The following is a 54,596-nucleotide window of genomic DNA, read 5'->3' as shown; positions in this document are numbered from 1 at the left end:
CGGCGCGGCGTGGAGTATTCGATGGAGTCGGACCGGCCCGGGATGCTGATCCGCAAGCACCTGATGCAGCTGCTTGCGAAGCATGGGGAAGCGGAGGTCTATCGCGGGATGGACGAGAACGCCGTGATTCCCATTGCGAAGGCTGCTTGAATTCGGGATCCGAACGCAGAAGAAAGACAAAAGTTACGCAGAAGTCGCAGAAGGGATCAAAAGAATTAGTGCTTTTCCTTCTGCGATTTCTGCGTGGTTTTCGCGACTTCTGCGTTCTGGCCCCGCCTCCTCAGGCAGTGACTGAAGCAGGGCGCGGTTGCTGGACGCGCGACGAGCCCGATTCGTAGCGGTCCATCGCCAGGCCATCGGTGCGGATCTCGGGGCGCTGGCCCATCACCATGTCGGAGATGAGCTTGCCCGAGCCGCAGGCCATCGTCCAGCCCAGGGTGCCGTGGCCGGTGTTGAGGAACAGGTTCGCGTAGCGCGTGCCGCCGACGATGGGCGTGCTGTCGGGCGTCATCGGGCGCAGGCCGGTCCAGAAGGTGGCGTTCGGCACGTCGCCGCCGGGGAACAGGTCGGTAACGACCTTTTCGAGCGTGGCGCGGCGGGCCGGGTTCAGGCGCAGGTCGAAGCCGCCGAGCTCGGCCATGCCGCCCACGCGGATGCGGTTGTCGAAGCGCGTGACGGCCACCTTGTAGGTCTCGTCGAGCACCGTCGACTGTGGCGCGAGCGATTCGTCGAGCAGCGGCACCGTGAGCGAGTAGCCCTTGACCGGGTACACCGGAATGTCCAGGCCCAGCGAGGCGATGGCGGCGCGCGAGTAGCTGCCGAAGGCCATCACGTAGCGGTCGGCCGTGAGGATCTTGCCGGCGGTGGTGCGCACGCCGGTGATGCGGCCGCCGTCGGTCTCGAGCGCGGCGATGGTCTGGCCGAAGCGGAAGTCCACGCCCAGGCCGCGTGCGATCTCGGCAAGGCCGCGGGTGAAGAGGTGGCAGTCGCCGGTTTCGTCGTTGGGCAGCCGCAGGCCGCCGGTGAGCCGGTCGCGCGCACCGGCCAGCGCGGGCTCGACACGGGCGAGCGCGTCGCGGTCGAGCAGTTCATAGGGAACGCCGCATTCCTCGAGCACCGCGATGTCGCGCTGCACCGCGTCGAGCTGGGCCTGCGTGCGGAAGAGTTGCAGTGTGCCGCCGGTGCGCTGCTCGTACTGCAGGCCGGTGTCGGCGCGCAGCTGCTGCAGGCAGCCGCGGCTGTATTCGGCCACGCGCATCATGCGCTCCTTGTTCACCGCGTAGGCCTCGGGCGAGCAGTTGCGCAGCATGGCGGCCATCCAGCGCAGCTGGAACAGCGTGCCGTCGGGGCGGATCGACAGCGGCGCGTGCTTCTTGAACATCCACTTGATCGCCTTCAGCGGAATGCCCGGCGCGGCCCACGGCGTGGAGTAGCCGGGAGACACCTGGCCGGCGTTGCCGAAGCTGGTTTCCTCGGCGGGGCCGGCCTGCCGGTCGAGCAGGGTGACTTCGGCGCCCGAGCGGGCGAGGTAGTAGGCCGTGGTGGTGCCGATCACGCCGCCGCCGAGAACGATGACTTTCATGGTGTATTCGCCGATTCAAATGGAATGAATGGAATCTAAAATCCTCAAGGCAGTGGATTTCACTGATTTATTCGATTCGGCAGTGGAATACACTGCCGCAAATCTTCCAAGGCCGCCCCCGGAGTGAAATGCCCGAACTCGACCGCATAGACCGCAAGATCCTCGACGTCCTGCAGCGCCAGGGGCGCATGTCGATGACCGAACTGGCCGAGCGCATCGGCCTGTCGGCCTCGCCCTGCGCCGAGCGCGTGAAGCGCATGGAGCGCGACGGCGTCATCACCGGCTATCACGCCCACGTGTCGCCCGAGGCGCTGGGCCGCACGCTGCTTGTGTTCGTGGAAATCAAGCTCTCGGCCAAGTCGGGCGACGTGTTCGACAAGGTCCGCAAGGAGCTGCTGCACATGCCCGAGGTGCTCGAATGCCACCTGGTGTCGGGCAGCTTCGACTACCTCGTGAAGGCGCGGCTGAGCGGCATGAGCGAATACCGGCACCTGCTGGGCGACATCCTCAAGAAGCTGCCGGTGGCTGCAGAGTCGCACAGCTACGTGGTGATGGAGGAAATCAAGGAAACGCTGATGCTGGCCGTGGACCGCTGATAACCGCTGAATCGCCGAACCAATGAGCACGAACAACGACGTACCGGACGTCACCATCCGGCCATGGCGCCTCGACGACTTCGACGCGGTGAAGGCCATCCTCGACGACACCTTCGCCGGTACCTGGCTGCCGCAGCTCACACCCGAGGCCGCGAAGGCCTACCGCGACAGCGGCGCGCCCCTGGGCTACCTCGACGAGAAGGGCCCCGAATTCTTCGTGGCCGAAATCGACGGCGAGGTGGTCGGCATGGTGCACTGGGAGCACGATTTCGTGCATGCCCTGCACGTGCCGGCCGCACACCAGCGCAAGGGCATCGCCCGGGCCCTGATGGCCTTCGCCGAGGACGGCATGCGCACCGAAGGCGTGGCGCTGGCGCGCCTGGAGACCGACACCTTCAACACGCAGAGCCAGGGCTTCTATATCGCGCTCGGCTACCGCGAAGCCGACCGTTACCCCGATCTCGAATGGCACAGCGGTTTCACGACCATCCTGTACGTGAAGACGCTTTCTCCCCTTACCCCAACACACTCCCCAAGGACACACCCATGAGCATCTCGATCCGCCGCGACGGCATCACCGGCACGCGCCACATCCTGAAGATCCGCAACCACGAGATCCCAGTCGATGCTTCTCCTACAGGCGGCGGCAGCGACGCCGGCCCGGAGCCGCACGACCTGTACGACGCATCGCTTGCGGCCTGCAAGGCGCTCACCGTGCTGATCTACGCGCGCCGCAAGGGCATTCCGGTGGAAGACATCGAAGTGGTGGTCGATCGCGACGACAGCGAGGAGCGCAAGGGCGTCTACCGCCTCAAGTCGGGTCTGCGCCTGAGCGGCAACCTGAGCGAGGCGCAGCGCGACGAGCTGCTGCGCGTGGCCGGCAAGTGCCCGGTGCACAAGCTCATGACCGAGGTGAAGACCGAGATCGAGACCGGCTGGGCTGACTGAACCCGCTCCTTCCGGTCACTGCAGCGCGCGATAGGTGCGCACCGCGCGCAGCAACGCCCACAGGCCGGCCTCCGCCGGCACCTTCTTCTCGTTGAACGCGACGGCGATGTACACGTCGTCGGCCGGCACATAGGCCACGATGCTCGTGAAGCCTTCGATGCCGCCGCTGTGGCCGAGCATCAGGCCGGGGCCGTCGGGCACGTCGTAGAACTGCACGCCCATGCCGTAAAACGAGTTGCTGCCCGCGTAGGGCCCGATCATCGCGGGCATGCCGGTGAACATGCGATGCACCGACTGGCCGGGCAGCACCTTGCCCGCGAGCAGGGCGTGCCAGAACACCGCGAGGTCGCCGGCCGTCGATGCCAGCGCGCCGGCGGCGTAGGGCGTGGCGTACTGGTCGGGTGCATCGACCGGCCGACCTGCCGCGTGACCGGTGGCGACAGGCAGTTCGACGCCTGGCTTGCGCATGACCGTGTGGCTCAGTGCCAGCGGCCTGATGAGACGCCTGGACAGCACGTCCGCGAACGGCGCACCGTCCACCTTCTCGACGATCACGCCCAGCATCGCATAGCCGGTGTTGGTGTAGCTCCATTTCGCGCCGGGACAAAACTGCGGCTTCTGTGAGGTACCGAGCGCGATGACTTCGGCCGGCGTGCGGTAGGCCGTGCCCAGCGAGGGCAGCGCGTTGAAGCTCACGAGGCCGCTGGTGTGACGCAGCAGCTGCTCGACGGTGGTGAGCTTGGCGTTCGGCGCGTCGGGAAACCATTTGTCGATGGTGTCGTCGAGCTTCAGCTTTCCTTCTTCGACCAACTGAAGCACGACAGCGGCCGTCAGCGTCTTGGCGGTGCTCGCGACCTGGAAGGGCTGGTCGGGCACCACGGGCTGCGGCGGCTCCTTGCGAGCGAGCCCGCGCGTGGCGGACCAGGTGCCTTCACCGGGAATCGCGACAGCAACGCTGGCGGCGGGCACGTGCTGCAGCATCTTGTCGAGCGCGTCGCCGAGCGCCTTCCGAAGCGGGGCGGGCAGTTCGCCGTCGATGGAGCGCTTGAAGTCCTTCTGCCAGACCGCCTCGGGCGCGGAGCGCATCGGTGGGCCGGCCCAGGAGGGCGAGGGTGTGCACGCCGTCTGCGCCATGCCCGGCGAAGCATGCAGGGCGGCGCACAGCAAGAGCAGCGCGGCCGCGGTCTTCGCCCGTGTCGTCGTCACTTCGCGGCCTCGGCCCGCGTGCGCGCGGCTTCCACGCGCCTGGCATAGCGGTCGCCCCAGTCGGCCAGCGGCGCGAGCGCGGCATTGAGCGTGGCGCCAAGCTTCGTTTCCGAGTACTCCACGCGCGGCGGCACTTCGTGAAATACCTCGCGGTGGACGATGCCGTCGGTTTCCATCTCGCGCAGCTGCTGGATCAGCATCTTCTCGCTGATGTCCGGCAGCGCCCGCTTCAGCTCGCCGAAGCGCAGGGGCTGCACATGCAGCTCCCACAGGATCACCGCCTTCCACTTGCCGCCGATGACGTCGAAGGCCGGGCCGATGCCGCAGTTGTAGGGTTTCCTGGATTTCATCTTCATCCCCATCAGTAGGTAATACATACATTTTGGTAAGTACCTCACTTAATTGTAGGTACTTGACCATATCGGAGCTCAATTTCTACGATGCGTCCATCTTCACAGCCATCAAGCGAATCGTCATGAGCAGCAAGAGCAGCGGCATCAAGGAAGTCAGCGTCCTAGGCCTGGGCGCCATGGGCGCAGCCATCGCGCAGATCTACCTGGACCAGGGCTACAAGGTCACGGTGTGGAACCGAAGCGCCGACAAGGCCGGCGCGCTGGTCGCCAAGGGCGCGGTGCTGGCGCGCAGCGCGAGCGAGGCCGTGCGCGCTGCGCGTGTGGTCGTGATGTGCGTCTACGACTACCGCGCCGCCGAGGCCATCCTCGCGATGGGCGGCGTGGCCGCCGCCATGGACGGCCGCCTGCTTGTGCAGCTGACCACCGGCAGCCCGCAGGACGCGCGAGATGCCCATGCATGGGCGCACAAGCACGGCGCCGCGTACGTCGAAGGCGCCATCCAGGCCGCGCCCGACCAGATGGGCCGGCCCGACACGCCGTTGCTGGTATCGGGCGCGCGCCCCGCGTACGACGATGCGCGGCCATGGCTGGAGGCGCTGGCCGGCGGCATCGTCTACCTCGGCGAGGCCGCGAGCGCGGCGGCCGCCATGGACCTCGCCACGCTTTCCACCATCTACGGCACGATGCTCGGCTTCATCCATGGCGCGCGCATTGCCGAGCACGAAGGCTTCGACGTGGCCGAGTACGGCCGCATCGTCGCGGGCATCATGCCGACCTTCGCCGGCTTTCTTCAGCACGAAGGCTCCGTCATCCAGTCGGGCGACTTCGCGATCTCGCAAAGCCCGATGCGCATCTCGGTCGAGGCGACGCAACGCATACTGCAGACGGCGCAGGACTCGGGCATCAATACCGAGTTCCCGGCCTTTGCGGCAGGCATCTTCCGGCGGGCGGACGAGGCCGGCCTCGGCGGCGAGGAGCTCGCGGCGCTGATCAAGCTGCTGCGCGCGAAGGGCGTGTCGGCATAGCTCAGGCCCATGTCATGAACTGGATCGCGCGCAGCACTTCGGCTTCGCGCTCCATGATGAAGTCGCCATGGTTGGCGTGGTCCAGGGTCAGGCGATTCGGCGTGTCGAGCGCCGCCACTAGCTGGTTCGAATTCGTGATGGACGCGCGGCGAAAGATGCGCAGGTAGTCGGCAGCGTCTTTCTGCGTCTTCGCATCCAGCGGCAATTCCAGCCATGGAAACATGTCGCGGTTGTCGGAGGGCAGGGCAGTCACGACAAGCGACGGCGCACGTACGGCCTTGTAGTCGGGCGAATAGGAACGGGAAGCAGCGTGCATGGCGGTCTCCACTTCATCAGGGGTGTTGAGGCTCACGCTGCCGTCGCCATGGATGTCGACCGCATCGCGCAGGTTCGCCTCCAGCGGAGGCCACCAGTTCTTCGAGTTGCGCCGGAAGAAGGCGATGGCAGCCTGCAGCGAGCGGCCGTCTTTCAGTGTCGGCTTGGGCTCGTCGAGCAGCGGGTTCTCTGGAATCTTCTCTCCGCCGCTGTCGCCTTCGACGGTGTAGTCGAAGGTGGTGTCGAGATAGATCAGACCCTGCGTCCGGTTGGGGTAAAGGCCCGCAAAGCGGGTGAGTTCGTTGCCCGCGATCGAGTGGCCTCCCAGCACCACGCGTTGCACGCCCAGCGCATCCAGCACTGCCTTCAGGTCGGCAACCAGCGCATCCACCTCGTAGAACTGCGTGGCGGTCTTCACCGGCATCGGCTTGTCCGAAAGACCGTAGCCGCGCCGGCTGATCGCGATCACGCGCGACCTGGCGGCCAGCGCGAGGGCGAGACTGTCGAAGTAGCGCGCATTGCCGCCGAGCCCAGCCAGCAGCACGATGACAGGTCCGGTGCTGCTGCCGGGCGGCTGCCAGTCGCGCACCTGCAGAGAGACTTCGGGTGTGGCCGACACCTTCACCCGGCGGTCGATGACCGTGGGCTTGCCGCCACCACCCGTGCCGACGCCGCCAACCCCGACGCCGCCATGACCATGCCCGCCGCCACCGCAGGCCGCCAGACTCGCAAGGCCGGTCAGGCCGATGGCATGGAGCATGTCCCGGCGCCGTGGGCGGTAGCGGTCCGATCGGGCAGTACGTGCCGGCAGGGAGGGCATTCGATTCACTTGGGTGTTCCGTTTCCGTGTGCAGGGAATGGCTCCAGTGTCCCGACCGCACCTGAAGGTCTGCTTCGGCATTCATGAAGATTTCCTGAAGTACCGCTTTGGCGCTTGGCAGATACTTCCGCCACATTCCGGAAACGGAGTGTTCAGTTCACGTGGAGGCTCATGAATCTCTTGCTTGTTGAGGACGACCTTGACCTCGGCAATGGCGTGCGCATAGCGCTGGCCAATCAAGGCATGGATGTGGTGTGGGTCCGCAGGCTCGACGACGCCCTGCGCACGCTCGATGGCGGTACCTTCGACATGGTGCTGCTCGATCTCGGCCTGCCCGATGGCGACGGGCTCGACCTGCTGTTCCGCCTGCGCCGCGACCGCCAGATATTGCCGGTGCTGGTGCTCAGCGCGCGCGACGCGCTCAACGACCGGCTGCGCAGCCTGGACGACGGTGCCGACGACTACCTGGTCAAGCCCTTCGCGCTGGCCGAGCTGCTGTCGCGCGTTCGTGCGCTCGCGCGCCGCAGCTACGGCTTCAACGACGAGACCATCCGCATGCGCGGCCTGGCGCTGCACGAGCCCACGCGCGGCGTGATCGTCGATGGGGAGCCGGTCGAGCTCTCGCGCTGCGAGTTCGACCTGCTGGCGCTCTTGCTCAAGCGCACCGGCCGCGTGGTCACGCGCCGCGTGATGGAAGAGCAGGTGCTGCCCGGTGGCCAGGCCAACGGCAGCAATTCGCTCGAGGTGCACATCTCCAACCTGCGCAAGAAGATCGGCCAGGGCTACATCCGCACGGTGCGTGGCATCGGCTACGTGATCGACGTGCAATCGCTGGCGCGGAGCACGCAGAAATGATTCAGGCGCTGGCGCAGCGCTGGAAGAACTGGAAACAACCTTCCCTGATGCGGCGCCTGCTGCTTGCGCAGATGGGCGTGGTCGCCCTGCTGTGGACCATGGCCATCGCGCTTCTGCTGTACGACTCCTACGAAGACCCCGAGCTGCTGAAGTTCGAGAAGATCTTCCAGACGGTGATTTCCATCGCGAAGAACACCGCCGACCGGCCCGACAAGCAGCAGGAGACGCTCGCCGCCTTCGACGCCGCGCTGCTCGAAACCATCGGCGACGGCGACGCGGCCTCCGACACCTCGCCAGTCATGCAGGTGTGGCAGGGCGACAGGCTGGTCTACCGCTCGACGGCGGCCGTGCCCGTCATCCTCAACACCGCGCCGAACCTCATCGAGACCGTGAAGGCGGGCAACCGCGAATGGCGCGCGCGCACGATCGCCTCGCCCGACTCCGACATCCGCGTGATGCTGGCGGAGCCCAGCGTCTGGCGGCTCACCGTCACCGTGATGTATCGCGGCTACTACCTGCTGCCGCTGGTCATCAGCCTGCCTTTCCTGGTGTTTCCCGCGTGGCTTTCGGTGCGCCTCGCGCTGCGGCCCTGGCGCCGCGTGAGCCAGGAGACCGCCGAGCGCGGGCCGGCCGACCTCACGCCGCTGTCGTACACCCCACCGCACAAGGAACTGCAGCCGCTGGTGCAGAGCATCAACAGCCTGCTGCAGCGGGTGCGCGACAGCACATCGCGCGAGCGCAGCCTGATCGCAGACGCCGCGCACGAGCTGCGGACGCCGCTGGCCGCGATGCGCGTGAACGTGGAGGCACTGAAGGAGCAGAGCACCGACGAGCACCAGCGCGAGCTCATGGGCAACCTGCTGCGCAGCAACGACCGCGCGGCGCGCCTGGTGGGGCAGCTGCTGCAGCTGATGCGCAGCGACGCGGTCTCGGACAACACCCTGCCCGTGATGCTGTCGCTCGACGCGCTGGTGCAGGACCGGCTGGCCATGATCGAGAGCCTGGCCAGCTCGCGCAACATCGAGCTCGAGCTGGTCTGCGAAGACCGCGTGCCGGTGCTCGGCGAGCGCGAAAGCCTGGTTTCGATGATCGACAACCTCATCAACAACGCCATCAAGTACAGCCCGCCCGACGGTACGGTGGTCGTGCATGTGTCGCGCGATGGCGAGCAGGCCCTGCTGACGGTGGCGGACCAGGGCCCCGGCGTGCCGGCCGCGCTGCGCGAGCGGGTGTTCGACCGTTTCTTCCGCAACCCCGACCAGAGCCAGAGCGGCAGCGGGCTGGGGCTGGCCATCGTCAAGTCGGTGGTCGACCGGCACGGCGGCGAGGTGGCGCTGGGCGAAACCGCGAGCGGCGGCCTGCTGGCTACCGTGCGCCTGCCGCTGGCTACCGCCGATGCGCCGCAACCCATGCTGTGCAGCTGAAACCTTCCCCGGTGCATGACCGAAAGGGGCCGAAGGGCATAAAGGGCGTGGTCAGCCCCGAATTGGGGCGAGGAATTACACTACCCGGCGCTGTTTACAGGACACTTTCCCATGAAGTGGGTCATTCTTGCCATCTTCGCGCTCAGCGCGCTCTACGTTCATTTCCGCGGCCAGGTACGGCATCGTTTCTTCAGGCAGCTCTCTGATCACTCGACCTTCCTGGCGCCGCTGAACGTCTTCATGTACCTTTTCTCGAAGGTGCCGGGTACGCCCTACCTGTCGCCTGCCGAGTTCCCCGAGATGCGCGTGCTCGAGGAAAACTGGGAAGTGATCCGCGAGGAAGCGCTGGCCATGCGCAACGGCGGCAGCATCAAGGCGTCGAGCCAGTTCAACGACGTGGGCTTCAACTCCTTCTTCAAGAGCGGCTGGAAGCGCTTCTACCTGAAGTGGTACGACGATGCGCACCCCTCGGCCGCCGTGCTGTGCCCGCGCACCACCGAGCTGCTGAAGGGCATCGGCACCATCAAGGCCGCCATGTTCGCCGAGCTGCCGCCGGGCAGCCGCCTCGTGCGCCACCGCGATCCCTTCGCCGGTTCGCTGCGCTACCACCTGGGCCTGTGGACGCCGGGCGTCGAGGGCTGCTACATCGACGTGGACGGCCAGCGCTACCACTGGCGCGACGGCGAGGCGGTGGTGTTCGACGAGACCTACATCCACTACGCCGAGAACACGACCGACCACGACCGCGTGATCCTGTTCTGCGACATCGAGCGCCCGCTGAAGTACCGCTGGGCCAGCGCGGTGAACCGCTGGTTCGCGAAGAACCTCCTGGCCGCGGCCGCATCGCCCAACGATGCCGGCGACAAGACCGGCGGCATCAACCGCGCGTTCAAGTACATCTACCAGATCCGCGTGGTCGGCAAGCGCCTGAAGGCCTGGGACAAGCGCGTGTACTACCTCGTGAAGTGGGCCATCTTCGGCGGCCTGGCGCTCTGGATCTTCTGGTAATGGCTCAGGCCTCGTTCCATGCCAGCCGGGCGCGCGCGGTGCCTGCCCGGCTCACGACGGCCGCCAGCAGCGTGCCGCCGAGCACGTCGAGCAGCACATGCTGGCGCGTCGCCAGTGTCGAATAGACGATTCCCAGGGCCCACAGCACATTGAGCACGCGCACCCAGGCCGGCGCGCGCACCTCGCGAAGCTGACGCTGCAGCAGTACCGCGGTGAACACGGCGAAGGCCACGTGCAACGACGGGAAGGCATTGCCGCCCGCGTCGGCGTTCTTGAGGAACATCAGCGACGGGTATTGAGCCCAGTCGACCGCGAATGCCGGCACCGTCGTCGGAAAGAACCAGAAGACCACCAGGCCCATGCCCGCCATCAGTGCGGCATCGCGCGCACAGGCGCGCAACTCGGCCCAGTCCTTGGCGAAGGCGGACGGCAGCGAGATGTAGAACCACAGCGAGCCGTACAGGAGCATCGCCTCGTCGCTCACGTCCACCCAGTGGTCGAGCGCGGTGAGCGGCATCACGGTGGGCGGCGTCGGCGGGTTGTGCATCACCCAGAAGTAGAGGACGAAGAAGCCCGTGATGCCCGCCGTGGTGCCGATCATCTTCGCCACCCAGTGCGTGGCGATGCGACGGCCCACTGCCCCGTACCAGGGTGTCGGACACGAGGAGGGGAAGGGTGAGGAGGGCGCGGCGCGACGGGTCATCGGCGTTGCAGCTTATGCAACTGCATTGCGTGAACATTGCGCCGGTTGCAGAAAAGGCCTCTCCTAGAATGGCCGGCCCTGGCCTCTGCCAGGCCTTTCACTGGTCTCCCTTTTCTACGTACTCCCATGCGAATCCTGCTCGTCGAAGACGAAGTCGATCTGGCTCAAGCCCTGGCCTCGGCGCTGCGGCAGAACCAGGCGGTGGTCGACGTGGCGGGCTCGCTGCGCGAAGCCGAAGACGCGGCGCTGTCGGCGCAGCACGACGTGATCGTGCTCGACCGTGGCCTGCCCGACGGTGACGGCCTCTCGCTGGTGGCGTTCCTGCGCCAGAACGGCATTCCCGCCGCCGTGCTGGTACTCACAGCCATGACCGACGTGGCGGAACGCGTGCTGAGCCTCGACGGCGGCGCGGACGACTATCTCGCCAAGCCCTTCTCCATGGACGAGCTCATGGCGCGCGTGCGTGCACTGGCGCGGCGCCCCGCGGTGCGTGCGAACCTCGTCATGACGCTGGGGCAGCTGCGCTTCGACCATCACACGCGGCAGGCCCATGTCGGCGAAGAGTGCCTCACCCTGCCGCGCCGTGAGCTGCTGGTGCTGGAAGCGCTGCTGGAGCATCGTGGACGCACCGTGCTGCGCGAGGCCATGCAGGACCGCGTGTACGGCCATGCGGACGACATCCAGTCGAACGCGCTCGACACGCACGTGTCTCGCCTGCGCTCCAAGCTCGACAAGGCCGGTGCGCAGGTCGAGATCCATGCCATCCGCGGCGTGGGCTACCTGATCTGCGCGGCCCGCCCGGCGGCATGACGGTCGCATGAGACAAGGCCTGCTCTCGCTGCGCTGGCAGCTGATCTGGAGCCTGATCCTGCTGCAGGTGGTGGTCGGCACGCTGGTGATGGGTGGCTTTCTCGGCCTGGCCTGGGTGCTGGGCCGCGTGGTCGACGAGACCGGGCAGGAGACCATCACGGCCATCCAGCGCGCGCTGGTGCGCGGCCCCGACGGAAAACTGGCGATCGAGCCCACGCCGGAGGTTCAGCGCCTGCGGGAGGCCGATCCTCCTTTCTGGTTCATCGCGCGTGACAGCCATGGCGCGGAGCTGCGCAACGGCGACGTGCCGCCCAGCTACGCCAGGCTCTTCGATTCGCTCGACGGCATGGAGCGCATGGCCATCAACCCCGAGAGCGACAACACCCGGCCCAAGGCCCGTTTCGATCGCGTGGAAACGCGCGCGGGCCTGGTGGCTGTGATGACGCAGACGGGCAGCCCGCTGACCGTGAAGAACACGCTCAAGGGCACCGCCATCGCCTTCCTTTTCCTGGTGGCGCCGATGGCGCTGGTGACCTGCCTCGGCGTGATCCTGGCCACGCCCTTCGTCGTGAAGCGCGGCCTCAAGGGCGTGGTGGCCACGGCCGAGCATGCCGAGAGCATCGACGTGCACGAACGCACCACGCGGCTGCCGCTGGCCAACGTGGCCAGCGAGATCCGCCCGCTGGTCAACGCCGTGAACCGCGCCTTCGACCGGCTCAACGAAGGCTACGACAGGCAGGAGCGCTTCCTGGCCGACGCCGCGCACGAGCTGCGCACGCCCATCACCACGCTGCAGATCCATCTCGAAGGCCTGCAGGACGGCCCGCTCAAGGTGAAGCTTTTGCAGGCCTCGGCGCGGCTCGCCACGCTTGCCGAGCAGCTGCTCGACCTGCAGCGGCTGGACCACGTGGCGGTGCAAGACCGCCAGCAGGTCGACCTGAAGGCGCTGTGCGAACGCGTGGCGGGCGACATCGCGCCGCTGGCCATCATGAACCGCTGCACGCTGTCGGTGGAAGCGCCCAGGCCCTTGTGGGTGCGCGGCGACGCGCCCTCGCTGGAGCGCGCGCTGAGCAACCTGATCCAGAACGCCATCGAGCACGGCGGGCAGGGCTGCGACATCCAGGTGCGGCTGTGGGAGCCGTCGGGCTTCGAGGTGCTCGACTCCGGCCCCGGCATTCCCGAGGCCGATCGCGAGCGCGTGGTGGCGCCGTTCCACAGGCTGGTGCCGCGCGGGCGTGGCGCGGGGCTGGGCCTGCATCTGGTGGCCGAGGTCGCGCGCCTGCACGGCGGGCAGCTCACGATCGGATCGAGCGAATCGGGTGGAGCGAAGATGCGGCTCGAACTGGACCTGCTGGCCTGAAGATTCCTGCATCATGAACCCCATCGACCAGCTTCCCGAACCCACCAACCTCGCCGGCGCACAGGCGCTGATCGTGCGCGTGCAGGCGCTGCTCGACGCCCAAGGCATCATGCTGCGCCCACCGCCGCCCGAGCCCACCACCTGCTGCGGCCGCGGCTGCAACGGCTGCGTGTGGGAGGGGTGGCTGGCTGCGGTGAACTATTGGCGGGACGAGGCTTCGCTGTTGCTGGCCTGAGGCGCAGTCAGCTTCCGCCCTTCGCCATGCGGATCGGGTCGACCAGCCGGTCGTAGGCCTCGGCATCCAGGTAGCCGAGCGCCATGGCAGCCTCCCGCGGCGGGATGCGCCGCTCCACCGCAGTGCGCGTGATGCGTGCCACCTTGTCGTAGCCGAGCACCGGGTTGAGCGCGGTCACGGACAGCAGCGCGTTGCCCAGGTTCGATTCGAGCCGCTCGCGATCGACGTCGAGCCCTGCCACCAGCTTGTTGGCGAAGACGAGCGAGCTGTCCGACAGTATGCGAATCGACTGCAGTACGTTGTGGATCAGCACCGGCTTGGCCACGTTGAGTTCGAAGCTGCCCGATGCGCCGGCCATCGTCACCGTCACGTGGTTTCCGGCGACCTGCATGGCTGCCTGGGCCACCACTTCCGCGATGGTCGGGTTGCGCTTGCCGGGCATGATCGAGGAAGTCAGCCCGTCGTCCGGTATCACCAGCTCGCCGATGCCGCAGCGCGGGCCCGACCCCATCCAGCGGATGTCGTTGGCGATCTTCATCAGCGACGTGGCGATCACGTTCAATGCGCCCGACAGTTCCACCAGCGCGTCGTGGCCCGACATGCCCTCGAACTTGCACGGATGGGGCGCGAACGGCAGGCCGGTGAGCCTGCCGATTTCCTCGCAGAAAAACGTGTCGAAGTTCTCCGGCGCATTGAGCCCCGTTCCCGCCGCCGTGCCACCCTGGGCGAGCAGCAGCAGCCGTGGCAAGGCATCCTGCAGCCGCGAAATTCCGCTGGACACCTGCCATGCGAATGCCTCGAATGCCTGGCCCATCGTCATCGGCACGGCGTCCATCAGGTGCGTGCGGGCTACCTTCGCGACACCGGCAAACGCACGAGCCCGGTCCTCCAGGGCCTCCTTCAGGATGATGAGGGCGGGAATCAACCGCTTCGTCAGCTCTGTCGCGGCGGCGATGTGCATCACCGTCGGAAAGCTGTCGTTCGATGACTGCGATGCGTTCACATGGTCGTTCGGGTGCACCGGCGACTTCGTGCCCAGCGGCTGGCCGAGCAGTTCGTTGGCCCGGTTCGCGATCACCTCGTTGGCATTCATGTTCGTCTGCGTGCCCGAGCCGGTCTGCCAGATAGTGAGCGGGAAGTGCTCGTCGAACAGGCCGCGAGACACTTCCCCGGCCGCGGCGGCGATGGTCCCGGCCAGCGCCGCTTCGAGTGCGCCGCAGCGCGCGTTGGCTCTCGCGGCCGCGATCTTCTGCAGCCCGAACGCGTGCAGCAGGCAAGCCGGGAAGCGCTCCGTTCCCACTTCGAACACGCCGGCCGCGCGCTGCGTCTGAGCGCCCCAATATCTGCCCGCGGGAATCTCGACCGGACCGAACGCGTCGTGCTCGATGCGGGTGGCGGCTGTCATGCGGGTCAGTCCAGGGCGATGTTGGCCTTGGCCGCTAGCGCCCTCCAGCGCGCCACTTCTGCCTCGGTGTGCTTGCCGAGTGCAGCGCCGGTGTACTGCTCGGCCGGCAGCATCTGGATCGCCTGCTCGGCGAGGCGGTCGGTGAAGGTCTTGTCGCTCATCACCTTCAGGTACGCCTGCTGCACCTTGTCGAGCACCGCCTGCGGCGTTCCCTTGGGCGAGTAGATGCCGTACCAGGTCGATGCCTCGAAGCCGGGCAGCACCGTCTCGCCCAGCGTCGGCACGTCCTTCAGCTGCGGCAGCCGCACCTTCGAGGTCACGGCCAGCGCGCGCACCTTCGCTTCCTTGATCTGCGGCAGGGCGGTGTTGGTCTGGTCGAAGATGCCGTCGACCTGTCCGCCGATTACGTCGATCAGCGCCGGACCGGCCCCCTTGTACGGAACCTGCGAGATCCTGATGCCGGCCGAGGCGGCAAACAGCGCCGCGATCAGGTGCGAGCTGGAGCCCACGCCGGCATTGCTGATGAAGAGCTTGTCGGGATTGGCCTTGCCGAAGTCGACCAGCGCCTTGATGTCCTTCGCCGGGTGCTCCTTGCGCACCATGAGCACCAGCGGCGTGTCCGGAAAGCGGAAGACCGGAGCGAAGTCCTTGACCGGGTCGTAGGCGAGCTTCTTGTACAGCGCCGGCGCGGCGCCCATGTAGCCCATGTGTCCGACCAGCATGGTGTAGCCGTCGGGCACCGCGCGCGATGCCTTCGCGGCGCCCACGGTGCCGCCGGCACCGGGTGCGTTATCGATCACGATGGGCTGGCCCAGTTCGCGTGCCACCCTTTCAGCGATGGCTCGCGCGAGTGCGTCGGTGGGGCCTCCCGCCGCGAAGGGAACGATCCAGGTCACGGGTCGTGACGGGTAGGTCTGCGCGCTCACGCCGTGCGCCGCGGCTGCGAAGCTCATGGCCAGCAGCGCGCGGGCGGCCAGCTTCCTGATGTCGATCATCTGTCTTGTCTCCTCGGGTTGGTGGTTCAGGCCGCCACTTCGGCGGAAAGTGCGAGTGCGCGGTCCACCATCTGCGGCGCGAGGCCCAGGTAGTTCGCCGGATCGGTCAGGCGGTCGATGGCCGCGCGGTCGAAGTGCTTCGTGACCTCGGGCAGCGCCGCCAGCGCCTCGGCCAACGTGCCGCCCTTCTCGTTGACGGTGCGGCAGGCGTCGTAGACCACGTCGTGCGCCTGCTGGCGGCCGATGTGGGGCGCCATGCCCATCATCACGGCCTCGGCCACGATCAGGCCCCGGCTGATGCCCAGGTTGTGCTTCATGCGCGCTTCGTCCACGACCAGCCCGCCGAGCGCGAACTTCGCCTGGTGCAGGGCGCCCGACGTGAGGATGAAGCTCTCGGGGATGGCGATCCACTCGGCATGCCATGGGCCGGTGGCGCGCTCGAAGTCCTGCACCATCGCATCGACCATCAGCCCGGCGTGCTGCCGAACGGCCTTGGAGGCGGCCAGCATCAGCTCGCTGGAGATCGGGTTGCGCTTCTGCGGCATCGTGCTCGACGCGCCACGGCCCTTGACGAAGGGCTCGTAGACCTCGGCGAACTCCGTGGAGGCCATGATCATGATGTCGAGCGCGATCTTGCCGAGCGAGCCCGTGACAAGTGCGAGCAGATTCACTGCCTCCGCGAAACCGTCGCGTGCCACGTGCCAGGTGGTGGCGGGCACGCCCAGCCCCAGTCCCTCGGCCAGGGCTTTCTGCACTTCGAAGCCCTTGTCGCCGAGCGAAGCCAGCGTGCCTGCGGCGCCGGCGAACTCGACCACCGCCACGCGCGGACGCAGCTCGGCGATACGCTTCTGGTGCCGGTCGAACATGGCGAGCCAGATCGCAGCCTTGTAGCCGAAGGTCACGGGCAGCGCCTGCTGAAGGTGCGTGCGGCCGGCCATCGGTGTGTCGCGGTGCTTCTTCGCGAGCGAAGCGAGGATGCCGCGCAGCTCGCGGATGTCCTCGCCGATGCTGTCGAGCGCGTCGCGCACCTGCAGGGCGACGGCGGTGTCCATGATGTCCTGCGTGGTCGCGCCCCAGTGCACGTAGCGGCCGGCCTCACCGCACATCCCGACCAACTGGTGCACCAGCGGCAGGATGGGATAGCCGACTATGTCGGTCTCTTCGCGCATGTGGTCGAAGTCGATGCGCTCGATCCTCGATTCGCGCGCGATCGTCTCCGCCGCCTCGGACGGGATCACGCCCACGCGCGCCTGTGCCTTGGCAAGAGCAACCTCGGTATCGATGTAGCGCTGGACCAGTGCGCTGTCGCAGAAGAGCTGCCGCATCTTCTGCGTGCCGAACGCGTCGCGGAAAAGGATGGAATCGACGATGGTGCTGGCCATCGGGAGGGAGAGGCGGGTGTTGTTCATGGATGGCCTGTCGAGAGTAGGATTTGTATGTCCGGACATATCGAATTAAATATGTTCGGACATATTTGGAAAATCAGGGTTTACCCTTGATGCCATGAATGCGATCCTCGGGGGCAACATGTCTTCCCCATCCAAGCCTCATCACAGCGACATCTCGCGCCACCTGACCGAAGCCATCACCAGCGGCCATTTCGCCGTCGGCTCGGTGCTCCCGACGGAACTGGAGCTCTGCGAGCACTACAAGACCAGCCGGCACACCGTGAGGGCGGCGTTGGCCGAGCTCCAGCGCGTGGGGCTGGTGTCGCGCCGCAAGAACGCCGGAACCCGTGTGGAGGCGACGAAGCCGCGCGACACCTTCCGTCCTTCTCTCGCGTCGGTGGACGATCTGGTGCAGTTCGGCACCGAGCACCTGCGGCAGGTGCAATCGATAGAGGAGGTGGCGGTTTCCGCTTCGGTGGCGAAGGACCTGGGCTGCGCGCCCGGTGCGCGCTGGCTGCGGATCTCCAGCCTGCGGCTCGACAGCAGCGGAAAAGTCGGCCCCATCGGGTGGACCGATGTGTACGTGGACCCGGCGTACTCGGAAGTCGGGGCGCTCGTGCGCGAGTCGCCCGACACCCTGGTCAGTTCATTGATCGCCGAGCGCTACGGCCGGCAGATCGCCGAGATCCACCAGGACGTGCGAGCCGACACCGTCAAGGACGCGGTATTGGCGAAGGCGCTGCAGGTGGAGCAGGGTGCGGCGGTGCTGAAGATCGTACGCCGCTACCTCGATGCGGAGGGGCTGGCCTTCGAGGTTTCGGTGTCGGTCCATCCGGCGGACCGGTTCTCGGTGTCGATGCGGCTGCAGCGTTCGGGGGCGTAGCTGCCGGCCGCATCGGCTTCGGGATCTACTGGTTCTGCGACCCCCGATGCGCCCACCCCGTCGTGTGCTTCTCGACCACGCTGAAGAGTTCGTACATCAGCATCGCCATCGCCCCCACCACCATCAGCCCGGCGAAGGCCAGACCCATCTGCATGGCCGAGCCTGCAGAGATCAGCAGGTAGCCGATGCCTTCGTTGGCAGCCGTCATCTCGCTGACGGTGGTGCCCACGAACGCCAGCGTGATCGCGACCTTGAGCGAGCCGAAGAAGTAGGGCATGGAGCGCGGCAGGCCGATCTTCATGAGCACGTCCCAGCGCCTGGCGCCGAGCACGCGCAGCACGTCTTCGAGCTCGGGCTCGAGCGTGGCGAGGCCGGTCGCGATGTTGACCATGATCGGGAAGAAGCTGATCAGGAATGCCGTGAGGATCGCCGGCCCGATGCCGATGCCGAACCACACCACCAAAATCGGCACGAAGGCCGCCTTGGGCAGCGCGTTGAAGGCCGTCATGAGCGGGTAGATCGCCGCGTACGCGATGCGCGAACTGCCGATGACGAAGCCCAGCAGCACGCCCACCACGATTGCGAGGCCGAAGCCTGCCATCGTGACCCAGAAGGTGCGCCAGGCGTGGCCCGCGATGACTTCCTTGAATTCCCAGAACTGGTTCCAGATGCGCCACGGGCTCGGGAAGATGAAGTCCGAAACCTCGAAGGCCGAGCAGATCACCTGCCACAGCAGGATCACCGCCACGAGCAGCAGCCAGGGCGACCAGCGTTCGATTTGCTTGGTGTTTCTCATGAGATCGTGCGCCTCAGTGGGAAACAGCCGCGGCGGACTGTGCTGCGCTCGCGCCGGTGTTGCGGATGGCGCCGATGTGGCCGCGCAGCTCCAGCACGATGTCGGTGAACTCCTTGGTGTAGGTGAGCTCAAGCTCGCGCGGGCGCGGCAGGTCGATCTCGCGCTTCACCACGAAGCGGCCAGGGCTCTTGCTCATCACGTATACCGTGTCGGCGAGGAACACCGATTCGCGCAGGTCGTGCGTGACCAGGATCACGTTGAACTGCTGCTCGGTCCAGAGGTCGCGCAGGATGCACCACAGCTCCTCGCGCGTGAACGCGTCGAGCGCGCCGAAGGGCTCGTCGAGCAGCAGCATCTTGGGCTCGTGGATGAGCGCGCGGCAGATGCTCGCGCGCTGCTGCATGCCGCCCGAGAGCTGCCACGGGAACTTGTCTTCATAGCCGCCCAGGCCCACCTTCTGCAGCAGGCGGCGGGCGCGCTCCTCGTACTCCTTGCGCTTCGCCTTGAAGCTGGAGCGGTAGGGCTCGACGATCTCCAGCGGCAGCAGCACGTTGTCGACCGTGGTGCGCCACGGCAGCAGCGAGGGCGCCTGGAAGGCCATGCCCGAGATCTTCAGCGGCCCGGTCACCGGCTGGCCGTCGATGCGGATCTTGCCCATCGACGGCATCTTCAGCCCGGTGGTGAGCTTCATGAAGGTCGACTTGCCGCAGCCCGAGGGCCCGACGATGGCGATGAACTCGCCGCGCTTCACCTTCAGGTCGATGGCCTCGACCGCGAAGTGGTTGGCGCGCAGCAGCTCCTCGTTGTAGGCGAGCCAGACGTCCTGGAAGTCGACGAAGGGGGCCGCGTCCTGTGATGCGGCTGCCATCACTTCTTCAGGATGTTCAGTTCGGCCGCGGGAGGCAGCAGTGCTGCGGTCCACACCGCGTCGGGGCTCACGCGCGTCTTGGTGTTGAAGGCGTCCGAAACCTGCGAGGCCATCAGCGACATGCGGCCCGCGTTGACCGCGCCGAAGCCCTCGGCGCGCGCATCGGCGCTGTTGATGACGGTGTCGATGGCCAGCTGCAGGCGGCGCGTCTCGAGCTTGCTGTCGATGATGCCGTCGCGCGCCTTCACCGACTCGATGGCCACGGCCGGATTGGCGATCACTTCCTTCGCGCCCTTGGCGAAGGCCGAGAGGAATTTCTTCACCGCCGCCGGGTTCTCCTTGATGAGCTTGGGCGAGGCGATGATGACGTTGCCGTACAGCTTCACGCCGTAGTCGGGGTAGGGAAGGATCACCACGTCGGCGGTCTTGGCGCCGCGCGCTTCCAGGTTGAGCAGCGAGGTGAAGGTGAAGCCGGTGATGGCGTCGATGTCGCCGCGCATCAGCATGGTCTCGCGCAGCGTCGGGTCCATGGCGGTCCAGTTGACGGCGCCGATGTTGTTGGCCTTGGCGAAGATCGGGAAGGCACGGCGGCCCGCGTCGAACACCGGTGCGCCGAGCTTCTTGCCCGTGAGGTCGGAGGGCTTGGTGATGCCGCTCTTCTTGAGCGTCATGACCGAGGCCGGCGTGTTGTTGTAGACCATCATCACCGCGACCGGCTTGTTGGGGCTGTCGGGATTGTTGGCGTGGAACTCCATCAGCGCCGCAAGGTCGGCGAAGCCCATGTCGTAGGCGCCCGAGGCCACGCGCGTGACCGTGCCGCCGGAGCCGTTGCCCGCGTCGATGGTCACGTCGAGGCCCGCGGCCTTGAAGTAGCCCTTGGCGGCCGGGTGGAGGAACAGCGCCGCCGGTCCCTCGAAGCGCCAGTCGAGCTGGAACTTGATCGGCGTCGGGCTCTGCGCAAAGGCCGGTGCGAGGCCGAAGCTGATGGCCGAGGCGGCGAGGAAGGACTGGAGCAGTTGGCGCTTGTTCATGCGGAGATCGATCCGTTGGATGAAAGGGGATTGAATGCTTCTGCATTCAAGCAAAAACGGTGCCCGCACGTGATTGGTGCGAACCCTTCCTCGCGAATCGAAGTAGTGCGCCAAGGGCGCGATCTGCACCCCGTCAATGCAAAAACGCGGCCGAGGCCGCGTTTCGAGCACTCAAAGCGGGCGCCAGGCCCGCTTCTTTCCCGCTTCTTACTTGTCGACCGTGACCTTCGCCACCGCCAGCGCAGTCATGTTGATGATGCGGCGCACCGTCGACGAAGGCGTGAGCACGTGCGCCGAACTCGCGGCGCCCAGCAGCACCGGGCCCACGGTGATGCCGTTGGCGCCGGTCATCTTCAGCACGTTGTAGAGGATGTGGGCCGAGTCGAGGTTCGGGCACACGAGCAGGTTGGCCTCGCCGCTGAGCGTGGTCTCGGGCAGCGCGGTGCGGCGGATTTCCTCCGACAGCGCCGCGTCGCCGTGCATCTCGCCGTCGCATTCGATGTCGGGCGCCATCTGCGCGAACAGGTCTCGCGCCAGCCGCATCTTGCGGGCCGACGAGCGGCTGGAGGTGCCGTAGTTCGAGTGCGAGAGAAACGCCACCTTCGGCGGCAGGCCGAAGCGGCGCACTTCCTCGGCGGCCATCACCGCGATGCTGGCGAGCAGCTCGGCGCTGGGGTCTTCGTTCACGTTGGTGTCGGTGATGAACACCGTGCGCTTGTCGAGCGTGAGCGCGTTCAGCGTCGCGAAGCCCGGCGCGCCGCGCTTCAGGCCGATCAGGTTGCGGATGTGCTCCAGGTGCACGTCGAAGCGCCCGACCAGGCCGCAGATCATGGCATCGGCGTCGCCCAGGTGCATCATGAGCGCGGCGATGGTGGTGTTGGAGCGGCGCACCATGGTCTTGGCGGCCTCCGGCGTCACGCCGCGGCGGCCCATGATCTTGTGGAAGCTCTCCCAGTAGGTGCGGAAGCGCGGATCGTCCTCGGGGTTGACGATCTCGAAGTCGACGCCCGCGCGGATGTGCAGGCCGGCCTTCTTGATGCGCGCATCGATCACGGCGGGGCGGCCCACCAGGATCGGCTTGGCCAGGCCTTCGTCGACGGCCCACTGGGCGGCGCGCAGCACGCGCTCGTCCTCGCCCTCGGCGTACGCCACGCGCTTGGCGGTGGCGATCTTGGCGGCGCTGAACACCGGGCGCATGAACATGCCCGTCTGGTAGACGAAGCGCGTCAGGTGCTGGCGGTAGGCGTCCATGTCCTCGATCGGGCGCGTGGCCACGCCCGAGGCGGCCGCTGCCTTGGCCACGGCCGGCGCGATGCGCAGGATCAGGCGCGAGTCGAAGGGCTTGGGAATGATGTAGTCGGGGCCGAAGGAGAGTTCCTGGCCGGCGTAGGCGGTGGCCACCTCTTCGCTGATGTCGGCCTTGGTGAGCTCGGCGATCTCGCGCACGCAGGCCAGCTTCATCTCTTCGGTGATCTTGCTCGCGCCGCAGTCGAGCGCGCCGCGGAAGATGTACGGGAAGCACAGCACGTTGTTGACCTGGTTCGGGTAGTCCGAACGGCCGGTGGCGATGATGCAGTCCGGCCGCACGGCCTTGGCGAGCTCGGGGCGGATCTCGGGCTCGGGGTTGGCCAGCGCCAGGATGATGGGCTGGCTCGCCATGGTCTTGACCATCTCGGCGGTCATCACGCCCGGGGCCGAGCAGCCCAGGAACACATCGGCGTCCTTCACCACGTCGGCCAGGGTGCGGGCGCCGGTGTCTTTCTGGGCGTAGCGTGCCTTGGATTCGTCGAAACCGCCCGCGCGGCCCATGTAGATCAGGCCCTTGGAGTCGCAGGCGTGGATGTTGGCGGGCTTGGCGCCCAGGCCGACCATCACGTCCAGGCAGGCGATGGCGGCCGCGCCCGCGCCCGAGACGGCGATCTTCACTTCCTCGATCTTCTTGCCCACCAGCTCCAGGCCGTTGAGCAGGGCGGCGGCCGAGATGATGGCCGTGCCGTGCTGGTCGTCGTGGAACACCGGGATGTTCATGCGCTCGCGCAGCTTCTTCTCGATGTAGAAGCACTCGGGCGCCTTGATGTCTTCCAGGTTGATGCCGCCCAGCGTCGGCTCCAGCGCCGCGATGATGTCGACCAGCTTGTCGGGGTCGCGCTCTGCCAGCTCGATGTCGAACACGTCGATGCCGGCGAATTTCTTGAACAGGCAGCCCTTGCCTTCCATCACGGGCTTGGCGGCCAGCGGGCCGATGTCGCCCAGGCCCAGCACGGCGGTGCCGTTGGTGACGACGCCCACGAGGTTGCCGCGGGCGGTGTATTCGGAGGCGGTTGCCGGGTCGGCGGCGATGTCGAGACAGGGATAGGCCACGCCGGGCGAATAGGCCAGCGACAGGTCGCGCTGGTTCAGCAGGGGCTTGGTCGGGGTGATCGAGATCTTGCCCTTGACGGGCGAGCGGTGGTATTCGCGCGCTGCCTCGCGAAGTGCTTCTTCTGCGGGGGAAAGGGGTGCAGCCATGAAAGTCTCCTTGTTTCTGACGGGCAATGAGGCTACCGCAAAAGCAGGGCCTCCTATTACTGGGGAAATGCCGAAAACGCCTGGACCCATAGCTTCCGCTCGATAAGGCGGGGTTCCGGCGGATGGGAGGGGGCTCTGGGGTTCGCTAAACTGCCGATCGTTACCAACTGGTTAACAGACCGGCCGTCCAGCCGGGCATCGAGCCGGGGGTATCGCCGACAACGAAAACACCGCGAAAAGAGGGGCAACTCGCATGGCATCCGGACCTTTCAACAGCAACGATCCCGACGTCGTCGTCATCGGAGGCGGCCCATCGGGCTCCACGGTGGCCGCGCTGCTCGCGGACAAAGGGCACGACGTGGTGCTGATCGAGAAGGCGCAGCATCCGCGCTTCCACATCGGCGAATCGCTGCTGCCGATGAACATGCCGCTGTTCGACCGCCTCGGCGTGCGCACCGAGGTCGAGGCCATCGGCATCCGCAAGCACGGTGCCGAGTTCGTCTCGCCCTGGCACGATCACTCCAGCCAGTTCCACTTCGCCGAGGCGATGGACAAGAGCTTTCCCTACGCGGTGCACGTGCGCCGCTCCGAATTCGACGAACTGCTCTTCCGCCACGCCGGCAACCGCGGCGCGCGCACTTTCGAGGGACAGCGCGTCACCGGCGTGGACATGGATGCCGGCAAGGGGACGCCCGACAACAGGCCGCTGGTGAAGGTCAAGGCCGACGACGGCACCGAGACCACCTGGCGCCCGCGCTTCGTGATTGACGCCAGCGGGCGCGACACCCTGCTGTCGAACCAGTTCGACGCCAAGCGGCGCAACCGCAAGCACGCCAGCGCGGCGCTGTTCGGCCACTTCGCCAACGCCGAGCGGCGGCCTGGCCGCTTCGAGGGCAACATCACGCTGTTCTGGTTCGATCACGGCTGGTTCTGGTACATCCCGCTGAAGGACGGCACGGTGAGCGTTGGCGCGGTGGCTTCTCCCGCCTACTTCAAGCGCCGCAAGGGCTCGCTCGAGGAGTTCCTGATGGAAACCATCGCGCTCGCGCCCAAGCTCGCCGACCGGCTGAAGAACGCCACGCTGATGGAAGGCGCCACCTCCACCGGCAACTACGCCTACGACTCCAAGTTCTGCCGCGGCGACCGCTTCATGATGGTGGGCGACGCCTATGCCTTCGTCGACCCGATGTTCTCCTCGGGCGTGTACCTGGCGATGAACAGCGGCTTCGAGGCCGCCACCTGCGCCGACCACTGGCTCAAGGGCGAGATGAAGGAGGCCGAGCGCGCCTTCCGGCACTACGAGAAGGTGATGAAGCACGGCCCGAAGATGTTCTCGTGGTTCATCTACCGCATCACCTCGCCGGCCATCCGGCGCCTGTTCATGGCCCCACGCAACATCTGGCGCATGCAGGAGGCGCTGCTGTCCATCCTGGCGGGCGACCTGTTCCGCAACACGCCCATCGGCCCGCGCTTCTGGGGCTTCAAGGTGACTTATTACGCCTCCTGCTTGGGCATCCTTCCGCAGGCCGTGAAGACCTGGGCCTGGCGCCGCCGCAACCTGAAGGAATCGCTGGAAGCGTTGAAGTAAAGCGGACAGCCGAACGCAGAGGTCGCGAAGGTTTCGCGAAAGTCGCAGAAGGAAAACCAAAAAAGGTTTTCATGGTTTCTTCTGCGACTTCTGCGTAGCTTTTGTATTTCTTCTGCGTTCGGAAGTCCGCTTTCGAAGAACCTCAATCAGGTGTCACAGTGTGCTGCGCCAGCGCCTCCAGCGCGCGCACCAGCGCCGAGTGGTCGAGCTGGCCGTAGCCCAGTGCTGCGCAGGCATTCATGAGCTGCGCCGCGCCGGCCGTCTGCGGCAGCGAGACGCCCAATGAACGGGCGCTCTGCATCGCGAGGTTCAGGTCCTTCTGGTGCAGCCCGATGCGAAAGCCCGGTGCGAAGGTGCGCTTGATCATGCGCTCGCCGTGCACTTCGAGGATGCGCGAGCTCGCGAAGCCGCCCATCAGCGCCTGGCGCACCTTGGCCGGATCGGCGCCCGCCTTCGATGCGAACACCAGCGCCTCGCCCACGGCCGCGATGTTCAGCGCCACGATGATCTGGTTGGCCACCTTGCAGACCTGGCCGTCGCCGGCGCCGCCCACGAGCGTGACGTTCTTGCCCATCCGGTCGAGCAGCGGCTTCACGCGCCCGAAGGTGCCTTCGTCGCCGCCGCACATGATCGTGAGGCTCGCGGCCTTGGCGCCCACCTCGCCGCCGGAGACCGGTGCGTCGATGTAGCCGGCGCCCAGCGCGGTGATGCGGCGCGCGAAGTCCTTGGTGGCGATCGGGTCGATGGAGCTGCAGTCCACCACGATCTTGCCGCTGGAGCCCTTCAGGCCGTCGGCCACGCCCTCGGCGCCGGGCGCGCCGAAGAGCACCTTCTCCACGTCGGGCGTGTCCGGCACCATGATGAAGACCACGTCGGACTGGCGCGTCACCTCGGCCGCCGAGGCGCAGATGGTGGCCTTCGACACGAAGGGCTCGGGCGTGTTGCCGTGCGTGTTCACGAAGAGCTGGTAGCCCGCCTCGAGCAGGTGGCCCGCCATGGGCGCGCCCATGATGCCGAGGCCGATGAATCCGATCTTCTGTTGCTGGGTCGTCATGTCTCTTGTTCCTTGTCCGATGTCAGTCATTCATTTCATTGCTGCTGCGTGAGCGCGTGGCGCCATCCGAGGCCCTCGACCGTGGTGGCGCGGGGCTTGTACTCGCAGCCGATCCAGCCGTCGTAGCCCAGCGCGTCGATGTGCCTGAAGAGCCACGGGTAGTTGATCTCGCCCGTGCCCGGCTCGCCGCGCCCCGGGTTGTCGGCTAGCTGGATGTGGCCGATCTGCGCCAGGTGCTTCGCGAGCGTGTTGCCCAGCTCGCCTTCCATGCGCTGCGCGTGGTAGATGTCGTACTGCACCCGCAGGTTGGACGAGCCGACCTCGTCGATCAGCGCCAGCGCCTGGTCGGTGCGCGTGAGGAAGAAGCCCGGAATGTCGAAGGTGTTGATGGGCTCGATCAGCAGGCGCAGGCCCGCCGCTTCGAGCTCGCGCGCGGCGAGGCGCAGGTTGGCGACCACGGTCTTGTGCGCCGCATCCCTGTCGACGCCGGCAGGCACCTTGCCCACGAGGCAGTTGACCTGCGGGCAACCCAGGGCGGTGGCGTAGTCGATCGCCACGCCGATGCCTTCGGCGAACTCGCCCGTGCGGTCGGGATGGCAGGCGATGCCGCGCTCGCCCTTGTCCCAGTCGCCGGCCGGCAGGTTGTGCAGCACCTGCTCCAGGCCGTTGGCGCGCAGGGCGGCGGCGAGTTCCTTCTTCTCGAAGGGATAGGGGAAGAGGTACTCCACCCCCTTGAAGCCGGCCTTGGCGGCGGCCTCGAAGCGCTGCATGAAGGGCAGCTCGGTGAAGAGCATCGTGAGGTTGGCTGCGAACTTGGGCATGTCGGGTCTTTCAGTCGTTCATGAGGGATCGGGAACCGAACGCAGAAGTCGCGAAGGTTTCGCAGAGGTCGCAGAAGGAAAGCCAAAGAAGTTTTCTTCTGCGACTTCTGCGTTCGGCTGCCCGTATTCAGCGGTCCTTGATCAGTCCAGCAGCGCCGCAACAGCCGTCGGCGCGTCGGCCGGCGTCTCGGCCAGAGGCTCGAACTCGGTGATGTTGTCGATCTCGGTGCCCATCGCGATGTTGGTCACGCGCTCCAGCATCACCTCGATCACCACCGGCACGCTGAACTCGGCCATCAGGGCCTCGGCGCGGCGGATGGCCGGCGCGATCTCTTCCTGCCGGTTCACGCGGATCGCCTTGCAGCCCAGGCCCTCGACCACCTTCATGTGGTCGACGCCGTAGCTGCTCTCGATGCCCGCGTCGGGCGCCGCGTTGATGTTGTCGAACGCGAGCTGCACGCAGTAGTCCATCTCGAAGCCGCGCTGCGCCTGGCGGATCAGGCCGAGGTAGGAGTTGTTGACCACGATGTGGATGTACGGCAGCTTGAACTGCGCGCCCACGGCCAGCTCCTCGATCATGAACTGGAAGTCGTAGTCGCCCGACAGCGCGACGATCTTGCGCGTGGGATCGGCGGCACGCACGCCCAGCGCGGCGGGAATGGTCCAGCCCAGCGGACCGGCCTGGCCGCAGTTGATCCAGTGGCGCGGGTTGTACACGTGCAGGAACTGCGCGGCTGCGATCTGCGAGAGACCGATGGTGCTCACGTAGCAGGTATCGGTGCTGAAGTTGTTGTTCATGCACTGGTACACGCGCTGCGGCTTCATCGGCACTTCGTCGAAATTGGTCTTGCGCAGCATCGTCTTCTTGCGCTCGATGCATGCCTTGGCCCAGTCGCGGCGATCGGTGAGGCGGCCCGCGGCCTTCATCTCTTCGGCCACCTCGACGAAGAGCTCCAGCGCGGCCCTGGCGTCGGACACGATGCCGAAGTCGGGCGTGAACACGCGGCCGATCTGGGTGGGCTCGATGTCCACGTGCACGAAGGTGCGGCCCTTGGTGTAGACGTCGACGGAGCCGGTGTGGCGGTTCGCCCAGCGGTTGCCGATGCCCAGCACGAAGTCGCTGGCCAGCATCGTGGCGTTGCCGTAGCGGTGGCTGGTCTGCAGGCCGCACATGCCGGCCATGAGCGGGTGGTTGTCCGGAATGGAGCCCCAGCCCATGAGCGTGGGAATCACCGGCACGCCGGTGGCTTCGGCAAAGCGCACCAGCAGGTCGGATGCGTCGGCGTTGATGACGCCGCCGCCGGCCACGATCAGCGGGCGCTCGGCCGCGTTGAGCATGCCGATGGCCTTCTCGATCTGGGCGCGCGTGGCGGCCGGCTTGTAGGGCTTGAGCGGCTCGTAGCTGTCGATGTCGAACTCGATCTGCGCCATCTGCACGTCGAAGGGCAGGTCGATCAGCACCGGGCCCGGGCGGCCCGAGCGCATCAGGTGGAAGGCCTGCTGGAACACCTGCGGCACCTGGCCCGGCTCGCGCACCGTGACCGACCACTTGGTGACGGGCTTGGAGATCGACTCGATGTCCACCGCCTGGAAGTCTTCCTTGTAGAGCCGCGCGCGCGGCGCCTGGCCGGTGATGCACAGGATGGGAATCGAATCGGCCCAGGCCGAGTACAGGCCGGTGATCATGTCCGTGCCCGCCGGGCCCGAGGTGCCGATGCACACGCCGATGTTGCCGGCCACCGCGCGGGTGTAGCCCTCGGCCATGTGCGAGGCGCCTTCCACGTGGCGCGCCAGGATGTGCGCGATGCTGCCGCGCTGGCGCAGCGCCGAGTACATCGGGTTGATCGCCGCGCCCGGAACGCCGAAGGCCTGCGTTACGCCTTCCTTTTCCATCACCAGAACCGCGGCCTGGACCGCTGTCATCTTTGCCATCTGAGTCTCCTTTGGGATGGGCTCACTGTAGAAATCCGGGCGGATTCCAAGAAGACGGCTGCGGACCATAAAACCTATTCCAGGCTGGAATAAGTGACTACCATCCGGCCCATGGACAGATTGCTGGCAATGGAAATGTTCGTGCGCGTGGTCGAGACGGGCAGCTTCTCGAAGGCCGCGCGCGAGTTCAACACCACGCAGCCCACGGTAACCAAGCAGATCGCCGCCACCGAGGCGCGGCTGAAGGTGCGCCTTCTCAACCGCAACACCCGCGGCGTGAGCCTCACCGAGCCGGGCGCGCTCTACTACGAGAAGTGCAAGACCATCGTGCGCGAGGCCGAGGAGGCCGACAGCATCGTGCAGCTGCGGCAGACCCAGGCGCAGGGCCTGCTGCGCGTGGGTACCTCGGTGGCCTTCGGGCGTCGCGTGGTGGTGCCGCTGGCGCTCGAATACATGAACCGGCATCCGCAGGTGCAGCTCGACCTGAGCTTCGAGGACCGCTACGTGGACCTGATCGCGCAAGGCATCGACGTGGCCATCCGCATGGGCAAGCTGGCCGATTCGTCACTGGGCGCGCGCTACCTGGGCGCCAATCCGTGGGTCATGGTCGCCTCGCCCGCCTACCTGAAGAAGCACGGCACGCCGAAGCGCGCGCAGGACCTCAGCGCGCACGTGGCGCTGATCTACAGCAGCGTGGTGGGCGACGAGTTCTGGCGCATGCACACGCCCAGAGGCGAGCCGGTCACCGTGCCCGTGTCGGGCCGCTTCCGCTCGAACAACCTCTCGGCCGTGCTGGCGGCGGCGCGCGACGGACTGGGCATCGCGCTCATGCCGCGCTACGTGGCCAGCGATTCGCTGGCGGCCGGCAAGGTGCGCGAGGTGCTGGGCGACCATGCGCTGCCCGAGCAGGAGATCCACGCCGTTTTCCCCTCGCCCAAGCTGGTGCCGGGCAAGGTGTCGGGCTTCGTGGCCTTCCTGCAGGGGCGCTTCGACGAGGGCTGGTGGGAGGCCTGAGCACTACCCACCAGAGAGAGGGCCTCAGGCCGGCACGAAGGCGCCGTGCAGCCCCAGCGGCAGGGCATAGGGCAGCGTGGCCTGCGCCACCGGGCCTGCCGCGAGGTTGTCGGCCGCGAAGCACGACAGCACCGTCTTCTGCCGCCCGAAGTCGAAGGCCGTGCCCAGCACCCAGCCCGGCTTCGAGCCGTCGGGTACGAAGACGTGTTCTTCCACCATGGTCTGCGCGCCGTAGCTGAAGCGCTGGCTGCGGCCGGTTTCCACGTCGGTGCGCGCGACCGCGCCGAAGCCGGGCAGGTCGCGCCGGATCTGCGTGGCGTGCACCACCTTGCGATGCCGCAGGCCGACGCGCCGCGGATCGATGCGCGGGAACTCGGCCTCCTGCGCCAGCGCCGTCTGCGTGGCCCGTCCCGTGGACAGGTTCAGCGTGGCGACAGTCAGGTGCGGCTCGGTGGTCTTCACGCGGCGCGCGCGCATCACCTCGCGGTTGCTGATGAACACCGAGTCGGCGTTGTCAGAGCGCACGTAGTCGATGTGGATCTGCGTGCCGCGCGGCGTGTCTTCCTCCCAGGCGTTGCCGACGTGGAACAGGAAGCCAGCCGGCAGCGCGAGCATCTGGCGGCGCTCCCAGTTCTGCTTGTCGACCACCAGCGCGCGCATGCCGAGCTCGGGCCGCCAGACGTGCGCATCCAGGAAGGTGGCGCCGGCTTCCTTGCGCTTGCCGTCGTAGACCAGCGGCGGCAGCAGGAACACCAGGTGCCGCTCGGTCACGGCGAAGTCGTGGACCATCGGCATGTCGGCCACCGGCACCACAGCGGCGCGACGCAGCGTGCCTTCGGGCGCGATCTCGTACAGCGCCAGCAGGCCCTGGCCGGAGCTCACGCCGAAATTCCACACCGTGCCGTCCGGATCGATCTTGGGATGGGCCGAGAACGGCATGCCCGCGAGATCGGGGCGCCAGGTCTTCACGCCCAGCGTGTCGAGCGTGCTCGCGTCGATGCGCGTGGCCGAGCCGCCTTCCCACAGCGCCAGCACCTCGCCGCCCATAGGCAGCACGCTGGTGTTGGCGACGTTGATGCTGTCGGCCGAGGTCGGCGGCTCGACGCCCGGCGGCGTGGTGCCGAAGGCCTCGAACAGGCGGCGGCCCGCTTTCGTCTCGGCCACGCGCTTGGGCGTGGCGACGTAGCGGCCCTGGTGCCGCACGTCGGGGCCCTCGATCACGAAGCGGTGCACCATGCCGTCGCCGTCGAACCAGTGGTGGTAGCGCTCGCCGCCCAGGTCATGGCCGGCCGGGCCGATGCGGAACAGCGTTCCAGCGACGGCATCGGGGAAGCGGCCGCGCACGGTGGCGCGGGTCGGAGGGAAGTCGTCCCGGGGCGTGGCGAAGCCGGTCTTCCAGGGGGCGCCGGAGGCTTCGAACTGGACCTGCCAGTCGTCCGCCGTGCCGGCTGCCCGCGCCAGCGGCGCCAGAAGGGGGAGGGCACCGGCCGAAGCCAGCAGGCGCAGGAGTTCGCGTCGTTCCATGGCTGTCTCCCTTCGTCTTCAGTGCAGGTGGATGACCGTCTGCATGTCGGCCTCGACACTGATCGCCGCCGCGTCGAAGCCGGGCGCCGCGCGGTTGCCCTTGGCGTCGTTCGAGAAGCCGTAGCGCTCGATGGGCATGCCCATGAGGTTGGTGTCGAGCTTGCCGTTGCCGTTCTCGTCGGCGAACACGCGCAGCGCGTAGCGCCCGGGCGCCAGGCCGGTGAACAGCAGGCGGGCCTTGCCCTCGCGCATCGGCGCGGTCTGCGAGGCCACGGGCTTGCCGTCGGTGTAGCTGGCGGCGTCGCCGTACACCGCGACGTAGAGCGTGGCGTCCGCGGCCGGGCCGTCGGCGACGCTCAGGCTCAGGTCGGCGGCGAGGGCGCCCAGGGGCGCGAGGATCGCGGCCGCGCACAGGGCGCGCACGGCGGGGCGGAACGGGGGAAGGCGGAGTTGCATGACGGGCCTCGTTGGTTGTTGGAGGCCCGACGATCCCGCAGGCCGGGCGCGGCGCCCAGCCTCATGCGACGGAATGCGGGATTGCGCGCGCGAAATGCGCGCGGCGGGGAGCGGACGGCGCCGGCTTCAGCCGGCTTTTTCGTCCTTGGCGACTTGTCTGGGCTGTGCGTCCTCGGCCCGCTCGTGCCCTGGGCCCACATGGCCGGAGTCGGCAAAGAGGCTCCATGCCGCCATGAACAGCGCTGCGATGACCGGCCCGATCACGAAGCCGTTGATGCCGAAGATCGCCATGCCGCCGATGGTCGACATCAGCACGATGTAGTCGGGCATCTGCGTGTCCTTGCCCACCAGCACGGGGCGCAGGATGTTGTCGACCAGGCCGATGACGAACACGCCCACGAAGATCAGCACGCCGCCCTGCCAGAAATGCCCCGTGGCCAGGAAGTAGATGGCCACCGGCCCCCAGATCAGCGCCGCGCCCACGGCCGGCAGCAGCGAGAGAAATGCCATCAGCACCGCCCACAGCAGTGCGCCCTGCACGCCGAGGAACCAGAAGGCCAGCCCGCCCAGCGCGCCCTGCGCGACCGCCACGGCCACGTTGCCCTTGACCGTGGCCCGGATCACGGTGGTGAACTTGTTCAGCAGGTAGTGCGTGTGGGGCTTGGCCAGCGGCAGCGCGTCGCGCATCCGCTTGGAAAGGTCGGAGCCGTCGCGCACCAGGAAGTACAGCAGGTACAGCATCACGAAGAAGCTGACGATGAAGTCGAAAGTGTTCTGGCCGATGGCCAGTGCCTGGCTCGCGATGATCTGGCTGGCCTGCCCGGCGGCCGCCGAGATGCGTGCCTGCCATGCCGCCATGTCGCCCAGGTTGAAGCGCTCCACCAGGTTCAGCAGCCACTGCGGCGAGGCGTCGAGGATCTGCTGGAAGTAGGCCGCGAAGTTGATCTGGCCCGAGCGGATGCTCTGTGTGACCAGCGCGATCTCCTGCACCAGCGACACCCCCACCATGGCCAGCGGCAGGATCACGATGAACAGGCAGATCGCCAGCGTCGACAGCGCCGCCGCATTGGGTTTGCCGCGCATCGTCTTCAGCAGCCGCTTGTAGAGCGGCGTGAACAGGATCGCCAGCGCCACGCCCCACAGCACCGCGCCGAAGAACGGCATCAGCACCCAGAGGAAGGCGACGGTCACGGCGGCGAGAAGGGCGAGGAACACGCCGCGCTGGAGTTGGGGTGAGTTCATAAGTGTCTCGGACTGTAGCCGAGCGCAGCGACAGCAGAACCCATTTGCCGGCTTCGGCTCGCTCGAGCGATCGAGGATCTGCTTTCCTGCGTTGGGAATATCGAGACAAATCGCACCAAAGCCCGCTCGTTTATTTCAGATGCCCGCATTCGCGTCGGCTTGCGTCCTAGGATTTTCTGCAAGAAATAAAAGAGGGAGGTGAGCGTGAGCTCAATTTGCAATTGCAATTCGTGCAGCACGAATTGCTCCGGGATTCCTGTCGTGTCTGCAGGCATTGATCCGGCAATGGTCCTGCACGTCCGGATTCAGAACCCGTCGGCAGAGGCGCCGTAACTCTGCAAGCCGGCAGCCCGATTGCGCGGCCGAGCCTCTTTTCTTTCCCAATTGATCTTCACGAAACAAACAGACGCAGTCAGGGAGACTGGACTATGGGACCAGGCACGCCGCAGCGGCCACCATCGGGCACACATCAAGGCCAGCCCGGATCAACATCTATCGCCGAGCGCGAGCCCCAGACGGCCGTCGCCCCGCTGAACACCATCGCCAAGGAAGACATCGCCGCCGCGAGCAAGGCGGTGGACGAGTGGCTGCGGTCCTTCACCGGCGGTTATGTCACGCTCGACCGGCTGACCACGGTGCTGGGCAGCATCCCCATCGTGGGCAACATCATGGCGCTGGTGGATGTGTTTCTCGACATCGTCACCATCCTCGACAAGAAGTCCACCGATGCCGTCACGAGGTTCCTGAACTGGGCGAGCCTCGGCATCAATCTCATCGGCCTGATTCCAGCGCCGCCCACCATGGCCGCGGCGCGCATGAGCCTGCGACCCACGCTGCATCTGGTCAGGCAGGAGCTGCTGCACGGGGCCAGGAATCTCGGCCAGACCATCGTCACCATCCTGGTGGGGCACCTGAATGCATCCATCGTCGGTGAGCTGGAGACCTTCATCGACGGCGCCATCGCAAGGCTCTCGGGCATTCTGGAAGATTGCGCGAGGCTCTCCGACAGCATCCTGGACAACCTGATCGGCATCCTTCAGCGCGTGCTCGGCGGGCAGGACCTCTTCACCGTCGCCAGGCCGGGTGCCCCCGAAACCAACGACTACGACCCCAGGACCCAAAGCACGTGGAGCGGCATGTGGCGCCGCGCGGTGAAGTACTCCGAGGGCACGGCCAGGCGCGCCGCCAACTACGCCGCAAGGAAGGCCGCAGCCTACCTGCCCGAAAGCGTCAGGGCCAGGGTCAACGAGGTGATCGAGAGCCTGGTTGCCTTGAAGGCGGACTTCCGCAGGCAACTGACCGACCTCGCCAACCAGGAACTGCAGGGCAGCATCATGTGGCTGCTGCGCCAGCTGCTGTCGGCCATGGCGCAGAAGAAGAGCCTGCGCGCGGCCATCGTGTCGCCAGGTGCAGGTGCCGAAGCAACCAAGAGCAGGCCCGGTACCCGGGTCGAGCACGTGCGTGTACAGGCGCCGGCCCACGGCGACCCCGGCTGCAAGAACTGCCCGCTTTCGGGCGCAACGGTCCCTTCGGCAAGCAGGTTCGCCATCAGCCTGGCGACCGGCTGCGAAAGCTTCACCCACGTCGACTTCACACTGGTTGCGCCGTTGCCCATCACCTGGGCGCGCACCTATCGCAGCAATCTTGGCGCTTTCGACGAGGGCACCCTTGGCGCGAGATGGCTCACGCCCTACAGCACGCGCGTGGACATCGCCACACCGACGCAGGGCCCGCGGGCCGGCGAGCCCAGCCTGGTCTATCACGGCGCGGACGGCCGCAGCCATGCCTATCCGCTGCTGGCCGTGGGCCGGAGCTACCGCGATGCCATCGAAGAAGTGACGCTCACGCGGCTGAGCGAGAGGCTGTTGGCTCTGGATTTCGGCAAGCCCGTATCGAGCGGCGAATCCGGCGATTGGCGCGAGGTCTACGAGCTGGTGGATACCTCCGCCCGCAAGGTCGCTACGCAAGGCAGACAGCACTTCCGGCTTGTCGCGCTGCACGCCGGCAAGGAGGCCAGCATCGGCCTGCGCTACGACCATGTGATCGCAGCCACCGGCGAACAGGTCTTGAGCGACATCGTCAGCAAGCAGGGTGACGTCACCGTGGCCCATGTGGGCACTCGCCCCGACGCGAAAAGCGGATTGATCGCCAGCCTGTGGGAGATCAAGGGCGGCCAGGTCGTGCGACAACTCGCGGGCTATGTGCACGGCGCCGAAGGCGACCTCGTCGCGGCCCAGGACGAAAACGGTGAAACCTGGAACTACAGCTACAGCCACCATCTCGTGACCCGGTACACCGACCGCACGGGCCGGGGCATCAACCTCGAGTACGACGGCACCGGCGTCGATGCCAGGGCGGTTCGCGAATGGAGCGACGACGGGAGCTTCGCCCTCAAGCTCGAGTGGGACAGGAACATCCGCCTGACCTATGCGACCGATGCGCTCGGTGGAGAGACCTGGTACTACTACGACATCCTCGGCTACACCTACCGGATCATCCATCCCGACAAGCGCCAGGAGTGGTTCTTTCGCGATGAAGCGAAGAACATCACGCGTCACGTCCACACCGACGGCAGCACCGACGACTTCAGCTACGACGCCGACGGCAACCTGCGGACCCACACGCGGGCCGACGGCAGCCAGGTGCACTTCGCGCACGACAAGCGCGGACGCGTGACGGGCCTGCGCGACGCCGAGGGCGGTGTCTGGAAGCGCGACTACGACGCCGACGGCAACCTCGTCGAAGAGATCGACCCGCTGGGGCACAAGACCGCATACGCCTACGACCAGGCCGGCCGGCCCGTGCGGATCACCGATGCGAAGGGCGGCGTCAAGACACTGACCTACACGCCGGCGGGCCAGCTTGCCAGCCACACCGATTGCTCGGGCAAGACCACGCGGTGGGAATACGACGCGCAGGGGCGCCTTATCAAGGCGATCGATGCCATGGGCCAGGGCACGCGATATCGCTACACCGGGGCGAACGGGCACGGGAACGCTGCCGCTGCGGCGAACGCCAACCGTCCAGGTCAGCTCGAGGAAATCACCCTGCCGGACAACAGCAGCGAGCATTTCGTGCATGACGCCGAAGGACGCCTGCTGGCGCACACCGATGCGCTGGGGCGCAGGACGAGCTATGGCTACACGCGCTCCGGCCTAGTGTCCCGGCGCATCGACGCGGCGGGGCATACGCTCAAGTACCGCTGGGACCTGCTCGGACGCTTGAGCGAACTGCACAACGAGAACGGCAGCCGCTACGACTTCCGTTATGACCCCGTGGGCCGTCTGCTGGAAGAAGTGGGCTTCGACCGCAAGACCACACGGTACCGTTATGAAGACTCCACGGGAGTTTTGGCGGAAGTGGCCGAGGGCGATCACACCACGATGCTGCAATTCGACGCTATCGGCCGCCTGACCGAGCGCAGGGCCGGCGGTGTTGCCGAGAGCTTCGCCTACGACCGGAACGGCCGGTTGGTCGAAGCCGGCAACAGCGACGCCAAGCTGCAATGGTTCTATGACCCCGCGGGTAACCTGACGCGCGAGCATCAGCACTATGTGGAGGGCGCTCTCACCGCAGTCTGGCAGCACGGCTACGACGAACTCAACCAGCGCGTTGCGACCATCCGCCCCGACGGCCACGTGACGCAGTGGCTCACCTATGGCTCCGGCCACGTGCACGGATTGCTCGTCGACGGGCAGGACATCGTCGGCTTCGAGCGCGACGACCTGCACCGCGAGATCGGGCGCGAACAGGCCAATGGGCTCCTGCAGAAACAGAGCTACGACCCGGCCGGCCGACTGCTGGAGCAGCAGATATCCCAGACCAGGCGAGGCGCTCTTCAGCCCACCGGCATCCGCCGCAGCTACCAGTACGACAAGGCCGGCCAGCTGATCGCCATCGGCGACAGCCGCCGCGGCAACCTGAGCTACCGCTATGACCCGGTAGGCCGCCTGCTCGAAGCCAACAGCCGACTGGGACGGGAGACCTTCGCGTTCGATCCGGCGGGGAACATCGGCAACCCTTCTTCAGAAGCGGAAGGCACGGTGCAGCCGACAGGCCGCATCACCAATCGAGCCGCCGTTCGCGCGGGCGGGAACGGCCTCAGCTTGGCCGGCAAGCTGATGGACAACCTGCTCAAGGACTACGCCGGCACCCGCTACAAGTGGGACGAGCGCGGCAACCTCATCGAGCGCAGCCGCAACGGCGAAAAAACGGTGTTCACCTGGGACGGCTACAACCGCTTGCGCAGCGCCGAGACCTTCGGCGAAACCACGAGCTTCAGCTACGACCCCCTGGGCCGGCGCATCGCCAAGCGCTCGCGGCATGCGTGCACCTTGTTCGGCTGGGACGGCGATACGCTGGCGTTCGAGAGCACGCAGAGCATCGAGGGCCAGCAGGAACAGGCATGGCGCGGCGACAGCGTCCACTACATCCACGAACCCGGCTCGTTCGTGCCGCTGGTCCAGATCCGGCAGGCCCAGGCCGTCGTGTTGAGCCGGACTACGGATGTGAAGGCACTGATGGCCGACAACGGCGGGCGCTACGACATCGAGCTGGACCCGCTATGGAACGGGGAACAGAGCCGAACACCTGCGCCGTTCAGCAAAGAGGAAATCGCCTTCTACCAGTGCGACCATCTGGGCACGCCGCAGGAGCTGACGGATCATGAGGGGCGTGTGGCGTGGTCGGCAAGCTATAAGGCCTGGGGGGAGGCGAAGCAGGCGATCAGTGAGGCGGGACGACGGGCCGGCTTCCGAAACTCAATCCGTTTTCAAGGCCAGTACTGGGACGAAGAGACGGGGCTGCACTACAACCTTTACCGCTACTACGACCCCTTCAGCGGCAGGTACGTAAGTCGAGATCCGATTGGGCTGGATGGCGGGAATAATATTTACCAATATGCGCCGAACCCCTGTCAATGGGTGGATCCGCTCGGCCTCGCCAGAAATGATCAGAAAAAACAAAAACCATGTCAAAGCAAGAAAAATTCTACTGAACCGAAGTTGCCTGAAAAAGTCATTGCACAAGATGGCGCGCTACGTTTGGAGCACTACGTTCGAAGCGGTGATCATGCGCCCGCTCATTTTCATTTGAGGGATGAGGGAGGTTTGAACATCCAAATCGGACAAAATGGTAAGCCAATTAATCGATCCGAAGAGTTGACCGCCGTGCAGCGGGATTTTATTAAAAACAATAAACCTAAATTGAGATCGTCTGTTGATAAGATCCAGCGATGGTATCGATATGGAAATTTGCCTGAGGAATGTGAATGACTGATATTAAGGAAGTTTGGGTTTTTAATGGGATTAATGCGAAATTCCCTTCGGCAGTATTCGCGATCAAGGAGGATGCTTTGGGTTGGATAAAAAGGCATCAATTAACTGGGGTTTTAACTAAGTATCCACTGGGTGTTTCGGCTTATGATTGGGCGATTGAAAGTGGTAATTTCAAAATCAAGTCGGAGAGGGATTCAACGCCGGAGTTCATAGGGAAATTCTCGAGTGCAGCGCAAGAACATATGCATTTCGAAGATGGAAATTTTGATTGATTTCTTGCACTAAATGCGCGAGTGTGTTGACCGCTTGGTTTGGCCGGCAGCCGGTTAATCAGTCTAGAGAGAACCCTGCAGAATATAAATTCTCGGGAAGGCGGTCATTGATATTCGCCGCATGGACCCCAAACCACCATTCGGCAATGCGAGCACCGCGTACGGACTGGCGGCAGCATGCGTGGCGACAGCGTTCATCACATCCATGAACTTGAATTGTTCGAATTTGCGTGACAAAGGATTTGACCTATGACCGAACTTGGCGATCTGAAGATTTTTGGAACGCTTGAGGGGAGCAATAAATCGCAGAAGCTAGACGAGATAACAATTCTTGCGAGAGCGGAAGTTATCCGGGCGCTTGGGATTTTTCTGATCAATTCCGCTTACGAGATGGATGTCAATGACATTGAGCACGTGCACCTTCAGGATTCGATAGCGAACTTCTCGTACGAAAACCACGTTGATGTGATCGCGATCAATCAAGAAAGGGTCAAGCTGTTTCGTAAGTGATTGAAAACGGGCCGCTCATGAGCGGGTGCCCAGAAACCACCAGATACGCAACTGTGGTTAGAGGCTCTCAAAGAATAATCACTGCGTACCCGGAACTCGACCCCCTGATGAAAAAGAAAATCTTCCCTCGCTACATCCGTGAACTGGATTACTTTCTTCTGGCCATGAGTGATGATGATCTAGATGAGTTTGGTCTCAACGAGGAGAGTTGTCGTGCCAGATTGTTTGATGCAATGAGGGCAGACTTTGACCGTTTTGGCCCGGTCAGCAAGCAGCGGGTGCTAGAGGCCATCGAGTTCATCTTGTCGTCCGGCCAATTTGAAAAGTTCTGGGGGTACGTGGTTCCACAATCAGTACTCTTGGAAGAGGTCGGAGACAAGCCTGGATATCTTCGTGCTCTATATGAGGCGCTGTCGGGCCACGCGCCATCCGTGTGCGACTTCGGCCCTGATGTGGAACTGGTTTCTGCCATCAGCCCGCCTGGCATCGACATACGCGAGTAGCCATCGCTAAGAAAGTTTGGTTCGGATGTCGTATGGGTCGATGCCATCGGATCGCATGGCATCGAGTCAGGCGAGAAAAATCCGAAGTATTAGACGTCACGTGGGCCGCGCCAGCGCTGCGAGTGCGCGTGCCCGCGCAACCCTCTGTCACCGCCGCGCCCGCGGCAACGCCACCGGCGCCAGCGTAGCCCTCAACCTGCTCGTCGCATCCGGCTCCGCCGCCGCATCCACCTCCAGCGCCCGCTCGACATTGCCGATGTGCTCCAGCATCAGCCGCCGCGCCCCTGCCGTATCCCCAGCTTCCAGCGCCGCGACGATGGCGCCGTGCTCCGCGCACGACTGCCCGGCTTCGTGCTTCGACTGATAGAGCGTGGCCGCCAGCGTGGTGCGTGCCGTCAGGTCGCGCAGCACATCCACCAGCAACTGATGCCCCATCTGCTCGGCCAGGCAGACGTGGAAGTCGGCCAGCAGGAAAGCGCGGGTGGCGGCGTCGGCGCCCTCGATGGCGCGCTGTTCGTCGGCGATGTGGTCGCGCAGCTTGCGGATCACCTTCGCTAGCGGCCGGCCTTCGCTGGCCTCGAGGATGCCGGCCTCGACGATGCGCCGGGCCGAGAAGGCGTCGCGCGCTTCCTCGGCCGAGGGCTCCACCACATACCAGCCGCGGCGCGACTGCACTTCGACGAAACCGCGTGCCTGCAGCTGCATCAGCGCCTCGCGCACCATGGTGCGGCTTACCGAGAAGTTCTCCGCCAGCGCCTGCTCGCCCAGCCGTTCGCCCGGCGCGAGCTTCTGCGCGAGGATGGCCTCGACGACGCGTTCGGCGATGACGGTGGGGCTGACGTCGGGGGCGGGCATGTTGACGGTCCGGCTTCTTTCTCTATCAATTAGTGTGCTGCGGTGTTTACCACGGGCCTGGCCCCGGATTCGGCTTCGGCCAGCGGCTCGTCGTCGGGCGAATAGTTGCCGTCGAGCACCGCATGGGCGCGTTCGCGGTCGATGTCGCCTTCCCAGGCGGCGATGGCCACGGTCGCCACACAGTTGCCGATCAGGTTGCCCAGCGCGCGGGCGATGCCCATGAACCAGTCGACCGACAGCACCAGCACCAGCCCGATGGCGGGAATCGCCGGAATCGCGTGCAGCGTGGCCGCGAGCACCACGATGGCCGAGCCGGGAACGCCGTGGGCGCCCTTGGAGGTGACCAGCGCGATTGCCAGAATGGTCAGCAGGTCGGCCATCGAGATCGGCGTGTTGGTGGCCTGTGCGATGAACACGGCCGCCAGCGTGATGTAGATCGAGAAGGCGTCGAGGTTGAACGAGTAGCCCGTGGGAATCACCAGGCCCACCGTCGAATCGCGGATGCCCATGCGGCGCAGCTTGGCCATGACCTGCGGCAGCACGCTGTCCGACGAGGTGGTCGCGAAGACGATGGTGAGCTCCTCGCGCAGGTAGCGCAGCAGCTTGATCAGGCTGAAGCCCGACATGCGCATCACCAGCCCGAGCACCACGAACACGAAGACCAGCACCGCGCCGTAGAAGAGCGCCACCAGCATGCCCAGTTGCTTGAGCGAGCCGATGCCGTATTGGCCCACCGTGAACGCGATGGCGCCCAGCACGCCCAGCGGTGCCAGCTTGATGATGATGCCCATGATCTTGAAGAGCACCAGCGACGTTGCGTCGATCACCGCCGCCACCGGCTTGCCGCGATCGCCCAGCAGCGTGAGCGCGCAGCCGAAGAGCACCGCGAACAGCAGCACCTGCAGCACGTCGCCGGTGGCGAAGGCGTTCACCACCGTCGTCGGGATGAGCTTCATCAGGAACTCGACCGTGCCGCCGCTCGTGAGCTTGTCGGCGTTCGACGCATAGGCGCTCATCGCGGCCGGGTCGAGCTTCGACGGGTCGACGTTCATGCCCGTGCCCGGCTGGAACACGAAGGCCAGCACCAGGCCCATGGCCAGCGCGATGGTCGTCAGCACCTCGAAGTAGATGAGCGACTTCACGCCCACCCGGCCCACGCGCTTGAGGTCTCCCGCGCCGGCGATGCCATGCACCACCACGCAGAACACCAGCACCGGGATGATCATCTTGATCAGCTTGATGAAACCGTCACCGAGCGGCTTGAGCTTGACGGCGTACTCGGGAGCCAGCAGCCCCGCGAGCACGCCGAGCACCAGCGCGATGACCACCTGACCGAAAAGCGACTTGGCGAAGCGGGGCATGGGGTGTCTCCTGTCTGTCTACCTGCTGTTTGTCTTGCCTGGTTTTTGCATGCAAGCAATGCCATTTCTTGCATGCAAGAAATGTAGGCAAGGTGGCAAGGAGGGCGTCAGAGGGTATTCCCGGGCACGGGACAGGCTGGCCGGCGGGGACATGGCCGGCAGCCGCGCCCGTTGTTGAACGCCAGGTCAGGCGGCGGGGGGCGGTGCCGCTTCTTCGGCTGCCTCGCGCGGCAGCTCGTACAGAAAATATGGCGGCTCGCCCGGCCGGCTGCGCAGCAACAGCGGCCTCGCCACGTTGTAGACCGGCACGTCGTTGATGGTGCGCGCCTGCAGCGTGCCGCGGTGCGCGTGGCCGTGGAACACGGCATCCATCGGATAGCGCAGCAGCGGCTCCTCGAGCCGGCTGCTGCCGAGAAAAGGAAAGATCTCCACCGGCTCGCCCTGCACCGTGCCGACGATGGGCGAGTAATGCAGCAGCGCGATGCGGCGCCGGGTGCGCAACTTGGCGAGCGCCGACTCGAGCTTCATCGCTTCGTTCAGCGCTTCCTGCACGAAGAGCTTGATCGCCGGCTCGCCCCAGGCGCCGAGCGAGCCGCGCCCGAAGCCGCCGCCGAAGCCCTTGACTCCGGCGATGCCCACTCCCTCGATCTCGCAGATGGAACCGTCGAGCACGCGCACGCCGGCCTGGGTCAGCACCTCGACCACCTGCCCGGGTGTGCCGGATTCGAAATCGTGGTTGCCCAGCACGGCGACGATGGGAACGGACACGCCGCTCAGTTCCGCGGCGAGGATCCTGGCTTCCTCCGCGGTGCCATAGTCGGTGAGGTCACCGCACAGAAGCAGCGCGTCGGCCTCGTCGGCGGCCTGCGCGAAGAAGCCGTGCAGCGAGCCTGCAGAGTCGCGATGAACATGGAGATCGCCCACCGCGGCGAAGCGGACGTGAGAAGAAGACTTGGGATGAGCCATGGCGATGCCAGCCTGCGCCAGCACGCGATGGATGCTCATCGGCCCCATCCCGCTGCGCCTGTAGGTGCCCGCCGACGTTCGATGGGGCCGTTCGCGCCGGGCCCGGGTTCGCTCGCGGTACCTACGCTGCCCGACATGGATCATCCGGCCGTTGCAGTTGCCGCGGCAGCAGTTGCTGCTCCCGCTCTCGCGCCTTCGCTCGAGGACGAGGTCGATCCCCGCGTGGCCGACTTCTACCGGCGGACCTTGCGCGCGCTTGCCAGCGCCGGAATTCCTTTTCTGGTGGGCGGCACTTTCGCCCAGGCCTGCTACACGGGCATCCGCCGCCCGACCAAGGATCTGGACCTCTTCATCCGGCGCGAGGACTACGAGCGCATCGCGCAGCTATTGCTGCAGAAGTACGGCTGGCGCGCCGAGATGCGCCACCCGCACTGGCTGGCCAAGGTGCATGACGGCCGCGAGTTCATCGACCTGATCTTCAATTCGGGCAACGGCCTGTTCCCGGTGGACGAGCGCTGGTTCAGGGGCAACTGCAGTGCCGAGGTCCTGGGCGTGCCGGTGCTCGTGGCCAATGCCGAGGACTGCGTGCTGTCCAAGGCTTTCATCATGGAGCGCGAGCGCTTCGACGGAGGCGACATCGCCCACCTGATGCTCGCGTGCGCGGAGCGCCTCGACTGGGCCGGCCTGCTGGAGCGCTTCGGCGTGCACTGGCGGGTGCTGATGGCCCACGTGACGCTGTTCGGCTACATCTATCCCGGCGAGCGCCACCGCATTCCCGCATGGCTGGTCGCCCGCCTGATCGGCCGCCTCGCCGACGAGATGCGCGAGGCGCCGCATCCGGAAGACCACGTCTGCGCCGGCACCTTGCTCTCGCGCGAGCAATACCTGCCCGACGTGCGCCAGATGGGCTACGTGGACATGCGCCTCACCCCGGCCAGCGGCATGACGCAGGAGGACGTGGCGGCGTGGACCGAGGACATCCAGGCGAAGAAACCGAAGGACGAGGCGAAGGACGAGGCGAAGGACGAGGGCGAATGACGCCGCTCAGGCGTCGACGTCGATCAGCGCCAGCCCCGTTTCGCGGTCGCAGGTCTTGCGCAGGTAGCCTGGGGATTCGACAAGCAGTACCTCCAACGTGGGCTGCACCGTGGCCTGCAGCACGTGGCCGCCGATGGTGCTGCCGCCGCGCCGCCCCAGCACCGCATGCGCGTGCACCTTGGGCCGGTCGCCATCCAGCGCGATGTCACCGTTGAGCGAAAGCACCTCGACCTGTTCATCGACCGGAATGCGCTCGTAGTCCTTGCGCTCCCAGTCGAAATACCCGAGCTCGGCGGACCGCAGCGCGCCGATGGCGCTGAAGCGGCTGGCGGTCAGTGCGTGCTCTTTCGCGAATCTCTCGAGGATGGGGATGACGTCGTCGCCCTTTTCGAACACGAGGGCGATGGTCCGCTCGGGCTGCTTGTTGAGAATCTTGAACTTCATCTGCGGGAGCTCCTGTGGAAGTGACTTGCTTCACCGCCTGCAATCCTCGGTGGACTCCTTGCATGGGCGGTCCGCGCGTGACCGTGGGGGAGGGCCGGCGCGGGGCTTGGTGCGATCGCGCTCGCCCGGCACGGCATCCGCGGGCGGCTTCTCGATCAGGCCCTGGTCTCTGTGCGGCGGAGCGGGCTTCACCAGCCGCGGATCGCCGTTGCCGGGCGGCTTCACGATGATTGCCGGGTCTGCGCCGGGCTGAGCTTCGCCGGTGCCGGCCGGCGGCCGCTGCCCTGCCGCGGGCTGCGCGGCGGCCGGTCCGGCGCACAGCATCAGGGCGCCGGCCACCAGCATGGACTTCGTTGTCAGGGAAGTCATCGAAGCCGGCCCGGAACCGGACCGCGGCACTCAGGCCGGCACCGGCTGCGAAATGCCGCAGAGCGCTTCGGTGGCCGGCTTGGTCTTGCGCTCCTTCACCGCCACGTCGGCGAGCGCGAGGATGCCGACGAGCCGCTTGTCCCGGTCGACGATCGGAAGGCGCCTGATCTGGTGCTCGGCCATGATCTGCGCCGCGTGGTCGACCGCGTCGTCCTCGTAGGCCCAACGGATGCCGTCGGACATCACGTCGCGCACCTTGGTGTTGCCGTCATGGCCCTCGGCCACGCCGCGGATGGCGATGTCGCGGTCGGAGATCGCGCCGACCATGCGGTCGTTCTCGCCCACCGGCATCATCCCGAAGTCGCCGTCGCGCATGCGCTTCGCTGCTTCGGCGATGGTCGCATCGGGGCTGATGACCTCGACGTCGCGGGTCATCACATCGTTGATCTTTCGCATCTGGAAATCCTTTTCTGAAATGGGCAGCCATGGCTCGCCGCGGGCAAGCTGGCTGCTGGAGAAACCGGGCTAACCGCCCCGGGGCGTTCCGGGAGCCGGTTCGCCCAGCGCGGTCGGCGCAGTGGGAGTGGCCGGCAGTTCCACCGGAACCTCGAAGCGCTTCTGGAGCACGTGGAAGTAGGCGAGCGCGCCCAACAGCGCGATCACCGCCGCCACGATGCCCCACGCGAAGACGCGGCGTTCTTCGCGTTCGGCACCCCGCGGCCGCTGCTCTTCCTTCATGCCCGGCGGAACTGCTGTCGCTGCGCTGCGGGCGCTACTTCTTCATGGCCTTGACTTCGGCCTTGCCCTTGTCCTCGTCGGCCTTGGCCTGCTTCATGCACGCGGACTTGGCGTCGCCCTTCTGGTCGTCGCACTTTTCCTTGGCGATGCTGTAGGCCACCTCGACCTTGGCCTCGGCCACCTTGCGGGCGCCGCTGTCGCTGGGCCTGACCTTCTGGTCGAGTTCGGCCTTGGCGATCTTTTCCTTGCCCTTGGCTTCTTCCACGCAGACGTCCTTTGCGTTGTCCTTCATGGCATCACAGGCTGCGCGGTCGGCCTTGTAGTCGGCTGCGATCTTGTCGCGGCCGGCCTTGAGTTCGGCGACCGCCGGATCGGCCGCGGGTGCCGTGGGTGCGTTCATCTGCGCATGGGCCGAAAGCACCGTGAGGCAGGATGCGGCAATGCAGCTGTAGATGAGTTTGTTCATGTCCATCTCCTTGGAACGCCGGCGCTCGTTGCACACAGGATGGAACCGGGAAAAGGATCGGAAAAGGATCGGATAGCTGGTTCACCCGGTTCGGGTTGTCCGGCGCATGAAATCCAGACTAGAAAGCACCGAGGATGCGTCGATAGGACGCTGGGCGATGCGCCCGTCAGTGCATGCTGACGCGCAATGCGGTGACGGACTGTTCTCACGCCGATGCGCTGCGCCTTCCGACCGGCTGCGCTCGTGCGCCGTTCAACATCCGGACAGGGGAAAAACCCGGGACCAGGAAAGGACCCCATGCAGATGCTCCGGATTTCGAGCGAGCGGCGCGCCCGCCTGCTGGCGGATGGCCTCCTGGCCATCAACGCCAGGAGCCAGGAAGTGCTCCACGGCCTCACCTTCGAGGAATCGCAGTTCCTGATCGACTTCGACGACGACGATGGGGCAGCGGACGACGATCCGTCGCAGGAGCGGCGCAGCGAACTCTCGCTGCGGCACGAGCAGGCGCGGCTGCGGATCGCGACAGCCGACGACGAAAGCAGCGCCGACGAGGAACAGCGGCCGAGAGCTGCGACGAAGTTCTAGTTCTGGACGTGCAGGGCGCTCATGCGCCGGACCCGACCCGCACGTGGATCTCGGGGAACTTGTCGTCGTAGAACGCGAGCCTCGCCTTCAGGCCCTGGTGCTCGTCGTACGGGTCTTCGTAGCTCCATACCGCGTCCTCCAGCCGTCTCTCGCCGAGATTCAGGCTGTAGTAGTGCGCCGTTCCCTTGAACGGGCACTCGGTGGTGGTCTGCGAACGCGCCAGCTTCTCCATCCGCACGTCGGAGCGCGGGAAGTAGTAGCGGGCGAGAGCGTGGTCTTCGTCAACCCTCACGACATTGTTGGACGTGGCGATGACCACGCCTTCGGCCTCGACTTCCACGGGTTGCTGCAGCCGCGTTTCACGGACCTGGTGGCCGGGATGTTTCCGGTGACCGGGGGATTTGTTCATTTGCTGTTCCTGTCTGGTGCCTGGCCGTTCGGCGCGACGACCGGCGCGGCGGGTTTGTCGGGAAGGGACGCATCGCTGTTCGCGCCGCCCCTGGCCTTGTCAGCGTCGGCCTGCGCCGCGCAGGCGGATCGCTCTGCCGCGCTCCTGAGGTCGTCGCACTTCTTGATGGCCGCCCGGCGTATGGCCTCCTGTCTTGCTGCCTCGGCCGGCTTGTTCGCGTTGCCGTCGCCCTTGGGCCTGGTCGCATCGATTTCCGCCGGCACTGGAAGCGGCGCCTGCTGCGCCGTTGCGTGAACCGCAGCCAAGCAGGCTGCGGCGAGGACGATGAGTTTCTTCAGGTCTGGTCCGGACATGGCGGCCTCCAGAAAGAAAACCAATCTGTGCCTCTGGCGTGTGCACTCATGTCGGACGAATTCACTTCGCGCCGAGCGATTCGGGAGCAGCGAGTGCGTCAGGAGCCGTTCATGATTGGACGGATCCGTCAGTAACGTTACCGAATATCCGGCCGCCGCGACCTCGCCCTTCGCGCCCGCATCGCGGCGCATCGGCGTCGCGATTTCCGCGCTTCCCTCTGACGCGCGGTGCCGGCTTCGGCCTTGCCTAACGGCTGCGCCACCTCGTTGCCGCGTGACCCTCATGCCGTGGCGATGTAGGACTTTCGCCCGACCGTGCTGTGGCCCAAATGTGAACTTTGCACACTCTGTTTCGCTCCGATGCAGCCAAAAACGGGGGTTCCGCCTTACCTTGATATTGCACTGCAGCAAGCACGCGGACGGCGGAAATACCCGTGATGTTCGTGAACGCGGTGCCTGAGTCTCTTCAACCAGTGGACGCGCGCCGGAGTTCCGACCCTTGCGCACGTTCGTCGCCAAGGGGTGGTCATGCGTGTTTCGAAACTCCGTTCAGTTCTTCCTTCCCGGCGCCCGAGGGGCGCGGCCCGTGCGGCGGTGCGTCCGCCTTCCGGTCCGCGCGGCCGGTTTCGGCAGCGCGGCGCCTTCGTGCCCAAGCTCGCGGCTTATGGCCTGCTGGCGTTCGTGCTCTGGCTGATGGTCTCGACGCTGGTGCAGCCGTTGCTGTCCTCTCAGGCCACCCGGGCGGTGCTGCAGGCGCCCGTGGGGCTCATCACCTCGCCGATCAACGGCGTGGTCACGCAGATGGTGGTGCATGCGCGCGACACGGTCGAGCCGGGCACCGTGGTGGCAACGGTGCGCAACCCGACCATCAACCAGGAGATCCTCACCACGCTGAGTTCGCAGCGCCTCGCGCTGCAGAGCCAGCTCGCCCAACTGGGCAACCACTTCAAGGCCGACAGCCAGGAGCTGAAGTTCGTCGGGCACGAGGCCAACGTGCACCGCGAGGCTTCGCTGGCGCAGGCCTGGGACTCATGGCAGATCGCGCAGCGCCAGCGCGACGTCGCGCACAGCGTGGTCGAGGAGCAGGAGAACAAGGTCCGGGTCAACAAGGCGCTGCTCGAACAGGGCGCGATCAGCGAGCAGGTGATGAACGCGGCCGAGGCGCAGCTGAACACGGCGCGCGCCAATGCGTCGGTGGCCGAGCAGGCCTTCGCCGGCCAGGCGCAGACGGTGGCCAGCGCGGGGCAGGGCGCCTTCGTGGGCACCGGCGGCAACAGCATCTTCCAGACGCTGGAGAGCCGGCGCGAGGTGCTGCGCAACAGCGTGAATCGCGCAAAGCAGGACGGCACGGCCATCCTCTCGCAGCTCAAGCAGGTGACGGCATTGGAGAACGAGGAGCGCCAGCGGGTGGAGAAGCTCTCGGCCTATGAAGTCAAGGCGAGCCAGCCGGGCCAGGTCCATACCGTGCTGGCGCCCGAAGGCGCCTACGTCACCGCCGGGGCTTCGCTGGTGCGCGTCACCGACTGCCGGCGTCTGGGCGTGGTGGCGGTGTTTCCCGCGCGGGTGGCGAAGCGGCTGAGCATCGGCTCGATGCTCGACGTGAAGCTCGACCAGAACGGTCCCGCGATGCCGGCGCGCGTGCAGCAGCTGCTGCCGGTGGCGTCCGATGCGCTGCAGAGCACCTACAGCGTGCCCTTCCCCTTTGCCGAACAAGGCTCCATCTACGCCGTCGCGGACTTCGAGGGCAACGCGGCGCAGAAGGCCACCGAGGGAAGCAGCCTGTGCGCTCCTGGCAAGGTGGTCGCGGCGAGCCTGCGCTCCTGAGCCGGGATCGAGGGGACGAGCCATGCGAGCGATCCCGATGCTGCGTGCCCTGGCGCTTTGCATGGTTGCCTTGCCCGCGGCAGCCTTTGCCCAGCAGCCCGCAGCGACATCGACTCAGCAGCGCCTCGCGCAGCAAAGCTGCGAAGGTCTGCGCCAGGCGGTCAAGGACGCACAGAAGAGCACCACCAGCGGCCCGCTCTTCCTTGCGAGCTACCGCGTTGCCGGCAACGACCGCGGCTCTGCGCCGCTGGAGCCGGCGCTGGCGAACGCGGCCTACACCTACGACAACGCACTGGCCGGCATCGCGCTGCTCGCATGTGGCGACGCGGCTTCCGCCAGGCGCATCGGCGATGCCGTCATGCGCGCCATCGAACGCGACCCCAATGCCGCCGACGGCCGCGTGCGCAACGCCTACCGCGCAGGCCCGATGACCGAGGACAAGGCCGCACTGCCCGGCCGCTGGGACGAGGGCCGCAAGCAGTGGATCGCCGACGCCTACCAGGTGAGCACCGCCACCGGCAACGTGGCCTGGGCCGCGCTGCTGCTGCTGAACCTGTCGCAGGCCGAGCCGACGCCGGCCTATTCGGCGGGCGCGCGCAGGCTGCTCGGCTGGATCGAGCAGCGCACGCGCGAGAAGAACGACCCCGACGGCTACAACGGCGGCTGGTACGGCTGGGACAACGCGCAGCGTGCGCAGACCTGGAAGTCGACCGAGCACAACATAGACATCGCGGTGGCCGCCGCCTGGGCCGCGCGATCGGGTGAGGCAGGTGGGCAGGGCGAGGCCATGCGCCGCCAGGCGCGCACCGCGCTCGATTTCGTCGGCCGCATGTGGAACCCGTCGGAGCAGCGCTTCAACATCGGGACCAAGGAAGACGGCGCGACCATCTCCACCGAAAGCTCGGGCCTGGACGCGCAGCTCTGGCCGCTGCTGGCGGCGACCGACCGCTCCTGCGCCTGGACGGGCGCGCTCGACTGGGCGCAGAAGCACCACCGCTCCGGCGAGGGCTACGGTTTCTCGCGCGATCCCGACGGCATCTGGACCGAAGGCAGCGCGCAGTTCGCCGCGACGCTGGTGGCCCGCAAGGGCTCGGCGCCCGAGGCGCTGTGGCGGCTGCTCGCATCGCAGCGCGCGGACAACGGCCTGTACTACGCCACGCCCAGCGCGCGCATTTCCACGGGGCTGGCCATCGGGCCCGATTCGCCAGGCGCCGACTTCTTCTACTACCACTGGCCGCACCTGGGCGCCACCGCGTGGATCGCGCTGGCCGCCAACGGCTTCAACCCATTCACCGGCAAGACCGCCGCAGCAGGAGCCATTCCATCATGTCCCACCTGATCGCCACGCCGGAGTTCCAGCTCAACGCCCTCGTGGCGGGGCTTGCGCTGCTCCTGATGACGTGGGGCCGTGTCGAGCGCACGAGCCACCGCGCCGTGTTCGGGGCGCTGACCGCGCTGCTGCTCATGCGCTATGCCGTATGGCGCGTGACGGCCACCATGCCGCCCTCGGACCTCGGCTTCGAGACCCTGTTCGCCTGGGTGTTCCTGTTCTTCGAGATGACGGCCGTGGTCTACACGCTGATGTCCATCCACATGCTGGTGCGGCGCCGCGATAACCGGCGGCTCGCCGATCTGGGCGAGGCCGCGCTGCGCGCGCGCGGCGCGGATGTGCCGGCGCTCGACGTGTTCATCTGCACGTACAACGAGGAACTGGCCGTGCTCGAGAAGACCATCATCGCCGCGCAGGCCATCGACTACCCGCGCCTGCAGGTCTGGGTGCTCGACGACACCCGGCGCGACTGGCTGCGCGACTACTGCGCGCGCAGGGGCGTGAACTACGCGCGCCGGCCCGACAACAGCCACGCCAAGGCGGGCAACCTCAACAACGGCCTGCGGCTGTCTGCGCAGACGACCAACGCGCCCTTCATCCTGGTGCTTGACGCCGACTTCGCGCCGCGCCGGCAGATCGCCTGGCGCATGCTCGGGCTCTTCGACGACCCCAAGGTCGGGCTGGTGCAGACGCCGCAGTTCTATTACAACGCCGACCCCATCCAGCACAACCTGCGCGCCACCGACAGCTGGGTCGACGAGCAGCGCGTGTTCTTCGACGTGCTGCAGCCCGCGAAGGATGCGGTCGACTCCGCCTTCTGCGTGGGTACTTCGTTCATCGTGCGCCGCGACCTGATCACGGCCGCGGGCGGCTTCCCGGTGGGCAGCGTGTGCGAGGACATCCACACCACCTACCTGCTGCTGCGTCGCGGCCACGTCACGCGCTGGCTGGGCGAGCGGCTGTCGAACGGGCTGTCCGCCGAGAGCATCGTCGACTACATCAACCAGCGCAGCCGCTGGTGCCTGGGCACGGTGCAGCTCGCGCTGCTGCCGAACGGGCCGCTGCGCGGCAAGGGATACAGCCTCTCGGCCCGGCTGCACTTCCTGCACGGGTTGCTGCACTGGCTGGGCAAGCCCTTCATGGCGCTGATCATGCTGGCGCCCGCGCTGTACTGGTATGCCGACGTGTCGGCCTTCCATGCGACGCCGCAGGCCTTCGCCGCCTACGGGCTGCCGCCGCTCATGATGTTCTGGGCGTACAGCTACTGGATCAGCCAGCGGCGCTGCCTGCCGGTGTTCAGCGAGGTGAGCCAGCTCGTCGCGGCCATGGCCGTCACGGGCACGCTGCTCGCCGCGATGCTCAAGCCCTTCGGCCATCCGTTCAAGGTGACTGCCAAGGGGCTGGACCGATCGAAGACGGTGGTGCACTGGAAACTGGTCGCCGTGTTCGGCGGGCTGCTCGTCGCGCTGCAGCTGGGCGGTGCGACGGCCATCATGACCGGGCCGGCGCTCGCGCCGGGCGACCAGCTCAACCTGGTGTGGACCGGCATCGCGCTCGTTCTGTGCCTCGGCGCGCTCATCGCCTGCGTGGACCTGCCGAGGCCCGATGGCGAGGAGCGATTCCCGTGGCGCGTCGCGACGCGGGTGCGAACGGCGGCGGGCGAGGGCGAGTCGCGCTTCGTCAACATCGCCGCGGACGGCGCCCTGATCGAAGGCGGCGCGCTCCTCAAGCGCCTGCGCGTGGGCCAGCCGCTGGAGGTCTTTGTCGACCCGGTGGGCTGGCTGCCGGCCTTCATCGACCGCCGCAAGCGCGCCGGCAACGCGCAGCGCGCGAAGACCACGCCGCAGGGCTCGCTCAGCCCGGTGGGCAACATTCCGTCGGACGGGCGGGTGTCGAACAGCTTCGATGTCCAGGCCGGCGTGATGTCTTACGAGCTCGACTTCTTCGGCCGCCAGCAGAGCACGGCGCAGCAAAGCGGCTCCCTGGCCGAGGCCGGCGACAAGGACTACGCGGCGGCCCGCATGAACCTGGTGGGCGAGGTGGCCAACGCGTACCTCACGCTGCGCGCCGATCGTGCGCTGCTCGCGCTGGCCGACACCAACGCGGCTTCGCTCTCGGCCAACGCGGACATGATCGGCCGCGCCAAGGCCGTGGGCGGCGCCGCGCAGCTCGACGTGTACCGCGCGCAGTCGCTGCTGCAGAACGCCCGCGTGCGGCAGGAGGAATACCGCATGCGCGTCGCGCAGGACCTGCAGGGGCTGAACGTGCTGGTGGGCCAGCCCGTGCCGCCGGACACCGGCTCCGCGCGGCCCTGGCCCGAGCGCTCCACCCAGTCGGTGGCGGCAGGGCTGCCCTCCAGCCTGCTGCAGCGCCGGCCTGACCTGCTGGCCGCCCGCGCCCGCGTCGAAGCCGCCAACTCGGGCATCGGCGCGGCCAAGGCGGCCATGCTGCCGACCATCTCGCTGACCGCGCTGGCGGGCGGCGTCAGCAACGAGTTCTCGACGCTGCTGAGCAGCGGCAACAGGAGCTGGGCCGGCGTGCTCGGCGTGTCGCTGCCGCTGTTCGACTGGGGGCGCCGCTCGGCCAACGTCACGAGCAACGAAGAGAAGCTCGCGGCCGCGATGGCTTCGTACGAATCGGCCGCGCAGGTGGCCTTCCGCGAGACCGCCAACGCCCTGATCGCCGGCGACCACCTGCGCCCGCAGCTGGAAGCGCAGCAGTTGCGCGTGCAGTCGCTCGAGAAAGTCGCCAGCATCTCGCGCACCCGCTTCCGCAGCGGCCTGGAGGACTATTTCTCCAGCCAGGATGCGCAGCGCGAGCTGTACGCCGAGCAGCAGCAGCTGATCGAGCTGCAGCTCAAGGATGCGGTGAACCTCGTGAACCTCTACAAGGCGCTCGGGGGTGGCTGGGGGAGCGCCTGAGGAGGCGCCAGCCGTTCCCGGCTCTCGTCATCACCGCACGAACACCTCGATCTCCACGCGCCGGTTCGGCGCGAGGCAGTCGATCAGCTCGGCCCGCTTCGCCGTCTGCGCGCATTGCACCTTCGGCTCCGACTCGCCCTTGCCCTGCACGTGGACGGCCTGCGCCGGCACGCCCGAGCGCACCAGGTAGTCGCGCACGGTCTCGGCGCGAGCCAGCGAGAGTGCCTGGTTGTATGCGGTGGTGCCGAGCCGGTCGGTGTGACCGGTGATCCTGATCGACTCCACGGGGCCGGCGCTGCCCCTGATGTCGCCCGCCAGTGCGTCGAGCCTGCGCCGTCCTTCGGGCAGCAGGTCGGACAGCGAGCGGCCGTCGAAGCGGAACAGGCCGTCGGCGCCGAGCGTGGTCCTCGTGGCGGCAGCGGCCGGCCGGGCGGCTACGGGCGTGGCCGCCGCGCGCGTCGGACGCAGCAGGTCGGCGCAGCCCGGGCCTTTCCAGTACATGCCGTTGGTCAGCACGTCCGCGTTGAAGCGCACCATGTACTGGCAGCTGATGTACTCCGGCCCCGCACCGGTGCGGAAGTGGAAGATGTAGTTCCACTCGCGCACGCCGCCCAGCCCTTCGCTGAAGTGCGGGAAGCCCAGCAGTTCGCGGACCTGGTCCTTGCCCATGCCGGTGCGCATGGTGCGCAGGGCATCGAGGCTGGGGAACGCACCCTGCTTCCACTTGGCCGAGTCCGGGGAGGGGAACTCTTCGTCCTTCGGCGGCGCCGGGTTTTCCGAAGCGGCGCGGGCCTGCATCTCGGGCGTGATGGTGTAGCTCGGGCTGGCGCAGCCGCCGGCCAGCAATGCCGCCATGCAGAGCGCGGAAACAGCGCAAGGGGTCCTGAAGCGGGAGAGCTTGTTCATGATGGGGTTCGTCCGGTTCATCTGTATCGCTTTCCCTTCAGTTGAAGACCCATTCCGCGCCGACGGTGGCGCCCACGCCGGCGCGGCTGGTGGCCACGCCGCCGGTGATGCTCCAGGCGTTGTTCTCCGCGGTGCGGCGGAAGCTCACGCCCACCGCGCTCTGGCCCTTGAACGAGCCCGCGCCGATGCGCATGACCGTCTTGCCCGGCACGTAGCTGCCGGGCATCTGCAGCGCCATGGCGGCGGCGACGCCGGCATAGGCGTTCTTCTCGACACCGTCGAGGCGGTCGCCCAGGGCGTTGATGCGGTTGTTCAGGCCGGCGCTGGTCGCGTTGAGCTGGTTGACGTTGACCGCGTCGGTGCCCGCCACGCCCGGGGCCACGTTGTGCACCGTGACCGGGCCGGTGGCGTTGCTGCCGCCCATGGTCACGCTGTTGTAGTTGGTCGTGCCGTCGGCGTTGGTGTCGTACTTGACCGTCGACTGATCGATCACCGCCACCTGGCCCTGCACGCCCCGCAGCTGCGACACGTTGACCGCATCGCTGTCGGCCGTGCCCGCGGCCACGCCGGTGATCTGGCGGAACTGGCCGCTGGCGGCATTGCCCACCGACACGGCCGCCAGCGTGCTCGTGGTCGCACCGATGGCGATGCGCTGCGCGTCGGTCGCGGTGGGCGGCACGTAGCCGGCCACGCCCGCCGCCGTCGAAGCCACCGAGCCCGCGCCC

General features: G+C 66.7%; 53 protein-coding genes (2 of these 53 cut by a window edge). 23 read left to right on the top strand and 30 right to left on the bottom strand.

Going from position 1 to position 54,596, the window contains the following annotated elements:
- A protein-coding gene (locus ABL844_RS24110) for a Rieske 2Fe-2S domain-containing protein (protein WP_418129246.1) crosses the window boundary here: on the top strand, positions 1-150 show its final stretch. The gene continues 936 nt to the left of window position 1, outside the view; 150 of the gene's 1,086 nt are visible here — the last part of the coding sequence; the start codon falls outside the window, past its left edge; it ends in the stop codon at positions 148-150.
- Between the two features lie 130 nt (positions 151-280).
- Here the strand turns inward: ABL844_RS24110 and ABL844_RS24105 are convergent, their stop codons facing one another.
- Entirely contained in the window at positions 281-1,582 is a 1,302-nt protein-coding gene (locus tag ABL844_RS24105) for a D-amino acid dehydrogenase (protein ID WP_418129245.1), read from the bottom strand.
- Positions 1,583-1,710: 128 nt separating this feature from the next.
- On the opposite strand from ABL844_RS24105, the gene ABL844_RS24100 reads away from it, so the two are divergent.
- The 3 genes from ABL844_RS24100 to ABL844_RS24090 are packed head-to-tail and all read left to right on the top strand — an operon-like array spanning position 1,711 to position 3,126.
- The gene (locus tag ABL844_RS24100) at positions 1,711-2,178 is read left to right on the top strand and encodes a winged helix-turn-helix transcriptional regulator (protein WP_126023436.1); all 468 of its coding nucleotides are present in this window, start codon (positions 1,711-1,713) and stop codon (positions 2,176-2,178) included.
- 22 nt (positions 2,179-2,200) lie between these two features.
- Complete coding sequence (locus ABL844_RS24095) at positions 2,201-2,728, top strand: N-acetyltransferase family protein (RefSeq protein ID WP_418129244.1); 528 nt, start codon at positions 2,201-2,203, stop codon at positions 2,726-2,728.
- Positions 2,725-3,126, top strand: coding sequence for an OsmC family protein (locus ABL844_RS24090; RefSeq protein ID WP_184641173.1), 402 nt, complete (start codon positions 2,725-2,727; stop codon positions 3,124-3,126). The genes ABL844_RS24095 and ABL844_RS24090 overlap by 4 nt, the downstream gene beginning before the upstream one ends.
- Positions 3,127-3,141: 15 nt before the next feature.
- On the opposite strand, the gene ABL844_RS24085 is transcribed toward ABL844_RS24090, so the two are convergent.
- Positions 3,142-4,332 carry a serine hydrolase domain-containing protein gene (locus ABL844_RS24085; RefSeq protein WP_418129243.1) on the bottom strand — a complete coding sequence of 397 codons (1,191 nt, stop codon included), beginning with the start codon at positions 4,330-4,332 and terminating at the stop codon, positions 3,142-3,144.
- Positions 4,329-4,682 carry a winged helix-turn-helix transcriptional regulator gene (locus ABL844_RS24080; RefSeq protein WP_184641175.1) on the bottom strand — a complete coding sequence of 118 codons (354 nt, stop codon included), beginning with the start codon at positions 4,680-4,682 and terminating at the stop codon, positions 4,329-4,331. Before ABL844_RS24080 ends, ABL844_RS24085 begins: the two co-directional genes overlap by 4 nt.
- Positions 4,683-4,807: 125 nt before the next feature.
- Between ABL844_RS24080 and ABL844_RS24075 the strand changes: the two genes are divergently transcribed.
- On the top strand, positions 4,808-5,710 hold the full coding sequence (locus ABL844_RS24075; protein ID WP_418129242.1) for an NAD(P)-dependent oxidoreductase: 903 nt from the start codon (positions 4,808-4,810) through the stop codon (positions 5,708-5,710).
- Between the two features lies 1 nt (position 5,711).
- On the opposite strand, the gene ABL844_RS24070 is transcribed toward ABL844_RS24075, so the two are convergent.
- Entirely contained in the window at positions 5,712-6,785 is a 1,074-nt protein-coding gene (locus ABL844_RS24070; RefSeq protein ID WP_418129240.1) for an alpha/beta fold hydrolase, read from the bottom strand.
- Between the two features lie 231 nt (positions 6,786-7,016).
- On the opposite strand from ABL844_RS24070, the gene ABL844_RS24065 reads away from it, so the two are divergent.
- From ABL844_RS24065 to lpxO, 3 genes are all read left to right on the top strand, one after another.
- A complete protein-coding gene (locus ABL844_RS24065) occupies positions 7,017-7,700 on the top strand; it encodes a response regulator (RefSeq protein ID WP_093197474.1) in 684 nt (227 codons plus the stop codon).
- Positions 7,697-9,124, top strand: a complete 1,428-nt coding sequence (locus tag ABL844_RS24060; RefSeq protein ID WP_126023441.1) for a sensor histidine kinase — start codon at positions 7,697-7,699, stop codon at positions 9,122-9,124. Before ABL844_RS24065 ends, ABL844_RS24060 begins: the two co-directional genes overlap by 4 nt.
- A 111-nt stretch (positions 9,125-9,235) precedes the next feature.
- Positions 9,236-10,132: a lipid A hydroxylase LpxO gene (gene lpxO / locus ABL844_RS24055; protein WP_126023442.1), complete on the top strand. Its 897-nt coding sequence runs from the start codon at positions 9,236-9,238 to the stop codon at positions 10,130-10,132.
- 4 nt (positions 10,133-10,136) lie between these two features.
- On the opposite strand, the gene ABL844_RS24050 is transcribed toward lpxO, so the two are convergent.
- The gene (locus ABL844_RS24050) at positions 10,137-10,835 is read right to left on the bottom strand and encodes a phosphatase PAP2 family protein (protein WP_418129238.1); all 699 of its coding nucleotides are present in this window, start codon (positions 10,833-10,835) and stop codon (positions 10,137-10,139) included.
- A gap of 126 nt (positions 10,836-10,961) precedes the next feature.
- Here ABL844_RS24050 and ABL844_RS24045 point away from each other — a divergent pair, with 126 nt between their 5' ends.
- Genes ABL844_RS24045 through ABL844_RS24035 form a run of 3 tightly spaced genes read left to right on the top strand, consistent with a single transcriptional unit; the run spans position 10,962 to position 13,240 of the window.
- Entirely contained in the window at positions 10,962-11,645 is a 684-nt protein-coding gene (locus ABL844_RS24045) for a response regulator (protein WP_418129237.1), read from the top strand.
- A 7-nt stretch (positions 11,646-11,652) separates the two neighbouring features.
- On the top strand, positions 11,653-13,005 hold the full coding sequence (locus ABL844_RS24040) for a sensor histidine kinase (protein WP_418129236.1): 1,353 nt from the start codon (positions 11,653-11,655) through the stop codon (positions 13,003-13,005).
- A gap of 13 nt (positions 13,006-13,018) precedes the next feature.
- On the top strand, positions 13,019-13,240 hold the full coding sequence (locus ABL844_RS24035; RefSeq protein WP_184641181.1) for an oxidoreductase-like domain-containing protein: 222 nt from the start codon (positions 13,019-13,021) through the stop codon (positions 13,238-13,240).
- Positions 13,241-13,247: 7 nt separating this feature from the next.
- On the opposite strand, the gene ABL844_RS24030 is transcribed toward ABL844_RS24035, so the two are convergent.
- From ABL844_RS24030 to ABL844_RS24020, 3 genes are read right to left on the bottom strand one after another with little or no spacing between them, the layout of a single operon-like run.
- Entirely contained in the window at positions 13,248-14,645 is a 1,398-nt protein-coding gene (locus ABL844_RS24030) for a class II fumarate hydratase (protein ID WP_418129235.1), read from the bottom strand.
- Between the two features lie 5 nt (positions 14,646-14,650).
- Positions 14,651-15,640: a tripartite tricarboxylate transporter substrate binding protein BugD gene (locus ABL844_RS24025; RefSeq protein WP_418129234.1), complete on the bottom strand. Its 990-nt coding sequence runs from the start codon at positions 15,638-15,640 to the stop codon at positions 14,651-14,653.
- A gap of 26 nt (positions 15,641-15,666) precedes the next feature.
- A complete protein-coding gene (locus ABL844_RS24020; RefSeq protein WP_418129232.1) occupies positions 15,667-17,049 on the bottom strand; it encodes a class-II fumarase/aspartase family protein in 1,383 nt (460 codons plus the stop codon).
- 118 nt (positions 17,050-17,167) lie between these two features.
- On the opposite strand from ABL844_RS24020, the gene ABL844_RS24015 reads away from it, so the two are divergent.
- A complete protein-coding gene (locus ABL844_RS24015; RefSeq protein WP_418129231.1) occupies positions 17,168-17,911 on the top strand; it encodes a GntR family transcriptional regulator in 744 nt (247 codons plus the stop codon).
- 25 nt (positions 17,912-17,936) lie between these two features.
- Here ABL844_RS24015 and ABL844_RS24010 read toward each other — a convergent pair whose 3' ends face one another.
- From ABL844_RS24010 to ABL844_RS23995, 4 genes are all read right to left on the bottom strand, one after another.
- On the bottom strand, positions 17,937-18,707 hold the full coding sequence (locus ABL844_RS24010; RefSeq protein WP_126023460.1) for an ABC transporter permease: 771 nt from the start codon (positions 18,705-18,707) through the stop codon (positions 17,937-17,939).
- 13 nt (positions 18,708-18,720) lie between these two features.
- A complete protein-coding gene (locus ABL844_RS24005; protein ID WP_126023461.1) occupies positions 18,721-19,575 on the bottom strand; it encodes an ABC transporter ATP-binding protein in 855 nt (284 codons plus the stop codon).
- Complete coding sequence (locus ABL844_RS24000) at positions 19,575-20,606, bottom strand: ABC transporter substrate-binding protein (RefSeq protein ID WP_418129229.1); 1,032 nt, start codon at positions 20,604-20,606, stop codon at positions 19,575-19,577. The genes ABL844_RS24005 and ABL844_RS24000 overlap by 1 nt, the downstream gene beginning before the upstream one ends.
- 207 nt (positions 20,607-20,813) lie before the next feature.
- On the bottom strand, positions 20,814-23,114 hold the full coding sequence (locus ABL844_RS23995) for an NADP-dependent malic enzyme (RefSeq protein WP_126023463.1): 2,301 nt from the start codon (positions 23,112-23,114) through the stop codon (positions 20,814-20,816).
- Positions 23,115-23,367: 253 nt separating this feature from the next.
- Here ABL844_RS23995 and ABL844_RS23990 point away from each other — a divergent pair, with 253 nt between their 5' ends.
- Entirely contained in the window at positions 23,368-24,702 is a 1,335-nt protein-coding gene (locus ABL844_RS23990) for an NAD(P)/FAD-dependent oxidoreductase (RefSeq protein WP_418117475.1), read from the top strand.
- 142 nt (positions 24,703-24,844) lie between these two features.
- Here the strand turns inward: ABL844_RS23990 and ABL844_RS23985 are convergent, their stop codons facing one another.
- From ABL844_RS23985 to gcl, 3 genes are all read right to left on the bottom strand, one after another.
- Positions 24,845-25,756: a 2-hydroxy-3-oxopropionate reductase gene (locus ABL844_RS23985; RefSeq protein ID WP_418117474.1), complete on the bottom strand. Its 912-nt coding sequence runs from the start codon at positions 25,754-25,756 to the stop codon at positions 24,845-24,847.
- Between the two features lie 35 nt (positions 25,757-25,791).
- Positions 25,792-26,577 (bottom strand): hydroxypyruvate isomerase, encoded by a 786-nt coding sequence (gene hyi / locus ABL844_RS23980; RefSeq protein WP_418129228.1) that lies wholly within the window; start codon positions 26,575-26,577, stop codon positions 25,792-25,794.
- Between the two features lie 141 nt (positions 26,578-26,718).
- A complete protein-coding gene (gcl, locus tag ABL844_RS23975) occupies positions 26,719-28,509 on the bottom strand; it encodes a glyoxylate carboligase (protein WP_369661216.1) in 1,791 nt (596 codons plus the stop codon).
- 111 nt (positions 28,510-28,620) lie between these two features.
- On the opposite strand from gcl, the gene ABL844_RS23970 reads away from it, so the two are divergent.
- The gene (locus ABL844_RS23970) at positions 28,621-29,523 is read left to right on the top strand and encodes a LysR family transcriptional regulator (RefSeq protein ID WP_418129227.1); all 903 of its coding nucleotides are present in this window, start codon (positions 28,621-28,623) and stop codon (positions 29,521-29,523) included.
- Positions 29,524-29,547: 24 nt separating this feature from the next.
- On the opposite strand, the gene ABL844_RS23965 is transcribed toward ABL844_RS23970, so the two are convergent.
- The 3 genes from ABL844_RS23965 to ABL844_RS23955 form a co-directional block, all read right to left on the bottom strand.
- A complete protein-coding gene (locus ABL844_RS23965; protein WP_418129226.1) occupies positions 29,548-31,047 on the bottom strand; it encodes a carotenoid oxygenase family protein in 1,500 nt (499 codons plus the stop codon).
- Between the two features lie 18 nt (positions 31,048-31,065).
- Positions 31,066-31,503 carry a DUF2141 domain-containing protein gene (locus ABL844_RS23960; RefSeq protein ID WP_418117470.1) on the bottom strand — a complete coding sequence of 146 codons (438 nt, stop codon included), beginning with the start codon at positions 31,501-31,503 and terminating at the stop codon, positions 31,066-31,068.
- A 126-nt stretch (positions 31,504-31,629) separates the two neighbouring features.
- The gene (locus ABL844_RS23955) at positions 31,630-32,745 is read right to left on the bottom strand and encodes an AI-2E family transporter (RefSeq protein ID WP_418117468.1); all 1,116 of its coding nucleotides are present in this window, start codon (positions 32,743-32,745) and stop codon (positions 31,630-31,632) included.
- Positions 32,746-33,173: 428 nt separating this feature from the next.
- Here ABL844_RS23955 and ABL844_RS23950 point away from each other — a divergent pair, with 428 nt between their 5' ends.
- The 4 genes from ABL844_RS23950 to ABL844_RS23935 all read left to right on the top strand — a co-directional run bounded on the left by ABL844_RS23950 (position 33,174) and on the right by ABL844_RS23935 (position 39,306).
- On the top strand, positions 33,174-38,018 hold the full coding sequence (locus tag ABL844_RS23950) for an RHS repeat-associated core domain-containing protein (RefSeq protein ID WP_418129225.1): 4,845 nt from the start codon (positions 33,174-33,176) through the stop codon (positions 38,016-38,018).
- Entirely contained in the window at positions 38,015-38,293 is a 279-nt protein-coding gene (locus ABL844_RS23945) for a DUF7710 domain-containing protein (RefSeq protein WP_418129224.1), read from the top strand. Before ABL844_RS23950 ends, ABL844_RS23945 begins: the two co-directional genes overlap by 4 nt.
- 249 nt (positions 38,294-38,542) lie before the next feature.
- Entirely contained in the window at positions 38,543-38,803 is a 261-nt protein-coding gene (locus tag ABL844_RS23940) for a hypothetical protein (protein ID WP_418129222.1), read from the top strand.
- A 107-nt stretch (positions 38,804-38,910) separates the two neighbouring features.
- Positions 38,911-39,306 (top strand): hypothetical protein, encoded by a 396-nt coding sequence (locus tag ABL844_RS23935; protein ID WP_418129221.1) that lies wholly within the window; start codon positions 38,911-38,913, stop codon positions 39,304-39,306.
- 147 nt (positions 39,307-39,453) lie between these two features.
- Here ABL844_RS23935 and ABL844_RS23930 read toward each other — a convergent pair whose 3' ends face one another.
- The 3 genes from ABL844_RS23930 to ABL844_RS23920 form a co-directional block, all read right to left on the bottom strand.
- Entirely contained in the window at positions 39,454-40,161 is a 708-nt protein-coding gene (locus ABL844_RS23930) for a GntR family transcriptional regulator (protein WP_019657009.1), read from the bottom strand.
- A gap of 29 nt (positions 40,162-40,190) precedes the next feature.
- Positions 40,191-41,522, bottom strand: coding sequence for a C4-dicarboxylate transporter DctA (locus tag ABL844_RS23925; RefSeq protein WP_184641195.1), 1,332 nt, complete (start codon positions 41,520-41,522; stop codon positions 40,191-40,193).
- A 186-nt stretch (positions 41,523-41,708) separates the two neighbouring features.
- Positions 41,709-42,527, bottom strand: a complete 819-nt coding sequence (locus tag ABL844_RS23920) for a metallophosphoesterase family protein (RefSeq protein ID WP_418129220.1) — start codon at positions 42,525-42,527, stop codon at positions 41,709-41,711.
- Between the two features lie 96 nt (positions 42,528-42,623).
- Here ABL844_RS23920 and ABL844_RS23915 point away from each other — a divergent pair, with 96 nt between their 5' ends.
- On the top strand, positions 42,624-43,526 hold the full coding sequence (locus ABL844_RS23915) for a nucleotidyltransferase (RefSeq protein ID WP_418129218.1): 903 nt from the start codon (positions 42,624-42,626) through the stop codon (positions 43,524-43,526).
- A 6-nt stretch (positions 43,527-43,532) separates the two neighbouring features.
- On the opposite strand, the gene ABL844_RS23910 is transcribed toward ABL844_RS23915, so the two are convergent.
- The 5 genes from ABL844_RS23910 to ABL844_RS23890 form a co-directional block, all read right to left on the bottom strand.
- Positions 43,533-43,970: a PPC domain-containing DNA-binding protein gene (locus ABL844_RS23910; protein WP_126023479.1), complete on the bottom strand. Its 438-nt coding sequence runs from the start codon at positions 43,968-43,970 to the stop codon at positions 43,533-43,535.
- Positions 43,971-44,000: 30 nt separating this feature from the next.
- Positions 44,001-44,339, bottom strand: coding sequence for a hypothetical protein (locus tag ABL844_RS23905; protein ID WP_418129217.1), 339 nt, complete (start codon positions 44,337-44,339; stop codon positions 44,001-44,003).
- A gap of 30 nt (positions 44,340-44,369) precedes the next feature.
- On the bottom strand, positions 44,370-44,795 hold the full coding sequence (locus ABL844_RS23900; RefSeq protein WP_126023481.1) for a CBS domain-containing protein: 426 nt from the start codon (positions 44,793-44,795) through the stop codon (positions 44,370-44,372).
- 69 nt (positions 44,796-44,864) lie between these two features.
- Positions 44,865-45,077 carry a hypothetical protein gene (locus ABL844_RS23895; protein ID WP_418129216.1) on the bottom strand — a complete coding sequence of 71 codons (213 nt, stop codon included), beginning with the start codon at positions 45,075-45,077 and terminating at the stop codon, positions 44,865-44,867.
- 34 nt (positions 45,078-45,111) lie between these two features.
- Complete coding sequence (locus tag ABL844_RS23890; protein ID WP_184641200.1) at positions 45,112-45,543, bottom strand: hypothetical protein; 432 nt, start codon at positions 45,541-45,543, stop codon at positions 45,112-45,114.
- A 297-nt stretch (positions 45,544-45,840) separates the two neighbouring features.
- Between ABL844_RS23890 and ABL844_RS23885 the strand changes: the two genes are divergently transcribed.
- Entirely contained in the window at positions 45,841-46,128 is a 288-nt protein-coding gene (locus tag ABL844_RS23885) for a hypothetical protein (protein WP_126023484.1), read from the top strand.
- A gap of 19 nt (positions 46,129-46,147) precedes the next feature.
- On the opposite strand, the gene ABL844_RS23880 is transcribed toward ABL844_RS23885, so the two are convergent.
- The gene (locus tag ABL844_RS23880; protein ID WP_418129215.1) at positions 46,148-46,537 is read right to left on the bottom strand and encodes a DUF427 domain-containing protein; all 390 of its coding nucleotides are present in this window, start codon (positions 46,535-46,537) and stop codon (positions 46,148-46,150) included.
- On the bottom strand, positions 46,534-46,890 hold the full coding sequence (locus tag ABL844_RS23875; protein WP_418129214.1) for a hypothetical protein: 357 nt from the start codon (positions 46,888-46,890) through the stop codon (positions 46,534-46,536). The genes ABL844_RS23880 and ABL844_RS23875 overlap by 4 nt, the downstream gene beginning before the upstream one ends.
- 645 nt (positions 46,891-47,535) lie before the next feature.
- Between ABL844_RS23875 and ABL844_RS23870 the strand changes: the two genes are divergently transcribed.
- Genes ABL844_RS23870 through ABL844_RS23860 form a run of 3 tightly spaced genes read left to right on the top strand, consistent with a single transcriptional unit; the run spans position 47,536 to position 52,965 of the window.
- Positions 47,536-48,714: an HlyD family secretion protein gene (locus ABL844_RS23870; RefSeq protein ID WP_240650719.1), complete on the top strand. Its 1,179-nt coding sequence runs from the start codon at positions 47,536-47,538 to the stop codon at positions 48,712-48,714.
- Positions 48,715-48,736: 22 nt separating this feature from the next.
- A complete protein-coding gene (locus ABL844_RS23865; RefSeq protein ID WP_418129213.1) occupies positions 48,737-50,053 on the top strand; it encodes a hypothetical protein in 1,317 nt (438 codons plus the stop codon).
- Positions 50,041-52,965 (top strand): efflux transporter outer membrane subunit, encoded by a 2,925-nt coding sequence (locus tag ABL844_RS23860; RefSeq protein ID WP_418129212.1) that lies wholly within the window; start codon positions 50,041-50,043, stop codon positions 52,963-52,965. The genes ABL844_RS23865 and ABL844_RS23860 overlap by 13 nt, the downstream gene beginning before the upstream one ends.
- A gap of 30 nt (positions 52,966-52,995) precedes the next feature.
- Here the strand turns inward: ABL844_RS23860 and ABL844_RS23855 are convergent, their stop codons facing one another.
- Both ABL844_RS23855 and ABL844_RS23850 read right to left on the bottom strand, forming a co-directional pair.
- The gene (locus ABL844_RS23855) at positions 52,996-53,871 is read right to left on the bottom strand and encodes an OmpA family protein (RefSeq protein WP_418129210.1); all 876 of its coding nucleotides are present in this window, start codon (positions 53,869-53,871) and stop codon (positions 52,996-52,998) included.
- Positions 53,872-53,908: 37 nt separating this feature from the next.
- Positions 53,909-54,596: the 3' portion of a beta strand repeat-containing protein gene (locus ABL844_RS23850; RefSeq protein ID WP_418125898.1), read on the bottom strand. 2,726 nt of this gene lie beyond the right edge of the window; only the last 688 of its 3,414 coding nucleotides appear in the window; its start codon lies off the right edge, out of view; the stop codon is at positions 53,909-53,911.

The organism is Variovorax sp. 278MFTsu5.1 (assembly GCF_048305045.1).
In the GTDB taxonomy this organism is placed as follows: Bacteria; Pseudomonadota; Gammaproteobacteria; order Burkholderiales; family Burkholderiaceae_C; genus Variovorax; species Variovorax guangxiensis.
Note: the sequence above shows the minus strand (reverse complement) of the source record. Positions and strands in the feature narration are given on the sequence as shown.

Bases quoted from the DNA above. Each gene is read 5' to 3' on its own strand.
- ABL844_RS24105 (WP_418129245.1), bottom strand. From the start codon at position 1,582: ATGAAAGTCATCGTTCTCGGCGGCGGCGTGATCGGCACCACCACGGCC.
- ABL844_RS24100 (WP_126023436.1), top strand. From the start codon at position 1,711: ATGCCCGAACTCGACCGCATAGACCGCAAGATCCTCGACGTCCTGCAG.
- ABL844_RS24095 (WP_418129244.1), top strand. From the start codon at position 2,201: ATGAGCACGAACAACGACGTACCGGACGTCACCATCCGGCCATGGCGC.
- ABL844_RS24090 (WP_184641173.1), top strand. From the start codon at position 2,725: ATGAGCATCTCGATCCGCCGCGACGGCATCACCGGCACGCGCCACATC.
- ABL844_RS24080 (WP_184641175.1), bottom strand. From the start codon at position 4,682: ATGAAATCCAGGAAACCCTACAACTGCGGCATCGGCCCGGCCTTCGAC.
- ABL844_RS24075 (WP_418129242.1), top strand. From the start codon at position 4,808: ATGAGCAGCAAGAGCAGCGGCATCAAGGAAGTCAGCGTCCTAGGCCTG.
- ABL844_RS24070 (WP_418129240.1), bottom strand. From the start codon at position 6,785: ATGCTCCATGCCATCGGCCTGACCGGCCTTGCGAGTCTGGCGGCCTGC.
- ABL844_RS24065 (WP_093197474.1), top strand. From the start codon at position 7,017: ATGAATCTCTTGCTTGTTGAGGACGACCTTGACCTCGGCAATGGCGTG.
- ABL844_RS24060 (WP_126023441.1), top strand. From the start codon at position 7,697: ATGATTCAGGCGCTGGCGCAGCGCTGGAAGAACTGGAAACAACCTTCC.
- lpxO (WP_126023442.1), top strand. From the start codon at position 9,236: ATGAAGTGGGTCATTCTTGCCATCTTCGCGCTCAGCGCGCTCTACGTT.
- ABL844_RS24050 (WP_418129238.1), bottom strand. From the start codon at position 10,835: ATGACCCGTCGCGCCGCGCCCTCCTCACCCTTCCCCTCCTCGTGTCCG.
- ABL844_RS24045 (WP_418129237.1), top strand. From the start codon at position 10,962: ATGCGAATCCTGCTCGTCGAAGACGAAGTCGATCTGGCTCAAGCCCTG.
- ABL844_RS24040 (WP_418129236.1), top strand. From the start codon at position 11,653: ATGAGACAAGGCCTGCTCTCGCTGCGCTGGCAGCTGATCTGGAGCCTG.
- ABL844_RS24035 (WP_184641181.1), top strand. From the start codon at position 13,019: ATGAACCCCATCGACCAGCTTCCCGAACCCACCAACCTCGCCGGCGCA.
- ABL844_RS24030 (WP_418129235.1), bottom strand. From the start codon at position 14,645: ATGACAGCCGCCACCCGCATCGAGCACGACGCGTTCGGTCCGGTCGAG.
- ABL844_RS24025 (WP_418129234.1), bottom strand. From the start codon at position 15,640: ATGATCGACATCAGGAAGCTGGCCGCCCGCGCGCTGCTGGCCATGAGC.
- ABL844_RS24020 (WP_418129232.1), bottom strand. From the start codon at position 17,049: ATGAACAACACCCGCCTCTCCCTCCCGATGGCCAGCACCATCGTCGAT.
- ABL844_RS24015 (WP_418129231.1), top strand. From the start codon at position 17,168: ATGTCTTCCCCATCCAAGCCTCATCACAGCGACATCTCGCGCCACCTG.
- ABL844_RS24010 (WP_126023460.1), bottom strand. From the start codon at position 18,707: ATGAGAAACACCAAGCAAATCGAACGCTGGTCGCCCTGGCTGCTGCTC.
- ABL844_RS24005 (WP_126023461.1), bottom strand. From the start codon at position 19,575: ATGGCAGCCGCATCACAGGACGCGGCCCCCTTCGTCGACTTCCAGGAC.
- ABL844_RS24000 (WP_418129229.1), bottom strand. From the start codon at position 20,606: ATGAACAAGCGCCAACTGCTCCAGTCCTTCCTCGCCGCCTCGGCCATC.
- ABL844_RS23995 (WP_126023463.1), bottom strand. From the start codon at position 23,114: ATGGCTGCACCCCTTTCCCCCGCAGAAGAAGCACTTCGCGAGGCAGCG.
- ABL844_RS23990 (WP_418117475.1), top strand. From the start codon at position 23,368: ATGGCATCCGGACCTTTCAACAGCAACGATCCCGACGTCGTCGTCATC.
- ABL844_RS23985 (WP_418117474.1), bottom strand. From the start codon at position 25,756: ATGACGACCCAGCAACAGAAGATCGGATTCATCGGCCTCGGCATCATG.
- hyi (WP_418129228.1), bottom strand. From the start codon at position 26,577: ATGCCCAAGTTCGCAGCCAACCTCACGATGCTCTTCACCGAGCTGCCC.
- gcl (WP_369661216.1), bottom strand. From the start codon at position 28,509: ATGGCAAAGATGACAGCGGTCCAGGCCGCGGTTCTGGTGATGGAAAAG.
- ABL844_RS23970 (WP_418129227.1), top strand. From the start codon at position 28,621: ATGGACAGATTGCTGGCAATGGAAATGTTCGTGCGCGTGGTCGAGACG.
- ABL844_RS23965 (WP_418129226.1), bottom strand. From the start codon at position 31,047: ATGGAACGACGCGAACTCCTGCGCCTGCTGGCTTCGGCCGGTGCCCTC.
- ABL844_RS23960 (WP_418117470.1), bottom strand. From the start codon at position 31,503: ATGCAACTCCGCCTTCCCCCGTTCCGCCCCGCCGTGCGCGCCCTGTGC.
- ABL844_RS23955 (WP_418117468.1), bottom strand. From the start codon at position 32,745: ATGAACTCACCCCAACTCCAGCGCGGCGTGTTCCTCGCCCTTCTCGCC.
- ABL844_RS23950 (WP_418129225.1), top strand. From the start codon at position 33,174: ATGGGACCAGGCACGCCGCAGCGGCCACCATCGGGCACACATCAAGGC.
- ABL844_RS23945 (WP_418129224.1), top strand. From the start codon at position 38,015: ATGACTGATATTAAGGAAGTTTGGGTTTTTAATGGGATTAATGCGAAA.
- ABL844_RS23940 (WP_418129222.1), top strand. From the start codon at position 38,543: ATGACCGAACTTGGCGATCTGAAGATTTTTGGAACGCTTGAGGGGAGC.
- ABL844_RS23935 (WP_418129221.1), top strand. From the start codon at position 38,911: ATGAAAAAGAAAATCTTCCCTCGCTACATCCGTGAACTGGATTACTTT.
- ABL844_RS23930 (WP_019657009.1), bottom strand. From the start codon at position 40,161: ATGCCCGCCCCCGACGTCAGCCCCACCGTCATCGCCGAACGCGTCGTC.
- ABL844_RS23925 (WP_184641195.1), bottom strand. From the start codon at position 41,522: ATGCCCCGCTTCGCCAAGTCGCTTTTCGGTCAGGTGGTCATCGCGCTG.
- ABL844_RS23920 (WP_418129220.1), bottom strand. From the start codon at position 42,527: ATGAGCATCCATCGCGTGCTGGCGCAGGCTGGCATCGCCATGGCTCAT.
- ABL844_RS23915 (WP_418129218.1), top strand. From the start codon at position 42,624: ATGGATCATCCGGCCGTTGCAGTTGCCGCGGCAGCAGTTGCTGCTCCC.
- ABL844_RS23910 (WP_126023479.1), bottom strand. From the start codon at position 43,970: ATGAAGTTCAAGATTCTCAACAAGCAGCCCGAGCGGACCATCGCCCTC.
- ABL844_RS23905 (WP_418129217.1), bottom strand. From the start codon at position 44,339: ATGACTTCCCTGACAACGAAGTCCATGCTGGTGGCCGGCGCCCTGATG.
- ABL844_RS23900 (WP_126023481.1), bottom strand. From the start codon at position 44,795: ATGCGAAAGATCAACGATGTGATGACCCGCGACGTCGAGGTCATCAGC.
- ABL844_RS23895 (WP_418129216.1), bottom strand. From the start codon at position 45,077: ATGAAGGAAGAGCAGCGGCCGCGGGGTGCCGAACGCGAAGAACGCCGC.
- ABL844_RS23890 (WP_184641200.1), bottom strand. From the start codon at position 45,543: ATGAACAAACTCATCTACAGCTGCATTGCCGCATCCTGCCTCACGGTG.
- ABL844_RS23885 (WP_126023484.1), top strand. From the start codon at position 45,841: ATGCAGATGCTCCGGATTTCGAGCGAGCGGCGCGCCCGCCTGCTGGCG.
- ABL844_RS23880 (WP_418129215.1), bottom strand. From the start codon at position 46,537: ATGAACAAATCCCCCGGTCACCGGAAACATCCCGGCCACCAGGTCCGT.
- ABL844_RS23875 (WP_418129214.1), bottom strand. From the start codon at position 46,890: ATGTCCGGACCAGACCTGAAGAAACTCATCGTCCTCGCCGCAGCCTGC.
- ABL844_RS23865 (WP_418129213.1), top strand. From the start codon at position 48,737: ATGCGAGCGATCCCGATGCTGCGTGCCCTGGCGCTTTGCATGGTTGCC.
- ABL844_RS23860 (WP_418129212.1), top strand. From the start codon at position 50,041: ATGTCCCACCTGATCGCCACGCCGGAGTTCCAGCTCAACGCCCTCGTG.
- ABL844_RS23855 (WP_418129210.1), bottom strand. From the start codon at position 53,871: ATGAACAAGCTCTCCCGCTTCAGGACCCCTTGCGCTGTTTCCGCGCTC.